The organism is Streptomyces sp. NBC_01241 (genome assembly GCF_041435435.1).
Lineage (GTDB): Bacteria > Actinomycetota > Actinomycetes > Streptomycetales > Streptomycetaceae > Streptomyces.
In genome coordinates, this window is sequence record NZ_CP108494.1 from 7,511,482 (window position 1) to 7,569,152 (window position 57,671).

The 57,671-nt window shown below is 69.9% G+C and carries 48 protein-coding genes, 1 tRNA gene and 3 pseudogenes (2 of these 52 only partly in view); 26 read left to right on the top strand and 26 right to left on the bottom strand.

What is annotated here, in order from left to right; genetic code table 11:
- The 8 genes from OG306_RS34145 to OG306_RS34180 all read left to right on the top strand — a co-directional run.
- Positions 1–283: the 3' end of an SCO3242 family prenyltransferase gene (locus tag OG306_RS34145; protein WP_266750086.1), read on the top strand. Its footprint begins 755 nt before the window's first position; 283 of the gene's 1,038 nt are visible here — the last part of the coding sequence; the start codon falls outside the window, past its left edge; it ends in the stop codon at positions 281–283.
- Positions 280–1,137, top strand: coding sequence for a sugar phosphate isomerase/epimerase family protein (locus OG306_RS34150; protein ID WP_266904822.1), 858 nt, complete (start codon positions 280–282; stop codon positions 1,135–1,137). The genes OG306_RS34145 and OG306_RS34150 overlap by 4 nt, the downstream gene beginning before the upstream one ends.
- Positions 1,138–1,161: 24 nt before the next feature.
- Positions 1,162–1,830 (top strand): EboA domain-containing protein, encoded by a 669-nt coding sequence (locus tag OG306_RS34155; protein ID WP_266750089.1) that lies wholly within the window; start codon positions 1,162–1,164, stop codon positions 1,828–1,830.
- Positions 1,830–2,678, top strand: coding sequence for a TatD family hydrolase (locus OG306_RS34160; protein WP_266904818.1), 849 nt, complete (start codon positions 1,830–1,832; stop codon positions 2,676–2,678). The genes OG306_RS34155 and OG306_RS34160 overlap by 1 nt, the downstream gene beginning before the upstream one ends.
- Before the next feature lie 4 nt (positions 2,679–2,682).
- Positions 2,683–3,858, top strand: a complete 1,176-nt coding sequence (eboE, locus tag OG306_RS34165) for a metabolite traffic protein EboE (protein ID WP_266750091.1) — start codon at positions 2,683–2,685, stop codon at positions 3,856–3,858.
- A complete protein-coding gene (locus OG306_RS34170) occupies positions 3,855–5,282 on the top strand; it encodes a nucleotide pyrophosphatase/phosphodiesterase family protein (RefSeq protein WP_266904816.1) in 1,428 nt (475 codons plus the stop codon). Before eboE ends, OG306_RS34170 begins: the two co-directional genes overlap by 4 nt.
- A 49-nt stretch (positions 5,283–5,331) precedes the next feature.
- The gene (locus OG306_RS34175; protein WP_266750094.1) at positions 5,332–6,483 is read left to right on the top strand and encodes a sugar phosphate isomerase/epimerase family protein; all 1,152 of its coding nucleotides are present in this window, start codon (positions 5,332–5,334) and stop codon (positions 6,481–6,483) included.
- Positions 6,484–6,921: 438 nt separating this feature from the next.
- Positions 6,922–7,009 (top strand) — tRNA-Leu (locus OG306_RS34180).
- Positions 7,010–7,132: 123 nt separating this feature from the next.
- On the opposite strand, the gene OG306_RS34185 is transcribed toward OG306_RS34180, so the two are convergent.
- A complete protein-coding gene (locus OG306_RS34185; RefSeq protein ID WP_266752759.1) occupies positions 7,133–8,797 on the bottom strand; it encodes a hypothetical protein in 1,665 nt (554 codons plus the stop codon).
- Between OG306_RS34185 and OG306_RS34190 the strand changes: the two are divergent.
- A pseudogene (locus OG306_RS34190) lies at positions 8,744–9,129 on the top strand (transposase); the annotation flags it as partial. The gene OG306_RS34185 and the pseudogene OG306_RS34190 overlap by 54 nt on opposite strands.
- 137 nt (positions 9,130–9,266) lie before the next feature.
- Here the strand turns inward: OG306_RS34190 and OG306_RS34195 are convergent.
- Together OG306_RS34195 and OG306_RS34200 are read right to left on the bottom strand one after the other, a co-directional pair.
- Positions 9,267–9,662 carry a hypothetical protein gene (locus tag OG306_RS34195; protein ID WP_266750095.1) on the bottom strand — a complete coding sequence of 132 codons (396 nt, stop codon included), beginning with the start codon at positions 9,660–9,662 and terminating at the stop codon, positions 9,267–9,269.
- 189 nt (positions 9,663–9,851) lie between these two features.
- The gene (locus tag OG306_RS34200; protein ID WP_266750097.1) at positions 9,852–10,331 is read right to left on the bottom strand and encodes an Hsp20/alpha crystallin family protein; all 480 of its coding nucleotides are present in this window, start codon (positions 10,329–10,331) and stop codon (positions 9,852–9,854) included.
- Between the two features lie 363 nt (positions 10,332–10,694).
- Between OG306_RS34200 and OG306_RS34205 the strand changes: the two genes are divergently transcribed.
- Positions 10,695–12,026, top strand: coding sequence for a phosphoribosyltransferase family protein (locus OG306_RS34205; protein WP_266904815.1), 1,332 nt, complete (start codon positions 10,695–10,697; stop codon positions 12,024–12,026).
- Positions 12,027–12,296: 270 nt separating this feature from the next.
- Here the strand turns inward: OG306_RS34205 and kdpA are convergent, their stop codons facing one another.
- The 7 genes from kdpA to OG306_RS34240 all read right to left on the bottom strand — a co-directional run bounded on the left by kdpA (position 12,297) and on the right by OG306_RS34240 (position 18,784).
- On the bottom strand, positions 12,297–13,949 hold the full coding sequence (gene kdpA / locus OG306_RS34210) for a potassium-transporting ATPase subunit KdpA (protein WP_266904814.1): 1,653 nt from the start codon (positions 13,947–13,949) through the stop codon (positions 12,297–12,299).
- A gap of 2 nt (positions 13,950–13,951) precedes the next feature.
- Positions 13,952–14,851 (bottom strand): potassium-transporting ATPase subunit C, encoded by a 900-nt coding sequence (locus OG306_RS34215; protein WP_371666044.1) that lies wholly within the window; start codon positions 14,849–14,851, stop codon positions 13,952–13,954.
- Positions 14,852–14,866: 15 nt separating this feature from the next.
- A complete protein-coding gene (gene kdpB, locus OG306_RS34220; protein WP_371666045.1) occupies positions 14,867–17,032 on the bottom strand; it encodes a potassium-transporting ATPase subunit KdpB in 2,166 nt (721 codons plus the stop codon).
- Entirely contained in the window at positions 17,032–17,121 is a 90-nt protein-coding gene (gene kdpF / locus OG306_RS34225; protein WP_266750103.1) for a K(+)-transporting ATPase subunit F, read from the bottom strand. The genes kdpB and kdpF overlap by 1 nt, the downstream gene beginning before the upstream one ends.
- Before the next feature lie 124 nt (positions 17,122–17,245).
- Positions 17,246–17,587 carry a transposase family protein gene (locus OG306_RS34230; protein WP_266750104.1) on the bottom strand — a complete coding sequence of 114 codons (342 nt, stop codon included), beginning with the start codon at positions 17,585–17,587 and terminating at the stop codon, positions 17,246–17,248.
- Positions 17,588–17,627: 40 nt separating this feature from the next.
- A complete protein-coding gene (locus OG306_RS34235) occupies positions 17,628–18,200 on the bottom strand; it encodes a signal peptidase I (RefSeq protein WP_266750105.1) in 573 nt (190 codons plus the stop codon).
- Positions 18,197–18,784: a hypothetical protein gene (locus OG306_RS34240; RefSeq protein ID WP_266750107.1), complete on the bottom strand. Its 588-nt coding sequence runs from the start codon at positions 18,782–18,784 to the stop codon at positions 18,197–18,199. The genes OG306_RS34235 and OG306_RS34240 overlap by 4 nt, the downstream gene beginning before the upstream one ends.
- Before the next feature lie 257 nt (positions 18,785–19,041).
- Between OG306_RS34240 and OG306_RS34245 the strand changes: the two genes are divergently transcribed.
- Together OG306_RS34245 and OG306_RS34250 are read left to right on the top strand one after the other, a co-directional pair.
- Positions 19,042–19,212: a hypothetical protein gene (locus OG306_RS34245; protein ID WP_266750108.1), complete on the top strand. Its 171-nt coding sequence runs from the start codon at positions 19,042–19,044 to the stop codon at positions 19,210–19,212.
- A 243-nt stretch (positions 19,213–19,455) separates the two neighbouring features.
- On the top strand, positions 19,456–19,875 hold the full coding sequence (locus tag OG306_RS34250; protein ID WP_266904810.1) for a CBS domain-containing protein: 420 nt from the start codon (positions 19,456–19,458) through the stop codon (positions 19,873–19,875).
- A 659-nt stretch (positions 19,876–20,534) separates the two neighbouring features.
- Here OG306_RS34250 and OG306_RS34255 read toward each other — a convergent pair.
- The 5 genes from OG306_RS34255 to OG306_RS34275 all read right to left on the bottom strand — a co-directional run bounded on the left by OG306_RS34255 (position 20,535) and on the right by OG306_RS34275 (position 29,500).
- Complete coding sequence (locus tag OG306_RS34255) at positions 20,535–21,041, bottom strand: hypothetical protein (RefSeq protein ID WP_266750112.1); 507 nt, start codon at positions 21,039–21,041, stop codon at positions 20,535–20,537.
- Positions 21,042–21,053: 12 nt separating this feature from the next.
- Entirely contained in the window at positions 21,054–21,983 is a 930-nt protein-coding gene (locus OG306_RS34260; protein WP_266904808.1) for a DUF998 domain-containing protein, read from the bottom strand.
- A 3-nt stretch (positions 21,984–21,986) separates the two neighbouring features.
- Positions 21,987–23,114, bottom strand: a complete 1,128-nt coding sequence (locus OG306_RS34265; RefSeq protein WP_266750115.1) for an alpha/beta hydrolase — start codon at positions 23,112–23,114, stop codon at positions 21,987–21,989.
- Positions 23,115–25,030: 1,916 nt separating this feature from the next.
- The gene (locus OG306_RS34270; RefSeq protein WP_266750116.1) at positions 25,031–26,854 is read right to left on the bottom strand and encodes a sensor histidine kinase; all 1,824 of its coding nucleotides are present in this window, start codon (positions 26,852–26,854) and stop codon (positions 25,031–25,033) included.
- Positions 26,855–27,025: 171 nt separating this feature from the next.
- Positions 27,026–29,500 (bottom strand): DUF4118 domain-containing protein, encoded by a 2,475-nt coding sequence (locus tag OG306_RS34275; RefSeq protein WP_266750118.1) that lies wholly within the window; start codon positions 29,498–29,500, stop codon positions 27,026–27,028.
- A gap of 273 nt (positions 29,501–29,773) precedes the next feature.
- On the opposite strand from OG306_RS34275, the gene OG306_RS34280 reads away from it, so the two are divergent.
- Together OG306_RS34280 and OG306_RS34285 are read left to right on the top strand one after the other, a co-directional pair.
- Positions 29,774–30,109, top strand: coding sequence for a DUF4118 domain-containing protein (locus tag OG306_RS34280; RefSeq protein ID WP_323183995.1), 336 nt, complete (start codon positions 29,774–29,776; stop codon positions 30,107–30,109).
- Positions 30,055–30,531: a hypothetical protein gene (locus tag OG306_RS34285; protein ID WP_323183996.1), complete on the top strand. Its 477-nt coding sequence runs from the start codon at positions 30,055–30,057 to the stop codon at positions 30,529–30,531. The genes OG306_RS34280 and OG306_RS34285 overlap by 55 nt, the downstream gene beginning before the upstream one ends.
- A gap of 673 nt (positions 30,532–31,204) precedes the next feature.
- On the opposite strand, the gene OG306_RS34290 is transcribed toward OG306_RS34285, so the two are convergent.
- The 4 genes from OG306_RS34290 to OG306_RS34305 all read right to left on the bottom strand — a co-directional run bounded on the left by OG306_RS34290 (position 31,205) and on the right by OG306_RS34305 (position 35,181).
- Complete coding sequence (locus OG306_RS34290) at positions 31,205–32,389, bottom strand: cytochrome P450 (protein ID WP_266750119.1); 1,185 nt, start codon at positions 32,387–32,389, stop codon at positions 31,205–31,207.
- A 34-nt stretch (positions 32,390–32,423) separates the two neighbouring features.
- Complete coding sequence (locus OG306_RS34295; RefSeq protein ID WP_266750121.1) at positions 32,424–33,797, bottom strand: NAD(P)/FAD-dependent oxidoreductase; 1,374 nt, start codon at positions 33,795–33,797, stop codon at positions 32,424–32,426.
- Entirely contained in the window at positions 33,787–33,996 is a 210-nt protein-coding gene (locus OG306_RS34300) for a ferredoxin (protein WP_266750122.1), read from the bottom strand. Before OG306_RS34300 ends, OG306_RS34295 begins: the two co-directional genes overlap by 11 nt.
- A gap of 249 nt (positions 33,997–34,245) precedes the next feature.
- Entirely contained in the window at positions 34,246–35,181 is a 936-nt protein-coding gene (locus OG306_RS34305) for a LysR family transcriptional regulator (protein ID WP_266750124.1), read from the bottom strand.
- A gap of 96 nt (positions 35,182–35,277) precedes the next feature.
- On the opposite strand from OG306_RS34305, the gene mdlC reads away from it, so the two are divergent.
- The 7 genes and pseudogenes from mdlC to OG306_RS34340 form a co-directional block, all read left to right on the top strand.
- Positions 35,278–36,858, top strand: coding sequence for a benzoylformate decarboxylase (gene mdlC / locus OG306_RS34310; protein WP_266750126.1), 1,581 nt, complete (start codon positions 35,278–35,280; stop codon positions 36,856–36,858).
- Positions 36,859–36,989: 131 nt separating this feature from the next.
- Complete coding sequence (locus OG306_RS34315) at positions 36,990–38,444, top strand: benzaldehyde dehydrogenase (RefSeq protein ID WP_266750127.1); 1,455 nt, start codon at positions 36,990–36,992, stop codon at positions 38,442–38,444.
- A gap of 45 nt (positions 38,445–38,489) precedes the next feature.
- Complete coding sequence (locus OG306_RS34320; protein ID WP_266750129.1) at positions 38,490–39,746, top strand: MFS transporter; 1,257 nt, start codon at positions 38,490–38,492, stop codon at positions 39,744–39,746.
- Positions 39,747–40,000: 254 nt separating this feature from the next.
- A complete protein-coding gene (locus OG306_RS34325; RefSeq protein ID WP_266750131.1) occupies positions 40,001–41,017 on the top strand; it encodes a LacI family DNA-binding transcriptional regulator in 1,017 nt (338 codons plus the stop codon).
- Positions 41,014–41,232, top strand: a complete 219-nt coding sequence (locus tag OG306_RS34330) for a hypothetical protein (RefSeq protein WP_266750132.1) — start codon at positions 41,014–41,016, stop codon at positions 41,230–41,232. Before OG306_RS34325 ends, OG306_RS34330 begins: the two co-directional genes overlap by 4 nt.
- A gap of 209 nt (positions 41,233–41,441) precedes the next feature.
- Positions 41,442–42,362, top strand: a complete 921-nt coding sequence (locus OG306_RS34335) for a ribokinase (RefSeq protein ID WP_266750134.1) — start codon at positions 41,442–41,444, stop codon at positions 42,360–42,362.
- A pseudogene (locus tag OG306_RS34340) lies at positions 42,359–42,468 on the top strand (RbsD/FucU domain-containing protein); the annotation flags it as partial. The gene OG306_RS34335 and the pseudogene OG306_RS34340, both read left to right, overlap by 4 nt.
- A gap of 234 nt (positions 42,469–42,702) precedes the next feature.
- On the opposite strand, the gene OG306_RS34345 reads toward OG306_RS34340, so the two are convergent.
- Positions 42,703–43,755: a LacI family DNA-binding transcriptional regulator gene (locus tag OG306_RS34345; RefSeq protein ID WP_371666046.1), complete on the bottom strand. Its 1,053-nt coding sequence runs from the start codon at positions 43,753–43,755 to the stop codon at positions 42,703–42,705.
- A 434-nt stretch (positions 43,756–44,189) separates the two neighbouring features.
- Between OG306_RS34345 and OG306_RS34350 the strand changes: the two genes are divergently transcribed.
- The 3 genes from OG306_RS34350 (at position 44,190) to OG306_RS34360 (ending at position 48,011) form a co-directional block, all read left to right on the top strand.
- On the top strand, positions 44,190–45,137 hold the full coding sequence (locus tag OG306_RS34350; RefSeq protein ID WP_266750137.1) for a nucleoside hydrolase: 948 nt from the start codon (positions 44,190–44,192) through the stop codon (positions 45,135–45,137).
- On the top strand, positions 45,134–46,585 hold the full coding sequence (locus tag OG306_RS34355) for an MFS transporter (RefSeq protein WP_371666047.1): 1,452 nt from the start codon (positions 45,134–45,136) through the stop codon (positions 46,583–46,585). Before OG306_RS34350 ends, OG306_RS34355 begins: the two co-directional genes overlap by 4 nt.
- Positions 46,586–46,868: 283 nt before the next feature.
- Complete coding sequence (locus OG306_RS34360) at positions 46,869–48,011, top strand: alpha/beta hydrolase (RefSeq protein ID WP_371666048.1); 1,143 nt, start codon at positions 46,869–46,871, stop codon at positions 48,009–48,011.
- A 553-nt stretch (positions 48,012–48,564) separates the two neighbouring features.
- Here the strand turns inward: OG306_RS34360 and OG306_RS34365 are convergent.
- Complete coding sequence (locus tag OG306_RS34365; RefSeq protein WP_327349211.1) at positions 48,565–49,563, bottom strand: NEW3 domain-containing protein; 999 nt, start codon at positions 49,561–49,563, stop codon at positions 48,565–48,567.
- Positions 49,564–49,640: 77 nt separating this feature from the next.
- On the bottom strand, positions 49,641–51,086 hold the full coding sequence (locus OG306_RS34370) for a Gfo/Idh/MocA family protein (RefSeq protein ID WP_266750142.1): 1,446 nt from the start codon (positions 51,084–51,086) through the stop codon (positions 49,641–49,643).
- A 701-nt stretch (positions 51,087–51,787) separates the two neighbouring features.
- Between OG306_RS34370 and OG306_RS34375 the strand changes: the two genes are divergently transcribed.
- Positions 51,788–52,735, top strand: a complete 948-nt coding sequence (locus OG306_RS34375; protein WP_266750143.1) for an ATP-grasp domain-containing protein — start codon at positions 51,788–51,790, stop codon at positions 52,733–52,735.
- Positions 52,732–53,571 (top strand): ATP-grasp domain-containing protein, encoded by an 840-nt coding sequence (locus tag OG306_RS34380; RefSeq protein WP_266750145.1) that lies wholly within the window; start codon positions 52,732–52,734, stop codon positions 53,569–53,571. Before OG306_RS34375 ends, OG306_RS34380 begins: the two co-directional genes overlap by 4 nt.
- Here OG306_RS34380 and OG306_RS34385 read toward each other — a convergent pair.
- The 4 genes and pseudogenes from OG306_RS34385 to OG306_RS34400 form a co-directional block, all read right to left on the bottom strand.
- A pseudogene (locus OG306_RS34385) lies at positions 53,559–54,389 on the bottom strand (3'-5' exonuclease); the annotation flags it as partial. The gene OG306_RS34380 and the pseudogene OG306_RS34385 sit on opposite strands and share 13 nt — an antisense overlap.
- 91 nt (positions 54,390–54,480) lie before the next feature.
- Complete coding sequence (locus OG306_RS34390) at positions 54,481–55,137, bottom strand: class F sortase (RefSeq protein WP_266750147.1); 657 nt, start codon at positions 55,135–55,137, stop codon at positions 54,481–54,483.
- 153 nt (positions 55,138–55,290) lie between these two features.
- Complete coding sequence (locus OG306_RS34395) at positions 55,291–55,719, bottom strand: hypothetical protein (RefSeq protein WP_266750149.1); 429 nt, start codon at positions 55,717–55,719, stop codon at positions 55,291–55,293.
- 124 nt (positions 55,720–55,843) lie between these two features.
- Positions 55,844–57,671, bottom strand: the 3' portion of a protein-coding gene (locus tag OG306_RS34400; protein WP_266750150.1) for a sensor histidine kinase. The gene runs 266 nt beyond the window's last position; only the last 1,828 of its 2,094 coding nucleotides appear in the window; its start codon lies off the right edge, out of view; the stop codon is at positions 55,844–55,846.

The following is a 57,671-nucleotide window of genomic DNA, read 5'->3' on the forward strand; positions in this document are numbered from 1 at the left end:
CTCGCACCGGCCCCGGGCCACCCTGGCGTCCACCACCACCCCCCGCCTCCTCCTCACCGCGCTCACCGGCAGCTACTTCCGTACCGCCGCCGGGCCCCTCCTCCACGCCGCCCTCAACCCGTCCCCGCCGCTCACCCAGCGCGCCGTCGGCGGTGGCATCCGGGCGATGATCCCGCTCCAGGCCGCCCTGGCCGCCCGCGCCGGAGCAGCCGGAACCGGGTACGCCGTCATGGGGCTCGTCCCGCTGGCCCGCGCCCTCGCCCGGAAGGTGAGCCCCACATGACGATCCGCCTCGGCTACGGCACCAACGGACTCACCGACCTCCGCCTCGACGACGCCCTCGGCCTCCTGGCCGACCTCGGGTATGACGGGGTCGGCCTGACTCTCGACCACATGCACCTCGACCCCCTCGCGCCGGACCTCCACGCCCGCACCCACCGGGTGGCGTCCAGGCTCCAGGAGCTGGGCCTCGGCGTCACCGTCGAGACCGGGGCCCGGTACATCCTCGACCCCCGCCGCAAGCACGGCCCGTCCCTCCTCGACCCGGACCCCGAGGCCCGCGCCGCCCGCACCCGGCTGCTCGTCCGGGCCGTCGGTATCGCCGCCGACCTCGGCGCCCACGCCGTGCACTGCTTCAGCGGCATCACCCCACCGGACACCACCCCCGACACCGCCTGGCAGCGGCTCGTCGACTCCCTCGACCCCGTCCTGGACGCCGCCGACCGCTCCGGCATCCCCCTGGCCATCGAACCCGAGCCCGGACACCTCCTCGCCGATCTCGCCGACTTCCACCACCTGCGCGTCCTCAGCGGCGATCCACCACCGCTCGGACTCACCCTCGACATCGGCCACTGCCAATGCCTGGAGCCCGCGCCGCCCGCCGACTGCGTCCGCGACGCCGCCCCCTGGCTGCGGCACGTCCAGATCGAGGACATGCGCAGGGGCGTCCACGAACACCTCCCGTTCGGCGACGGCGAGATCGACTTCCCGCCCGTACTCGAAGCGCTCGACGCCCTCTCGGACACCGGCTACCGCGGTCTGACCGTCGTCGAGCTGCCCCGTCACTCCCACGCCGGACCCGAACTCGCCCGCACCTCCATCGAGTTCCTCCGCAAGCACGGCCCGTCAGGACGCTGAAACCGCGAAGGGAGCGACGACGCCATGCCGATGAACCCGACGACCACCCGGCTGCTGACCCGCAAGGAACTCGAAGCCCGGCTCGGCGGAGCCGCACGCGCCTGGCTCGACGAGGCCCTCGCCGAGGCCGAACACGCCGCCTCCCGCGAAGACACCGAACAGCGGCCCGGCGGCCCGTACGCCGTACCGTCGTGGGAGCTGCGGTACGCGGCCGCCGGCCGGCACTGCGGACTCGAACACGCCGACTCCGTACGTGCCCTGCTGCTCATCGAGGCCCGCGCCGCACTGTCTGCCCTCACCAGGCTCTACGAGCAGGGCACCGCCGCCGAACGGCGCGCCGTCCTGCTCACTCTGCACCGGCTGGACCTCGGCCCCACCGCCCTTCCGCTCGTCGAGGACGCCTTGCGCACCAATGACACCCGGCTCGTCGCCGCGGCCGTCGGACCGTACGCGGCCGCCCATCTCGATGCGCACAACTGGCGCCACGCCATTCTCAAATGCCTCTTCACCGGTGTCCCCGTCGAGACCGTCGACCAACTGGCCCGGCGCTCGCGCGGCGACGCGGAACTCGCCCGCATGCTCGGTGACTTCGCGGCCGAACGTATCGCCGCGGGCCGCAGCGTTCCCGCCGGTCTCACCCGCGTCCTCGCCCTCACCACCCCTGGCCCCGCGGCCCCCACGGAGGAGTCCTGATGCGCATCTTCGACCCCCACATCCATATGACCTCCCGCACCACGGACGACTACCAGGCGATGTACGACGCGGGCGTCCGCGCCCTCGTGGAACCCTCCTTCTGGCTCGGCCAGCCCCGCACCTCGCCCGCCAGCTTCTTCGACTACTTCGACGCCCTGCTCGGCTGGGAACCCTTCCGCGCCGCCCAGTACGGCATAGCCCACCACTGCACGCTCGCCCTCAACCCCAAAGAGGCGAACGACCCCCGCTGCACCCCCGTCCTGGACGCCCTGCCCCGCTACCTCGTCAAGGACTCCGTCGTCGCCGTCGGCGAGATCGGCTACGACTCCATGACCCCGGCCGAGGACACCGCCCTGGCCGCCCAGCTCCAGCTCGCCGCCGACCACGGCCTGCCCGCTCTCGTCCACACCCCGCACCGCGACAAGCTCGCCGGTCTGCACCGCACCCTCGACGTCATCCGTGAATCGCACCTCCCCCCGGAGCTGGTCCTGCTCGATCACCTCAATGAGACGACCGTAAAGGACGCCACTGACAGCGGCTGCTGGGCCGGCTTCTCCATCTACCCCGACACCAAGATGGACGAGGACCGCATGATCGCGATCCTCAAGAGCCACGGCACCGGGAAGGTCCTGGTCAACTCGGCCGCCGACTGGGGCAGGAGCGACCCGCTCAAGACCCGCAAGGTGGGCGACGCGATGCTCGCCGCCGGATTCGGCGAGGACGACGTCGACCAGGTGCTCTGGCGCAACCCCGTCGCCTTCTACGGCCAGAGCGGCCGTCTCCAGCTCGACACCGCCGCACCGCAACCACTCCACGAGGGCAACTCCATCCTGCGCGGAGGGGAGTGAGGCGATGCGCTTCCGCCACCCCGACGGCTCCACCGTCCACCTCGCGTACTGCACCAACGTCCACCCCGCCGAGACGCTCGACGGGGTCCGGACCCAACTGCGCGACCACTGCGAACCCGTCCGCAAGCGCCTGGGCCGCGACCGGCTCGGCATCGGCCTCTGGCTCGCCAGGGACGCCGCCCGCAGCCTGATCAACGATCCCTCCCAACTGCGGTCCCTGCGCGCCGAACTGGACCGGCGCGGCCTGGAGGTCGTCACCCTCAACGGCTTCCCGTACGAGGGCTTCGGCGCCGACGAGGTCAAGTACCGGGTGTACAAACCGGACTGGACCGACCCCGAACGGCTCGCCCACACCACCGACCTCGCCCGGCTCCTCGCCGGCCTGCTCCCCGACGACGTCACCGAAGGAACCGTCTCCACCCTCCCCATAGCTTGGCGCACCCCCTTCGACACGGACGCCGAAGCCGCCGCTCTCGCACACACCGCGCTCACCACCCTCGCGGAACGCCTCGACGCGCTGGCCGAGCTCACCGGCAAGTCCATCCGTATCGGCCTCGAACCCGAGCCGGGCTGCACCGTCGAGACCACCGCCGACGCCATCGCACCCCTCACCGCCGTCGGACACCCGCGCATCGGCATCTGCATCGACACCTGCCACCTGGCAACCTCCTTCGAGGACCCCCACGCCGCCGTCGACGCGCTCCGCGCAGCGGGCATCCCGGTCGCCAAGGCCCAGCTCTCCGCCGCACTGCACGCCGAACACCCCCACCTCCCCGAGGTACGCGCCGCGCTCGCCGCCTTCGCCGAGCCCCGCTTCCTCCACCAGACCCGCACCAGCACCGCCGCCGGACTGCGCGGCACCGACGACCTCGCCGCGGCGCTCACCGGCCGGGCCCTGCCCGACGGCGCCCCGTGGCGCGCCCACTTCCACGTCCCCCTGCACGCACCCCCGGCACCACCCCTCACCTCCACCCTTCCCGTCCTGCGTGCCACGCTGACCCGGCTCGTCGGCGGCGCCCGGCCCCTCACCCGGCACCTGGAGGTCGAGACGTACACCTGGCAGGCATTACCGGCCGCGCTGCGCCCGCGCACCCGCACCCAGCTCGCCGACGGCATCGCCGCCGAACTCACCCTCGCCCGCGACCTCCTGGTCGACCTCGGCCTCAAGGAACTCCCATGACCGCAGCCGAGCACCCGACCGAGCGGACCACCACGGCCACCGCACCCACCGCACCCACCCCCCTCCTCGTTCTCGACGTCGTCGGCCTCACCCCACAACTCCTCGACCACATGCCCCACCTCAAGGCCCTGGGGCAGTCCGGCACCCATGCCCCCCTCGGCACCGTCCTCCCCGCCGTCACCTGCGCCGCCCAGTCCACGTTCCTCACCGGCACCACCCCTGCCGAGCACGGCATCGTCGCCAATGGCTGGTACTTCCGGGAACTCGGCGACATCCTGCTCTGGCGCCAGCACAACGGTCTGGTCGCCGGAGACAAACTCTGGGACGCCGCCCGCCGCGCCCACCCCGGCTACACCGTCGCCAACATCTGCTGGTGGTACGCGATGGGCGCCGACACCGACATCACCGTCACCCCGCGCCCCGTCTACTACGCGGACGGCCGCAAGGAACCCGACTGCTACACCCGCCCGCCCGCCCTGCACGACGAACTCACCGGGAAACTCGGCACGTTCCCCCTCTTCCACTTCTGGGGCCCCGGCGCCGATCTCGTCTCCTCCCAGTGGATCATCGACGCGACCCGGCACATCCTCGACACCCGACACCCCGACCTGGCCCTGTGCTACCTCCCGCATCTCGACTACGACCTCCAGCGCTACGGCCCCGACGACCCCCGCTCCCACCGCGCCGCAGCCGATCTCGACCGGGCCGTGGCACCCCTCCTGGACGACGCGCGCCGCGAGGGCCGCACCGTCGTCGCCCTCTCCGAATACGGGATCACCCGTGTCGACCGGCCCGTCGACATCAACCGGGCCCTGCGCCGGGCCGGCCTCCTCGAGGTCCACACCCAGGACGGCATGGAGTACCTCGACCCGATGGCATCGCGCGCCTTCGCCGTCGCCGACCACCAGATCGCCCACGTCTACGTACGCCGCCCCGAGGACCTCGAAGCGACCCGCGAAGCACTCCAGGACCTCCCGGGCATCGAGCGGCTCCTCGACGACGAGGGCAAGAAGGCCAACGGCCTGGACCACCCCCGCTCCGGCGAGCTCGTCGCTGTCGCGGACCCCGATGCCTGGTTCACGTACTACTACTGGCTCGACGACGCCCACGCGCCCGATTTCGCACAGCTCGTCGAGATCCACCGCAAACCCGGCTACGACCCCGTCGAACTCTTCCTGGACCCCCAGGACCCGTACGTCCGGGTCAAGGCGGCCACGGCGGTCGCCCGCAAGAAACTCGGCATGCGCTACCGCATGGCGGTCGTACCGCTGGACCCGTCACCTATTCGCGGCAGCCACGGCCGCCTCCCCATGAGCGACGAAGAAGGTCCGCTCATCCTGTGCTCCACCCCCCACGCGTTCAGCGGCCCCGTCCGGGCCACCGAGGTGAAGTCCTTGCTCCTCACGCTTGCCGGTCTCGCATGAGACCGGTCCGCACATGGCGTTTCGAGCATCTTCGAGAAGGAGAGAGACCGTGACCGTGTACAACGACGAATCCGCGACGGACGGCGCCCTGCGCCGCAGCCTCGGCGTCAACCGCCGCCGCTTTCTGAGCACCTGCACGGCCGCTGCGGCAGCGGCGATCGCCGCACCTGCCTTCGGCGCGTCGCCGGCCTTCGCCCAGACCGCCTCCAGCAACGGACGGGGCGTCGGCCAGGCTCTGGTCCCGGCGGACAAGCGAGGAATCATCCTCTACACCGTGCGCGACGCCACGGGCCGGGATCCGCTCAGCACGGACCTTCCCTCCGGCTTCCGCGAGGTCTTCAGGGAGCTGGCCCGCTACGGCTACCAGCAGGTCGAGTTCGCCGGGTACGGCCAGCACGCCAACGCACCCGGCGGAAGCAACCTCGAATCGGTGGAGGGCGCGAAGCTGCTGCGCTCGTGGCTGGACGACTACGGTCTGCGCGCCCAGGGCAACCACGGCTTCATCCCGTCGTCCTGGCCGCTGAACCAGAGCGACCTGGACCAGTTCAAGCGCCACCTGGAGATAGCGAACATCCTCGGCATGGAACACATGGGCACCGGTGGCGACCCCACCGGCAGCGCCTACCGTGCCGACTGGGACGTGGCCGCCGACAAGTGGAACACGCTGGGACGCATCGCCCGGAGTGCGGGCATCAAGCTGTACACCCACAACCACGACGCGGCCTACGACTTCCTGCTCGACGGCGGTCCGCTGGACGCCCAGGGCCGACCCACCCGCAGCTCCGGCATCCGCAAGCTGGAGTACTTCCTCCAGGTCACCGACCCGAAGTCCGTATGGCTGGAGATGGACATCTTCTGGGCGCACGTCGCCCAGTACAAGTTCCACACCTACACCGCGCACGACGGGTCGCAGCAGGAGAACATCTTCGACCCGGCGGAACTGGTCGGCTGCAACACCAAGCGCTACCCGCTGTTCCACGCCAAGGACGGCATCGTCAACACCACCAGCGGCCAGGGCTACGACATGGTCCCCTTCGGCACCGGGGTCATCGACTACCGCACGTTCTTCCGCCGCGTCGGGGCGAAGAACTACCACAACCCGATGGTCGAGCAGGACAACGCACCGAGCTCGACCGTCCCCGCGCAGTCCCTGAACCATGCGCGGATCGGTTACGACAACTTGGCGGCTCTGCGCAAGTAGGACCATCGGCGGCGCTGGAGGGGCGGTCCGCGCCTCACCCCGGACTCCTGGAGACCGGGGAGCGGCGCAAGCGCCCGCCCGGTGACGTCAGGCACCGTACGCTCCACGGCAGCCACCAGGAGCGTACGGTGCCTGTGGCGACAGGTCGGACGACTTCCCGGCTGATCGGCTGCGGATTCGGGGCGGTGTCCCGCACCCGCGGCCTCCCCGGCTGCCTCAGCGTCAGGGCGATGCAGGCTGCCACCCGGGGGTGGGTCGCGCTCGACACCCTGCGTGCGCGACCCGCGACGGACCGCACACGTGGCGGGGGGAAGTCCGCCGGATCGCGCCGAGGATGCCCAGCGCACCGCACTGACCACCGGAAACGCAGGTGAGAGCCACCCCGAACCCCTGGTATTGTTTTCCATGTCGCCGCGGGAAACCGGGGCCGACCACCTGGTCCGGGTGGCGGAATGGCAGACGCGCTAGCTTGAGGTGCTAGTGCCCTTTATCGGGCGTGGGGGTTCAAGTCCCCCCTCGGACACCAGGGTCAACCGACCAAATAGAGCCGGTCAAAGCGACACTTTGTCGCTTTGACCGGCTTTGTTGTTGTGGTGGACGTGATCTGGCCCTCTGCGGGTTCGCAGAGGGCCAGATGTGTTTGTGCTGTTCAGGTGGGGTGTGAGGGGTGGGGTGGGTCAGGTTCCCGGGGTGGTGTCGGGGAGGTAGCCGTTGAGGGTCCAGTTATGGGGGTTTTTGAGTTTGTGGCGGTTGGAGGGGCGGCGGCGGGCGGGTTGGCCGTTGGTCTGGAGGGTGTCGAGCCAGCCGGCGAGTTTGCGGTGGTTGGCGTGGGCGATCTGGAAGGCGAGGAGGAGGGACTGGGCGGCGATTCCGCGGATGCGGCGGGTGCGGGAGCGTTCGATGGCTTCGTGGTCCTTGGCGTAGCCGTTGAAGTGCTCGACGCGGTTGCGGAGGCGGAGGTAGTGGTGGACCCGGGGGGCGAGGCCGTGGTCGAGTTCCTGCCAGTGGCGGATGCCGATGTCGCGGGTGAAGGTGAGTGACTCGCGGCGGTAGATCTCTGGGTGTCCTGCCGGGGTGGGGGTGACGTCGATGAGGGGCAGGCGGGGGTTCCGGCCGAGACTGCGGCGTTTGACCGGGCAGGCGACGGTGGGGTGGGTGCCTGCCGCGGGGCAGAGCATCCTTTGGGCGCCGCGGTGGTCGGGGGCTTGGGGCGCAGGCGGTAGGAGGCGCGGGCGTCGATGCGGGCGCGCCAGGTGTTCTTGTCGATCTTTTTGTTGAGGAGGTCGGCGGTGGCGGTGGTGAGGGCTTCGGGGAGGTTGGGGCAGTACCAGGTACCGTCGATGAGGAGGGCGCCGGCGTGGGTGCCCTGGATGCCGAGCTGGTCGATGCGGTAGTCCCAGACGGGACGGTAGCCGAGGTCGCGGACGGGGATGTGGAAGTTCTCGGGCAGGGCGGCGTTGTAGGCGCGGTCGGCGGCGAGCCAGCCGGTGGGGTAGTTGCGGCGCCGCATGTCCCGCAGTGCGGTGATGGCGTTGCCGGCGGGGTCGTGTCCGGGTTTGTGGACGGTGAAGGCGAGTACGAGGGCGGGCAGGTGCCGGGTGTGATCGCGGGCGGCTGCCGGGGTGCCGCTGGGCGGGGTGCTGGATGTGTCGCCGGTGACGACGAGGGTGGCTTCGAAGCCGAAGAGGTAGCGCTTGGCCTTCTTCTTGGTTCTATTGCCGTGGTGGGAGTCGCGTCCCGCTTGCGGGGTGGTTGCGGGGTCGCGGTGGTTGCCTTCGCGGACGTACCAGGCGGCGTCGGGGTCGGTGGCGGTGTCCGGGCCGGTGGCGCTGACGCCGCGTGAGAAGGTCCGGATCGGGGTGGCGTCGACGGCGGCCGAGCCGTCCCAGAATTCCTCGATGACGGCTCTGGCCGGGGCGAGGGAGGCTTCGACGATGCGGTTGGTGACCTCGACGAGCAGCTGGCGGCGTGCGGCGAGCTGCTCCGGGTCGGCCTCCCGCTCCAGACGCAGGGCCTCCGCGCGCGGGAGGCGGCGCTTGGGCAGCGGGGAGGGGTCCATGACCGCTTCGGCGGCGTGGAAGGTGCGCCGCACGGCCAGGTAGGCGGACTCGAAGCCGTCGGCGTCGTCCGGCCAGGCGGGCAGGGCGAGTTGGGCACGTGCGGCGGCGGTGAGCTGCTGGGCGAGGATGTCGGCGACCTCGGCCAGGACGACGCGTCCCTGGTTGCGCCAGGAGTCCAGGGTCATGGCGATGAACAGGCCGGGCTCGGCATCCAGCTCGCCGCCCGGATCCTGGCTGAGATCGGGGACGACCACACCCGCTTCGCCGACGCCCGCGGTTTGAAGGCGTACACGGGTTCCTCGCCCGTTACCAGGGCCTCCGGTAAAAAAGTCGGCCATCACCAGGCGATGGGTGAAGAACGACCGGCTCAACCACGCCGGATACCTCTGGGGCTTCCCCTCACTCCGAGCGTCTGCCGGAGCCAACGCCCACTACCGCCGACGACACGAGCACGGCGACTGGCGCGCAGCCGCCCAGCGCAACCTCTTCAACCGCATGAGTCGGACAGCTCTACCACTGCCTCCAGCACCGAAGGCTGGTCGACGAACACACCGCGTTCCCCACCGAACTCGCCGCCGCCGCTTGACACGTTGGCATCGTGAGGTGTCTACCGCCTCGCCAGCACCCGGGTGCACGCGAAAGACCCCCTCAAAGCCGGATGTGACATCGGCGGCTCTCGGTGGACACCTACCGGCAAGACCATGCACAGTTGCTGCCACTCGGCTACGGGCCGTTGACGGCTCTCTTCAAGACGGCGGTGTGGACATCACCCATGAGGTCCTGCTGTGCCTCGGTGAGGGCGCAGAGAAAGTATGGTTTCCCGCTGACGGAAAAACTCTGACTGCCGCAGACGGTCAGGTTGCCGAAGATGTACTCCTGCGGGCCGCCCAGGGCGGCCACGACACCGGTGGCGATGCGGTTCGGCGGATACGTGCCGGCCAAACAGGAGACGTTGCCGATGTGGCCCTGCAGGCCGTTGCCGCCCCATGCGGCGCGCTGAATGGTGAAGGCCACGGGGGCCCCGTGCTGCGGGTCTGAGTTTCCCAGCATCCGGTCCGGGACGCCGTCGCGGAATTCCAGCCGTCCGTCGGGATCGATGAGTGCGTAGACACCCGCCATGAAACGCTCCGAGGCTCGGCGCCGGCAACGCTCCCCCGCCCCCTTCCAGGTGCCGACGGTCGGTGACACCCGGACCGCACAGGGGCCGGTCGGCCCCACCGCAGCCCGGTGCCACCGAGTTCTCCCGGAATCGGATGGTCTCTTTCCAGGCGGTGGGGGCTGGGAACTGCCCCCACCGCCGTACATGCCTCAGGCTTGAGCGATCTCGACATGGTGCGGCTTGACCGCTTGCGCCTTGGGCACGGTGACGGTCAGTACCCCGCCGGACAGCGCCGCCGTGACCTCTTCGGCTTTGAGGTCCGCCGGCAGCAGCGCCCGGTACTCGAAATGCCCGGTGCGCCGCGTACTGTGGCGCAGGGCGCCCTCGCGCTCACATTCTTTGTACTCCCCTGTGATGCGCAGTTCCCGGTCGCTGATCTCGACGTCGATGTCCTGACGCTCGATCCCGGGCAGCTCCGCCTCGACCACGTAGGCGTCGTCCGTCTCGTGCAGGTCGGCCAGGGGCGACCATGCCCCGGCGGAGGGCTCGGTGCCGACGGCTCCCAGGAAGCGGTTCATCCGCTCGAAGAGGTCATCGAACTCGGCGGCGGTCAGCTCGCCCCAGCCCAGAGAGGGGAACGGCCGTTCCATAAGACGGCCGGGCCTGCGGTGTACGACTGGAAGACCCATCGCGGTTCACCTCCGCATAACGACGATTCCGGTACCCCTCCATGCTGCGTGCCTGCCTATCGCCTCGCGAATCGGGCGAGAACCGATGTATCGCACGAAGGCCGCCGGAGCGATCCGGTCCTGAGGCCGGAACCTGGACTGCCGCACTCATTTCGAGCCGACCGCCGTGATGTCGCCGGTAGGCAGTTGCTCGGTGAGAGAGGCGCAGACCGTCACCTCGAAGCGCTCGTGGACCCCGGACAGGTCCCGTCGAGTACGGCCTCACGCGTGCCCGCCTGCGTAAGAAGCACCAGCGAAGGGGCGAGGATGGAGGTACGGGCGCACTCGTCGCCCACCGTTCCTCCGGGACGAGGAGGTCGGATCGTGTTCTTCATGGATCGTCGTGATGCCGGCCGGCAACTGGCCGCCCGGCTGGCGCACCTCAAGGGGGCTGAGGTGGTGGTCCTTGGCCTGCCCCGCAGAGGGGTTCCGGTCGCCGCAGAGGTCGCCGAGGCGCTGGGCGCGCCGCTGGATGTCTGCCTGGTGCGGAAGCTGGGCGTGCCCTTCCAGCCGGAGCTGGGAATGGGAGCGATCGGCGAGGGCGGGGTACGCGTGATCAACGATGACGTGGTACGTACGGCGCACATCACCCCGGATGAGCTGGCTGAGGTCGAGGCCCGTGAGCGGGAGGTGCTGGAGAGCCGTGCCCAGCGGTACCGGAGCGGGCGGGAACCGATCGGGCTGGAGGGCCGTACGGTGCTGGTGGTCGATGACGGGGTGGCCACGGGGTCGACGGCGCGCGCGGCCTGCCGGATCGCCCGCGCCCGCGGGGCTGCACGGATCGTGCTCGCCGTCCCCGTGGCACCTCACGACTGGACCGCACGGCTTGGCGAGGAGGCCGACGAACTGATATGCCTGCAAACCCCGCGGAACTTCTTCGCGGTCGGACAGTTCTACACAATCGACTTCTGTCAGGTCGACGACGATGAGGTTGTCGCCTGTCTGGAAGAGGCGGCCGCCCGCCCGGTGAGCACCCGCCGGACCGAGTCGCGTCACGCCGTGCTCGAGGATCGGGAGGTGGAGGTGCGGGCTGGTGCGGTGGTGCTGCGCGGGCAGTTGACGGTGCCCGAGGGCGCGAGCGGGGTCGTGGTGTTCGCGCACGGCAGTGGCAGCAGTCGGCACAGCCCGCGCAACCGGTTCGTGGCCGCCGGACTGAATCGGGCCGGGCTGGGCACCCTGCTGTTCGACCTGCTCACCGAGGAGGAAGAGATCGACCGGGCCAACGTGTTCGACACCGGACTGCTGGCCCGGCGTCTGGCGGACGCCACCGGCTGGTTGCTGGGACAGCCGGAGACCGAAGGGCTCGCTGTCGGGTACTTCGGCGCCAGCACCGGCGCGGCAGCCGCGTTGTGGGCGGCCGCCGAGCCGGGTGCGCGGATCGCCGCGGTCGTCTCGCGGGGCGGCAGGCCCGACCTGGCGGGGCCACGGCTGCCGGCGGTGACGGCGCCCACGCTGCTGATCGTCGGGGGCCACGACCAGTTGGTGCTCGACCTCAATCGCGAGGCACAGGCTCGGCTGCGCTGCGAGAACCGGCTCGCGGTCGTCCCCGGCGCCACCCACCTCTTCGAGGAACCCGGTGCTCTGGAGAAGGTCACCGATCTGGCCCGTGACTGGTTCACCGACCACATGACCCCGGTTCCCCACGCGGGGGCCTGAGGCTGAACGCGTGCTCCGGTCACAGGCGGGTGCTCAGGCGGGACGGGGGGCATGTGCGGCCCAGGTGTGGCCATCGGTGCAGCGGTGGCGCACGGGAGGCTGGAGGCCGTGCTTGGGAGCGCGGCCAGGTAGCTGTCCAGGTTTGACAGGTAGCGGTTGGCCGCAGGTGGCAGCGCCGCCGGCCTGAGTGCTGGGTGATGGTTGTGGCCGCAGGCGCGACCGTGTGGGCGACGGCCTCCGGCGAGGCCGCGTCGCGACGGGACAGCGTGCCTATGCGAGTCCCTCCGCGAGTGGTCCGAGGGCCAGTGCGGGCAGGAAGTTGAGCAGGGCCAGGATCAGCGCGACACCGGTGGCCAGGGTGATGAAGTTGATGCCGGAGGCGGCCAGGGTGCCTGTGGTGACGACACGTTGCTGTTGGACGGCCAGCTTTCCCGCGAGGGCGAGCACGAAGGCGATGGTCGCGTACCGGCCCAGCAGCATGGCGAGTGTCATCAGGCCGTTGTGGAAGGCGGTGGCGCCGTTGAAGCCGGCCATCGAGCTGCCATTGGTGTGGGTGTTGCTGGTGTAGGCGTAGATCAGCTCGGTGAGGCCGTGCGGCCCGGGGTTGCCCATGTCGGCTGCCCCGTCCTGGGGCAGTGCGATGGCGATCGCCGTGCAGGTCAGGATCACCGTGGGCGCGACCAGCGCGTAGAGGACGACGTAGCGCATCTCGGCGACGTCGAGTCGCTTGCGCAGGTACTCCGGGGTGCGGCCGACCATGAGGCCGCCGATGAAGACGGCGATCATGACGGCCATCAGCAGTCCGTACAGCCCGCTGCCGGTGCCGCCGGGAGCGATCTCGCCCAGCATCATGGCCACCAGCAGCACCCCGCCGCCCAGGCTGGAGAAGCTGTCGTAGGAGGCGCCGACCGCGCCGTCCGCCGTGGCGGCGGCGGAGACCCCGAAGAGGGTGCTGCCGGGGACGCCGAGGCGGGTCTCGGTGCCCTCGTAACTCCCGCCGACCGCCGCCGCCACGACGCTGTGCGTGGAGTGCTGGGCCAGCGACGCGCAGCCGATCAGCAGGCCGAACAGGATGCCGACCACCGCGAGCAGGGTCCAAGCCTGCTTCAGGCTGCCGATCATCCGGCCGTAGGTGCGGATGAAGGCGGTCGGGATCAGCAGCATCAGCACGATCTCGATCAGGTTGCTGACCGCGTTCGGGTTCTCGAACGGGTGGGCGCTGCTGGCGTTGAAGAAGCCGCCGCCGTCACCGGAGAAGAGTTTGACGGACTCCCATGAGCCGACCGGACCGCCGATCAGCGTCTGCCGGCCACCCGTCACGGTGGTGACGGTGTGCGCGCCCGCCAGGTTCTGTTCGACACCGAGGCCGATCAGCAGCAGGCCGGCGACCACGGCGAGCGGCACGAGCACGCGGAAGATGGTGCGGATCAGGTCGACCCAGAAGTTACCGAGCTCCTCGGTGCTGTGCCGGACCAGGCCCCGGATCAGGGCCAGCGCCGCGCAGATGCCGACCGCCGCCGAGGCGAAGGCCTGGACGCCGAGGCCGGCCATCACCACGAAGTGGCCGGTGCTGGTCTCGGGGACATAGTTCTGCCAGCTGGTGTTGGTGGTGAAGCTGACCGCCGTGTGGAGGGCGGTGCGCCACGGCATGCCGCCGTGACCGAGCGACCAGGGCAGGTCGGACTGCAGGGTGAGCAGTCCGAACAGCGCTGCGATGCTGAGCAGGGAGAAGGCCAGCAGTGCGAGCAGGTAGTGCTTCCAGGTCTGTTCCCGGTCAGGGTCGATGCCGCAGACCCGGTAGAGAACTCTTTCGAGCCGAAGGTGGAGTCCGCCGTCGAGTTGGCGGGCCATGTAGTCGCCGAGCGGGACGTGCAGCCCGACCACGAGGGCGATGACGAGAGTGGCCTGCATCCAGGCTGCCATGGTCAGGCCCCTTGCTTCGGGTAGGTGCGGTCGAGAGCGAGGTTGAGCTGAAGGACGTTGACGCCCGGCTCGCCGAGGATGCCCAGCGGCCGTCCGGTGGTGTAGTGGTCGACGAGTTGTCGGACGGCGTCCTCGCTTGTGTGCCGCTCGCGGGCGACGCGGGGGATCTGCAGCTGCGCGTAGGCCGGGCTGATCTGGGGGTCGAGGCCGCTGCCGCTGGCGGTCACCGCGTCCGCCGGTACGGCGGGGTGGGCCGGCGCGTTGCCGCGCACGGGCACGGCGACCGCGGCACTGTAGTCCTCGCCGGGGGTGGCGCAGACGACCGGCACGCCTTGATAGGACGCCAGGAACGGCTTGGCCGGGCATGCCTGGTTGAGGCTCACCACCTTGGTGACGGTGCCGCTGGGGCCGCCGTCGTAGTAGACGCCGAGCACCGCGCCGACGCCGTCGCTGGTGCAGTACGGGCGCGAGCCGTCCACGTGCTCCAGCTCGCCCGCGGCCTTGCTGCGCGCGCAGACCTGGGTGAGCAGGCTGGGTTTGAAAGACTTGGGATCGGCACCGGTAGCGAGGGTGTCGACGATGCTGCGCGCGCCGAGGTTGCTTGCGCCGGAGGCGGTCGGATCGTAGCCGTCGCCGCTGCCGGCGTGGGACGGCCGGGACTGGAAGTAGCCCGGCAGTGCGTTGCCCTGGCTGTCGGTGAAGGCCTGGCCGATCAGCGAGCTGCCGGCCTGGCGGGCGTCCGCGCCTGTGAGTGGGGAGCCCTGGGCGCTGTTTCGCAGCCCGGGGAGGTGCGCGAGTGCGGTCATGCCGAGCGGGTAGACCAGGCCGGTGAGCAGGATGAGTAGCAGAAGTACCCGGGCTGCGGTCGACAGTTGGGGCAGCCAGGCGATCAGTCGACTCATAGTCAGATCCTCTGCTCAGATCCCCGGAATGAATCGGACGAAGGCGGTGTCGATCAGTTTGATCGCGAGGAACGGCACGGTGATCCCGCCCAAGCCGTAGATCCAAAGGTGACGGGTGAGCAGAGCAGAGGCGCTGGTTCGCCGGTAGCGCACGCCGCGCAGGGCGAGCGGAATCAGGGCGACAATGATCGTCGCGTTGTAGATAACGGCGGACAGGACCGCGGACATCGGCGAGTGCAGGTGCATCACGTCGAGGGTGTGCAGGCTCGGGTAGGCCGCGATGAACATCGCGGGCAGGATCGCGAAGTACTTGGCGATGTCGTTGGCGATCGAGAAGGCGGTCAGCGCGCCCCGGGTGATCAGCAACTGTTTGCCGATCTCGACGATTTCGATGATTTTCGTCGGGTCGGAGTCCAGGTCGACCATGTTGCCGGCCTCCTTGGCGGCCGACGTGCCGGTGTTCATCGCGACTCCGACGTCCGCCTGGGCGAGCGCCGGCGCGTCGTTGGTGCCGTCGCCGGTCATCGCGATCAGATGTCCGCCGGCCTGTTCGCGCTTGATCAGGTCGAGCTTGTGCTCCGGGGTGGCCTCGGCGAGGAAGTCGTCCACGCCGGCCTCGGCGGCGATCGCCCGGGCCGTCATCGGATTGTCACCGGTGATCATCACGGTCCGGATGCCCATCCGGCGCAGATCGTCGAACCGCTCCTTCAGGCCTGGCTTGACCACGTCCTTCAGTTCGATGACGCCGAGCACCCGCGCGGTGCCGCTGTCGTCGCGCTCGGCGACGGCCAGCGGCGTTGCTCCGGCAGCTGACACCTGGTCGGTCGCCGTGTTCAGCACGAGCGGGACGCTGCCGCCGTGTTCCGCGACCCAGTCCGCGACCGCGGCGGTGGCGCCCTTGCGCAGTTGACGGCCGCCGGGCAGATCGATCCCGGACATCCGGGTGGTGGCGCTGAACGGAACCCAGACGGCTCCCGCGGTGTCCTGCTCTGTGACCTGGTAGCGCGCGCGGGCGTAGGTGACGATCGAACGCCCCTCGGGTGTCTCGTCCGCCAGGCTGGACAGCAACGCGGCGTCGGCGAGCCGCTGTGCCGGGATCTCACCGACCGGCCGGAACTCCGACGCCTCGCGGTTGCCGAAAGTGATGGTGCCCGTCTTGTCGAGCAGCAGGGTACTGACATCCCCTGCCGCCTCGACCGCGCGGCCGGACATGGCCAGGACGTTGCGCTGGACCATCCGGTCCATGCCGGCGATGCCGATCGCGGAGAGCAGCGCGCCGATGGTGGTCGGCATCAGACAGACCAGCAGTGATACCAGTACCAGGCCGGTGACACCGTCGGCGTTCAGCACGGCGGTGTCGTGAGCGGCGGCGTTGTAGTGCTTGGAGAAGATCGCCATCGGCTGGAGCGTGACGACCGCCATCAGAAAGATGAAGGTCAGCATCACCAGCAACAGGGTCAGGGCCAGTTCGCCCGGGGTTTTCTGGCGGTTCGCGCCCTCGACCAGCAGGATCATCCGGTCCAGGAAGCTCTCACCGGGCTGCTGGGTGATCCGCACGACCACCTGGTCGGAGAGCACGACGGTACCGCCGGTTACCGCGCAGCGGTCGCCGCCCGCCTCGCGGATGACGGGCGCCGACTCGCCGGTGATCGCCGACTCGTCCACGCTCGCTCCGCCCTCGACCACGTCCCCGTCGCCGGGGATCACCTGCCCGGCCGCGACGGCGACGAAATCACCACGCTGTAGTCGAGTGGCCGCCACCTCCTCTTCGCGGTATGAGGTTTCCGGCGTGCCGTGCTCCCAGCCGATCAGACGGCGTGCGGCGGTCAGCTTCCGGGCGCGGCGCAGCGTGTCGGCATGCGCCTTCCCCCGGCTCTCGGCCACCGCCTCGGCGAGGTTGGCGAAGACCACCGTCAACCAGAGCCAACCGGCGATCAGAAACCCGAACACGCTGGGGTGAGCGATGGCGATCACACTGGTGAGCGTGGCGCCGACCTCGGTGACGAACATGACCGGGTTGCGCACGAGAGTGACCGGGTTGAGCTTGCGCAGCGCCTCCGGTAGCGCGAGGAGGAGTTGCTTCGGGTCCATCACCCCGGCGCCCACCTTGCCGGGGCCGGTGGGAGCGGGCGGCCCCGGGGTCACCTCGACGGCCGGCCCGGCCGGAACAGCGGACGGCATCAGAACTTCTCCGGGAAAATCAGAGCCACAACGAGGTAGGCCACCAGGGCTGCTGCGACTGCCAAGCCGGCGGCGTTCTCGACACTCATGGTCTCCCGCTCCTTCAGTGAGCGTGTTTCATCTTGAAATTGCAGGTCCCGGGGCTGGCATGAGTCGAGATTGGGATGCTCGTGCCGGTCGTGGGTGTGGTGATCGGTAGGAGTTGATCGTCCGTCAGTGGTGGACCTCGCCGTTCGTCAGTGCGAGGAGAGCCCGCAGAAGCGTGGTCGCGTGTCGGGCGTTCATGCGGGCCTTGGTGAGGATCCGCCAGTTCTTCAGGTCGGCGACGCCGTGCTCGTTCGCCGCTCGCTCGCGGCTGACCAACCGGTTCGCTTCCTTCTGGGCGCCGGTGAGCGGATGGCCGCGGGTCGCCCGGCGGCCGGTGACGATGACCGGGTCGTCGGGGTCGTCGTCCAGGTTGCCGAAGCCGAGATCGGCGGCTCCTGTTCTCCTCTCGGATCGTTCTTCGGAGGCTGGTGCGTGCCGCGGCCAGGTCTGCCTTGAAGCTCGTCGCACGCCTCAGTGATATCGCGCGTCGTTCAGGAAGCCACCGGGGCTACTTGTGTCGGCTGCGGCTGCGGCTGTGCAGTGGCAGAGCGGCAAGCGCGAGCAGAATGGCAAGTCCGAGCAGCACGATCGCCTCGGGCACGGGTTGCTTGGCGCGCCAGAGCTGGACTGGCAACCCGATCCAGGGCACGCGCAATCGTGCTACGCCCTGGACTGCCGTGGGCCGTACCGGGGTGGAGTCCGGTGCGGAGTTGGCGTCACCTTTGGTGATCAGGTCGTTGTTGGGAAGTACCTGGTAGACCCGATGGGTGACGAGGCGGCTGGGTCGGGTCGGGTCCTGGGCCAGCACGATTTGGCCCACCGCCGGTGTGCGGTCATGCGGTGGTGGCTGGTAGAGAACGACATCGCCCGGCATAAGGGCGGGACGCATGGAGCCGGACTGCACCACGCCCGCTGTCCAGCCGAGCGCCACCACGGGCAAGTGGGCCCACACCAGCAGCCCAACCATCGAGCCGAGCACGGTACGTGAGATGACCGAGGTGACCACGCGGATCGGATGCGGGGCACCCTTGGCCGCGGGTTGGCGGAGCGCGCTGACGGCCAGGTCACTTGGGAGAGTCACTCGTGTTCCCGCGCTTCCCAGGTGAAGGACGCCTCGTTAGTGTCCACGCTTTGCGAGCTGTTGGGTGCACTCCGGCTGAACTCCCACGCGAAGCGGAAGCTCAGCGAGTTGGGTGGCTTGCCGGGCAGGGTCCAGGGACCCACGCCGGTGCGGAAGTCGGTGTACAGGGCGATGAACTCGTCCAGGGTGCCGTCGAACGCAGTCTTGTGCGGAGTGAAGCCGTTGCAGTCGCCGAAGGTGCCGCCGCTGCCCACCTCAATTTTGAGGTTGATGAAGGATTGGAAGTTGCTTGGCCAGTTCGGTGAGTTGCTGTACAGCTTGAGCGCAGTGGGGAAGCCGGCGTTCGACTTGATCCTGATGCAGTTGGAGCCTGTGTCGCCAGGCCGCATGTTGTCGATGCGGAACATGGGCACCTTGCTGTCGTTAGCCAGCCCCAGCGAGCCAGACTCCCACGTGTTGCCGCTGTTGCTGCTGGTCCCACTCCAGTCGGCGTTGGTCGCACCCCAGACCAGAGCACCGCTGAGCAATAACCCGAGCGGAACGGGCACTACCTGCGCCAGCACGCTCAGCCAGGGACGCGCCATCGCCCACTCCGTTCAATTCCGTCGCAACTGCAGCATATTGTCTCCCCCTGTCTTGCCTGCGGCGGTGCCGCTCCGTGTCGCAATCCGGATCTGATGGAGGCCCGATTCCCCGAGGAGGGTCGAAGACCGGAAACGAAGCGTCCGTCACCGCGCCAGGTCGGCGGCGATCCGTGGCGTCGGCGCTACCGGCCCGCACAGGTGGTGACTTTCGCTGGCGGCACGGACGCCAGGCCACTGATCGAGGCCAGGACTTTGCCTTGCTCATAAGCGGAACAGGGTCAGGCTGCGGATCCGCCTTCCTGGACGGCATACGCCTCAGCGAGGACGACTACGTCAGCACCGGCGTACCGGAGGCACTCGGCCGCGCCTCACGATCCTTCGAGGACTACGTACGGACGCCGGCGCCCACGGCGGTCTGGAACCCCTGACCCCTTGGGCAAGCCCCAGCGGCTTGCCCAAGGGCGACGTCGGCGCAATATGGGAGGCCCTGAGGTGCTGCCATGCGCGGTGGAGGTCGCGTTCCTGCACAGGCCGGCCTCCTTGCCCCTGAGCCGGCCATGCCTCGGCATGCGTACGGCATCCGGAGAGCCCACACTGGCAATGAGTCATGCAATGCGGGCAGGCCAGGCCTTGGGCTCTTCGCCCTGCGCCGATCACCGAAGGAGACGGCCATGACCACTGCACGGGACATCATGCATGCCGGTGCCACTTGCATCCAGGAAAGCGAGACGCTGGAGGACGCAGCGCGCAGGATGAAAGAGCTGGACATCGGAGCCCTCCCGATCTGCGGGCCGGACGATCGTCTCCACGGGATCATCACCGACCGTGACATCGTGGTGCAGTGCCTCGCCAAGGGCAAGGACCCTCGGACCAGGACCGCAGGCCAGCTCGAGCGAGGCAAGCCGATCACGATTGACGCCACCGCCGACAGCGACCGAATCCTCCGGACCATGGAAGAGCACAGGATCCGGCGGCTGCCCGTCGTCGAAAACCACCGCCTCGTAGGCATGATCAGCGAGTCGGACCTCTCACGCAGCCTGCCGGAGGAGCAGGTGGGCCACTTCGTCGAGACCGTCTGCGCGACCACCTGAATTCGCCGGGCGCAGTCGACACACCGAGGCTCCTCGTCGGAGCCACGATCAGTCTCCTTCCCAAGACCCTCGCCCGGCTCGCGGCCGACGCGCTCGCAGCCGGAACCGTGGTACGACGCCCTGCGCCGCACGCTGGTCGGCGTTGCGTTCCACCAGCAGACGAAAGCCGGATGGATTGAGCCACAGCGGGGCCGACCTCACCCGCACACCCTGGTGACGCGCCCCTCACAGGCGACCCGAGACAAAAGGGGACGCGGATGCCGGACGCATCGCAGCGACTGCACACGTTCCACGCACTGTTCGCCGACGGCAAGCACCGTTGAGATACGGGCTGCGGCCCGCTGGACCTGGGCGGGGTGCGGCAAATGCATGAGGAGATGTCGCAGGAAGACCTGCGGCTGCGGTTCTTCGCAGCGAACCCCCCCCGCTATGCGCGCGAGGTGACGGGCGCGTACCTGCACCCCGGTCCGCAGTGGATACTGCGCTCTTGTCGCCGTGGACGACGAGCAGAACGGCGCGCCGCCACTCTCGGCGACGACCACCAGATCCCCCTTGCGGAGTTGAAGACTTCTCGATTTCCGGTCCGACCCGGACATCGAGGACCTGCCAGACGCAGGCATCGGCGTGGTGAGAACTCGGGGCTGGACTTCGGCTCCCGTTCAATGCCCGTGCGTCCGTCCGGCCGAGGGCGACAGCAGCCCTGCCGACCGGTCGCGGCTTTCCTGTGAGGCCGGTTCTTCACGCAGTGACTCAGCAACTTCAACGATGAGATGTGCCGCGTCCGCAGTCAGGGCCAGGTTCCTTTCCAGCCATGCGGCGTCTACTCCACGGGTGTGGGTGGCCAGGACCCACGCGACATACAGGCGGTCGAGGGACGGCGTGTCCGGGGTCTCCAGGGCGGCGCGGACCGCCTCCTCGGGGAAGCCGTCCAGGGCGTGGGGGACAAACCATGAGGTGTCGACCAGCTCGGCGGTCCGGGCCTGTGGGTGTTTGAACGGCCGGAAACGGGCCCGTCGCACCCATGTGCCCACGACCAGGGCGGCGAAGGCAACGGCCAGAACGGCTGCGGCGACGCCCCTGTGGCCGGGGACCGGGACCTTCGTCCACACCGGCGGAAGAAAGGCCACTATGTGCTCGACGTGGTGAGGGTGAAGCAGGATCCACATCAATGCCTCCCGTCACATTTCCATCTCTTCTCTGCTGCGCCCTGATTCCGGTGATCGACGGTCTTCGGACCTGGGCAATCGACGCGGGTCGCGTGAGGCCGCCACCCTCCAGTGGTCGAAGCGGATCATCCGGAGCAGGTCCCTGACGGTCTTGCCGACTATCTGGCCGACGCCATGCCGGGGCCACATCCGACCGGGCCTGCTGCGGCGGCTGGGTGTGAGGGACGTGTGCTGAGGAACGGCCATCACGTCACGCCCAGGTGCGCACGCAGGGGTTGTGCGCACCAGAAGGCGTGCCATGGCGGCGCACCAGGCCGAGACCAGCAGGACCTGTGCGCGTTCGGGCAGGCCTACCCAGCGCACCCCTGTGAGCACCATGGTGATCTCCAGGACCCCGAGCAACGCGGTGGCGACGCCTGCGGCGAGGCTCCACCGGGCCGGGCGGCGTCGGCCGGCCCGGTGAAGGACCATGCCCAGCAGGAGCATGGCCAGGATCACGCCGGTGAACTCCGTCAGGCTCGACAGAGTGTGGACCTGCCGCAGCTGCTGGCCCAGGTCGGTACTGTCGGTTGCGCGGCAGGCAGGGGCGGCGGACGGGGCACAGGGCATGGGCCACAGACCGTCGGCGATTGAGGCTGCCGCGCCGACGGCCAGAGCCAGGCATCCCCACGTACGCGGGGGGCTGGCGGGCAACCGCCGGGCAAGGGCCATGGCCAGGACGAGGAGGCCGCAGCCTGCGATCATGTCGCCGGTGCGGAAGAGGAACGCGTACGGGCGGCCGGGGACGGAGAGTTCACTGATATAGGAGCTAAGCGGGTTGAGGCCCGTGCGGAAGAGGGCTTCCAACAGGAACGAGCTGTAGGTGATTGCGCCGATCATTCCCCCTATGGCGCCGAGCCGGAACATGTGGGGCCGGGCGTGGTGTTCTGACCGGTCTTCCATGGCTCACCTGCCCGGATGCGGGGGTGGGAGCAAGGGCGTGGCCGGCGGGAGGTGGGCGGCGAGCCACTCGAACGCGGCCGGGCATGCCTTGGACCATACGCTGAAGTTGTGTCCGCCTGCCGGGGATTCACCTGTGGTGATGGGAGGGTGGCCCCGGGCGACGGCTTTCAGGTGCTCAATGGCGCGTTGTGCTTCCGGGTCGGCTCGTCCCGCCACGACGTACAGGGGTACGTCGGCGTGGTGGCGGGCGGCCTGCCATTGCGGGTCGTTCCACTGCCGCACGCCGGGCCTGCCCCCGTACAGGTCCCCGGTGGAGGCGTCGGTGACCGGAGTGAAGTAACCGGACAGAGATGCGGCGGCGGCGTACCGTGCGGGGTGGTGGAAGGCGGTGTTGACAGCACAGAACCCGCCCGTGGAGTAACCCATTGTCGCCCAGCTCCTGGGTGCGGCCATGACCCGGTAACGGGCGGAAATCTGGGTTGGTACGTCCACTGCCAGGTAGGTCTCGTTGCGGCGGCCGCGCACGGCGTCCATACATTCCCCGTCATGCCCCGGATCGTTGTCCGTCGGGACGACGACGATGACGGGCGGCATGCAGCCCGCAGCGATCTCCTGGTCCAGCACGCCGGTCAGGCCCAGACGGCGTTGCCAGTTGCCGGGCCCGCCCGGGTAACCGTGAAACAGTTCGATCACAGGGAAGCGCCGGTGGACACCCACCGGTGACGCGTACGTGGCGGGGAGGTAGACCAGCGCTTCTCGGGAGATACCGGAGTCGGAACCGGCCAGACGGACGCGCTCGATCCGGCCCCGTACCAGTCCGGGAGTCGCACCGTCACTCCCGCCTGGGCAATGCGTCACGGCGACGGGAGGCAGCCGGTCGAGAAGGTCGTCGAAGGAGGCGTAGAAGCCGAACTCGCGATTGACGACATCCGCCGACACAGCAGCCCCGGTGATCATGAGCAGCAGCAGGCACCCCAGCCGCAGAACCAATGCCCAGCGTGCCGGCCAGCGGTTCCACAGCATCATGGTCACGGTGATCAACGCGATCGAGCATGCGCACAGGACGGCCAGGAAGGGCCAGCCCGTCAATTCCATGACCTCGGCCGCACGGACCGTGCCGGCGCCGGTCATGGGACCGTTGCGGCCGGATGCTGGGCCGCGTGCAGCCTTGGCACGACAGAAGGACTGCCGGCCGAGCGGAAGAATTGAAAAGCACCAGGGGCGCTTGCGACGTGATCAGGGGCGAGGCCATCCGAGTCCAACGTCTCACCCACCGAAGGAGCCGCGAGGTCAACGCCACCGTCCCGCCGTACCCGGATCTCGTGGTGGCGCTTGCCGCAGGCCTGTCCGCAGGCCGCGCTGGTCGGGCACGTAAGGTCAACGGCGATGAGACCGGGCAGCTCATACGCCAGGAGAAGCACGCAAAGCACCCTTGCGGCGTCCGCAGTGTTCAAGAAGAGCTGGCTCAACATGTCGCCGCCATTGGTCGACCTTCGTCCGACAACCCTCGATCCGCCGACTCCGGAGCCACCTCCGTTTCGGTCTGCTGTTCTTCTCGGCCGCCTGATCCTGTCGGCAGGGCCCACGCGTTCTTCGTGCAAGCACGATTGTCGGCAGCCGATTCATGCCGCTGCGCTGCGCCGGCGCGTCCGCGTATCCATATTGCCAGTGTCTGGCAGACAGAGGCGGAGGTCAGTAGGCCGGATGGCACTGGGCCAGGGACGAAAGGACCAGCTTTCTCGTGGCCCGGCTCAGCCGAGCTGGACCGCCTTGACCAGCAGCAACAGGACGGCGATCAACGGATGTCCGAGCAGCAGGCTCATCTCGAGCTTCAGACCGAGGGTCGGATGGTGGCACGACCCAGAGCGAGGAAGAACAGGACGCGGACCGCAACGAGGACCATGCCCATCGAACCGCCGCGCCCTCGGCTTCGTCCTTGCCCAGAATGCCACCAGCCACCGCATCCACGGCGACACCGAGCGCGAGGCCCACCTGGACCTCTTCCGCTGGCTGCACCGCTACATCACCGTCCGACGCCACTCCCGCCTCGGACATCACAGCCCCATCGCCTACGAGCGAGCACTCCGAACAACATCAACTACGCTGGCCGAAGCCGCATAACCCGTGTTCAAGATCAGGGGTCAAGGCCCCCCGGCCACGAACTTTGCGCGCTGGACAGCGCACCGCCCCCTCCCGGGGCGCAGGGCATGTGCATCGAATCTGCGGGAGAGGATCTGCGGCCTGCACTGGCAGCAAAACGCGGCAACCGTCGCTGGCTGGGACGGTCGATCGGCCGCGGGCAACAGCAACGACGCCTCGGTGCCAGAGCCACGGCAGGTCGCGGCAACCGCGATCGGAACGACTGTGGAGCAGACACCGCCGCGTCGAAGCACCGCGTCCAGCTGCAGACCTCGACCTCGATGTCGTCGGCTGATGGCTTCCCTACCCGGTACCACGAACCGGACAGGTGCCCGCTTCCACCCACCCCCAGCTGGCCGCATTCGGCCCTACTCGGAGTCCCGACAACGACATCACCGCAGCCCGCGTCCGCAGCAGCGCCGGTGATGTCGAGTCCATTGCCAGGGCGCGCGACGCATGGTTCACGTGCCACCAGGCCATGGACACGGGGTTGACGGACTGAGACCACAGGTGGGCGAAGGGGGGAGCACGGGACCGGGCCTGTGTGCGCGCGTCTCGCTGCGCCCGGCATTCGGCGTTGTATTGGTGGCAGGAGCGCTGCCGAGCGATGGGAGCAGCTATGTCGCCTTCCGATGTTTCTCGTCCCGGGAAGCCGGAGACGGATTTCGACCGCGACGCCGAGTGGGACGCGCTCGTCGCCTTCGCCTGTGACACCCGGCCCGGAGGCGCCTCGGCGCCGTGTCGGGACGGCTACGTCAGGGCAACACATACCTCCTGAAGGCACTCACCGCAGCCCTGGTCGGCTTCTATTTCGGGGCGCAACAGGCGGCTCAGGGCGAGTCCCTGCGCCGACTCGGCGACGAGCTCGCCCAGTACACTGGCACAGCGCCGCCAATGGATCGACCCGATCAGCCGCGGTGCAGCCGATCGAGTTGGATCTTCTCCTGGTTCAGGCGCAGTTGGGTGGCGAAGGCACGCAGGAGTTGCGCGTCACGGGCAGTGAGCCTGCCGCCTGCCATCACAAGGACGCGGCCGTCGGAGAGCTCGGCGCTGAACGGGGCCTCGTCGGGAGTGGCGGGGAGTGGGCCGCCCGCTGCGGCCTCTGTCTGCCAGCCCGCTTCGGTGGGGCGCAGGAGGGCGATGGCGTCCAGGTCGAAGGTGCGGCGCACGGCGTCCACCAGCTCCGCCGGGGTCCGTGGGCCGTCAGCGATGACATCGGCGACCAGGCGGGCCAGGTTCTCGGCCTCGGTCTGCGAGCGGGCGACCTGGAGCCCGTGTCTGGCCAGGATGTCGATGAGGAGCCCGACGGTGGCACCGACGACGGCGAAGGCAAGCAGTGCGACCAGGTCGATCAGGTGGCCGATGCGCAGGTTGTGGTAGGGGCGGGTGTAGAGGACGTCGGCGGCCAGGAAGCCGATCACCGTGGCCGTGACGGCGGGGCGGATGCCGCCGACGACGGCGGTGAGGACGACGGCCAGGAGCGTGCAGAACAGTGCTCCGGCCAGCCCGAGGGTGGCCCGGGCCGGGAGCAGGACCGCCGCGACCGCGAGCGGTGCCAGGACGGCGAGCAGCCAGCCGACGGCCGCACGCCGAGGAGGCAGGGGCACCCGCCGGTGGCGGCTGAGGTGCGGTAGTCGGGCGGTGAGAGGCCGCTTGGGGGGCCGGCGGAACGGGATGACGTGGAGCTCGACCGGCCCGGCCCGGTGGATGGCGCGGCTGATCACCGAGCCGTGCAGGAGTTCGTATCCGGGGGTGCGGCGGCTGGCGCCCAGGACCAGGTTGCGGGACCGCTCCGCTTCGGCGAAGTCGAGGATGGCTTGGGCCACGTCGGTTCCGGCGATCTGGGCATAGCGGCCGCCGAGTTCGGTCAGGAGGCGGCGTTGGCCCTCCAGCCAGGGCGGGTCGGGTTCGGCAAGGCCGGAGGGTTCACGGACGTGGACGCCGATGAGCTGGGCGTGGCTGTCCGCTGCGAATTGGGCGGCACGGCGGAGCACGTGTTCACCCTCGGGCTCGCCGGTGAGTGCGGCGATGATCCGCTCGCCGGGTGGAGCGGCCCCAGGACCGCCGTCGTGCGCGGGCGGGGCCGTTGCTCGGTCGCCGGAGTGGTCGTGGAGCCACTGCTGGGCCAGGGCGCGCAGGGCGGCCAGGTTCCCCGGGCGAAAGTAGCCGGCCAGTGCCCTGTCCGCGGTGCCAGGGGCGTAGATGCGGGACATCAGCTCGCGCAGGGCGTCGGAGCCGATATCGACGAGGTCCACCCGCCCGGCCGCAACGGCGACCTCGTCCGGGACCGTTTCGCGTACGGCGGTGCCGGTGATGTCTTCGACCGCGTCGTTGAGGCTCTCCAGGTGCTGGACATTGAGCGTCGACACGACATCGATGCCCGCCTCCAGCAGCTCCTCCACGTCCTGCCAGCGCCGGTCGTGCCGACTGCCCGGCACGTTGGTGTGGGCGAGTTCGTCCACGAGGACGGCCTGCGGATGCCGGGCCAGGATCGCGGGCAGATCCATCTCGTCGAACGAGGTACCGCGGTAGGGCATGCACCGGGGCGGTACGACCTCCAGGCCGTTCAGTTGTGCTGCCGTGTCCTTGCGGTCGTGCAGTTCCGCCAGCCCGACGACGACCTCAACGCCGGACTCGGCGAGCCGCCGGCCCTCGGCGAGCAGCGCGTACGTCTTCCCGACACCCGGGGCGATCCCCAGGTAAAGGTGCAGGGTGCCTCTCGCGGCGCTCATCGGTCCCAACCGTCCGTCTCTCGTGTCATGCCGGTACGGGCCACGACGCGGGTGCGGCCTCCGCGAGCGCGGCCGCCCTCGCTCGGCGCACCACGTCGTGGTCGGGCTCTCAGTTGCAGCATCGCGCGCCCCGCCACGACCCGCACCTCACCGGCCGCGAGCCCGTCGGCCTCAGGCCTCGGCTGCTGCGGGAAGGCTGAGAACCGAGGTGAGACCGCCTCCGGTGGTCTCCTCCCAGCGCAGCGTGCCACCGATCGCCTGGGCGAGATCGGAGCACAGGCGCAGCACCCCGCTTGTCGGACCGTGGCCGCCGTCCGGCTCCTGCTGTGCTGCCTCGGGCGCGGGCGGGCCGTGGTCAACCAGGCGGATGTCCACCCGCCCAGCGGCCGGCACCGCCTCGACGCGCGGGGGCGCTTCGGCGGGGCTGCGGCGCAGCGCGTGGGCCGCCAGGTTGGTGATCACGCGGGTGAGCAGGGCCGCGTCGGCGATCACGTCCGGCAGGTCGTCGGGCAGCCGCACGGTGAGGTCGTGGCCGCCGGGGCCCAGATCGTCGAGGGCGACGGTCAGGACGTCGTCGAGGTCGACCGGGCGCAGGAACACTTCGAGCGCCCCGGCATGCAGGCGGCTGAGCGCGAGCAGGTCGCGGACCTGGCCGCGGACGCGGTCGACGGCGCCCTGCCCGAGGTCGCACAGCGCCGCCCGTTCCCCCTCCGTACCGGTCGCCTCGCGGTCACGCAACTGTTCCAGCGCCCTCCGCGCGACCGCGAGTTCAGGTTCCAGCTCCTGGAGCAGATCGGCCCGGCGCCGATCGGAGGTCACGCGTTCCTCAGCTTCCGCGGCCTGCAGCCGGCGCCGGTAGTTCTCCCGGCTCGCCGCGACCTGCGCCGCGCAGGCGAGGAAGACGCGCCGGTCCCCGGCGGCGAGGGGACGGCCGTGCCCGGCCAGCACCAGGGTGTCCGTGATCGAGACGTCCGTGTCCGCCTCCTCGGGGCTCTCCGGTGACGTGTCCCCGGTGCTGGCGACGGTGAACCAGCGGCGCCCGCCCGGGCTGTCCCGCTCCAACAGACTGACCGCGGCCAGACCGAAGGTCTCGCGCACCCGCTCCAGCAGCGCGGGCAGGTCGTCCTGACCGCGCAGCGCTCCGGTCGCCAGGTCGGAGAGGGTGGCGGCCTCCACGGCCGACCGCGCGGCAGCGCGGGCCCAGCGCAGCGCCCGTTCGACCGCGCCGGCGACGACCAGCGCCACCACGACGAACACCACCAGGACGGCCGCGTCCGCGGGCCGACCGATCACCAGCGAATGAACAGGCGGCACGAAGTAGTAGTCCGCCAGCAGACCCGCGGCAACCGCGGCCCCCAACGCCGGGTACAGCCCGCCGACAAGTGCGACACCCACCACGGCCAGCAGGTACAGCAGGAGAACACCCGCCAGCCCGAAGCCGCGCACCGCGACCAGCAGCACCGTGAGGGCCGGCAGCAGCAGCGCCCCCACGGCCACTCCCCACCAGAACCGGGCTCGGCCGACTCCTCCCGCCAGGGGCGGCAGCGTCACCACCGCACGGTGCGCCATCCGCTCGTGCGTCAGGATGTGCACGTCCAGATGACCGGCCAACCGCGTCACCTTGGGCGCCACCTGGTCGCCGAGGAGGAGTCCGGACAGGCTGCCATGTCTCGTCCCGCCCAGGACGATCTGGGTAGCGTTCTCCGCCCGGGTGAACTGCAGCACCGCCGCCGCGACATCCGCACCGACCACCTGGTGGAAGCTACCACCGAGCGACTCCACCAGAGCTCGCTGACCGGCCAGCACCGCGGCATCGGCACCAGCCAGGCCGTCGCTGCGGGCCACGTGCACGGCGAGCAGCTCGCTCCCCGGGCTCCGGCTGACGATCCGCACCGCACGCCGGATCAGCGCCTCCTCGTCCCGCTCACCGGAGAGTGCGACCACGACGCGTTCCTTCGTCTCCCAGGGCGTCGCGATGCCGTGCTCGGTCCGGTAGCGCTGCAGGCCCTCCTCGACACGGTCGGCGACCCACAGCAGGGCGAGTTCGCGCAGGGCGGTGAGATTGCCGGGCCGGAAGTAGTGCGTCAGAGCCACATCGATGCGGTCGGCCGGATACACGTTGCCGTGCACCATGCGGCGACGCAGGGCCTCTGGCGTCATGTCGACCAGTTCGACCTGCTCGGCGCGGCGCACCACCTCGTCGGGAATCCTTTCGTGCTGCTTGACGCCGGTGATCTGCTCCACGACATCGTTGAGCGACTCCAGGTGCTGGATGTTCAGCGTGGTGACCACGTCGATGCCCGCGTCGAGCAGCTCCTCGATGTCCTGCCAGCGCTTGGCGTTCCTCGACCCGGGAACGTTGGTGTGCGCGAGCTCGTCGACCAGAGCGACCTGCGGCCGGCGAGCCAGCACCGCGTCGAGGTCCATCTCGGTGTACGCCCCGCCCCGGTGGACCAGGGTGTGGCGAGGGACGAGTTCCAGCCCCTCCGCCATCTGGGCCGTCAACCGACGGCCGTGCGACTCCACGAGCCCGATCACCACATCCGTCCCCCGGGACCTGCGGCGCTGCCCCTCGGCGAGCATGGCGTAACTCTTGCCCACGCCCGGCGCGGCCCCCAAGTACACCCGCAAACGCCCACGAGCCACCGCGACCGCCTCCCGCTCCGCACGATCCCACCAGCCTGAGCCCGAAGGTACTCCGGACCAGCCGCCTCCAGGCCCGTGCCACGGCGATGCGAGAGCAGCAAGGCCGATCACGAAGCGAGCGGAATGGACGGCCTGCCGGTGGCCGATGACCGATCCGAGGAAATACGACTCGGAACCGGGGTGCGGCGCCACCCGCCAGGAAAGCGCTAAATCCTGTGCCGACCATCCTCACCGTGTGTGCCCCCTGTTACACCTGAATGCAGGAGGCGCACCATGTCTCACTTCCCCACCCGAGGCCCCCTCGCGATCCTTGCAGCACTGGCGGCCCCGCTCGCCGTCTGCGCGGTCCTGCTGCCCTTCCGCAGCAACATCGCCGACACCAACGTCGCCCTGATCCTGGTCGTGGTGGTCGTCGCAGCGGCAGCCCTCGGACACCGCCTGGCCGGAGCACTGGCGGCCGTTTCCGCCGCCGTGTGGTTCGACTTCTTCTTCACCCTTACGAGCACTTCTCGATCACCAGGTCCACCGACATCACCACCGCCGTCCTGCTCCTCTTGGTCGGACTGGCGGTCTCCCAGCTGGCCGCCCGCGCCCGCCGCCTCCAGGTGATCGCCATCACCGATGCCGACTACCTCGCCCAGATCCACCACACGGCCCGGCTGGCCCAGTCGTCCACCTCCCCGACCGCCGTGATCGACCAGGTACGAGCACAACTCGTCGGCCTGCTCCACCTGCGCGGCTGCCGCTTCGAGTACGGCACGCTGCTGGGCCACCCACCACGCCTGGAACAGGACGGCTCCGTCGTCCTGGGCCGCAAGAAATGGGACGTCGACCGACTCGGCCTACCGGACGAGGAAGTCGAACTACGGGTCTTCAGCAACGGCCGCTTCTACGGCCGATTCATGCTCGAAGCGACCCCGGGTGCCGTCCCCTCCCTAGAAGCCCGCCTCGTCGCCGTGACCCTGGCAGACCAGGCCGGTAACGCGCTGGACACCAAATGCAGCGTTCCCCACACGCCGGATAGCGGCTAGAGCAACAGGAACACCGGACGGAGGTGGACAAACGCAGACACGCGTGCCGGCCCCGACACGAGGCATGAGGAAGCGTGGCGGCGAGCCGGATCGCGTCCCAGGTAGGCCAGGTGGCGAAACCAGGTGCACGCCGGCTCGGGTACTTCCTCGGGGCAGGCATCGTCTGGGCTCCTCTCGTGAAACCCATCTGACCCTCTGTCACCCACCCCCGCATCTCGGGGGAACCTCACGCAGGCTCGGAACACGGTGGCAGCGCTGTCAATGCTGGCCAAGGGATCTTCATGATCGGTCAAGCGGCCCGCCCCAGTCGCGGCAAGGCACATCAGCCACACCACCGCCGCCACCTACGGTGAGCTGGGAAACGATCTTGAAGCGCCGGGGAAGACTGCCCCAGCTAGCGGTACAAAAAACGCAGGCCGGAGCAATTATGTCGGTTGGCCACCAGTACCAGTACCAGCAGAGACCCCAGTTGATCTGGGGTTTTTCTGTTTCTCGGGCTGTGTCGTGACCAACCACGTGACCAACAGCCGAGCGAAGCCCCAGGTCAGACCAGGGATGGCAGGCCAAGTCGGCCCGCTCCGGAGGCGGCCAGTCGGCGGGCTCCGTTTGACCGGTCGCATCACGGACTACACGATCTTTCAGACATGCTCCAGCTTTCAGACATGCTCCGGCCTCATATGTGGATGGGCAAATGGCGCGGTCCGCGGAGCATGGCGTTCTGCCGGTAGGGGGGCGGGTCCTGGACCAGACGTGCCGTGCCGAGGCGGGGGATCAGCGCCCCGAGGGCGGCTTGGGCCTCGATGCGGGCGAGCGGCGCCCCGTAGCACAGGTGGATGCCGCTGCCGAAGCCGAGGTGCTGGTTGTCGGGGCGGGTGGGATCGAACCGGTCGGGGTCCTGGAACCGCTTGGGGTCGCGGTTGCCTGAGGCGAGCACGAGTACGACGGGCGTGCCTTGGGGGATGGTGGTGCCGGCGACGTCCATGTCGGCGAGGGGGATGCGTTCGCGCATGTGGACCGGGGGCTCGTAGCGCAGCAGTTCCTCCACCGCTTGCGGCAACAGGCCCGGTTTGCGACGCAACTGGTCCAGATGCCCGGGGTGGCGCAGCAGGGTGAGCACACCGTTGGTGATCAGGTTGACCGTGGTCTCGTGTCCGGCGATGAGCAGCAGCACGGCGGTCTCCGCCAGTTCCGCCCGGCTGAGCCGTAGGGCCGGATCCGGTTCGTTGACGAAGGCGGAGAGCATGTCGTCGCTCGGACGGCCACGGCGCTGCTCGGCGAGGTCTACCAGATACTGGCCCATCTCGATCCGCGCCTGTTCGCCCGTCCGGTCCCGCTCGGTGGAGTCGTCTTCGGGCGTGACATCAGCGGATGCGACCACAGCGTCGGACCATGCCCGGAACAGCGGCTCGTCCTCGCGCGGCACACCGAGCAGCCGGCAGATCACCGTGACGGGCAGCGGGTAGGCGAAATCGTCGACGATATCCACCTGCCGGCCCGCCTCGAATGCCGTGAGCAGTTCCTCGGTGATCCGGGCGATCTCGCCGCGCATGGCATCGATCCGGCCCGGGCTGTGCGGCGGGCCGAACGGTCGCATGGCCAGGGTGCGCAGCCTGTGGTGCTCGGGGTCGTCGAGCCGCAGGAACGGCGGCTCGTGCATCGTTTCGCCACGGCTGCGGGGATCGGCACTGATTCGCGGATCGTGCAGCAGAGCGGTGATCTCGTGGTAGGTGCCGATCAGGTAGCTGCCGTCCGCCTGCGGAACCACGGGACCGGCCTCGCGGAGTTCCGCGTACAGCGGGTAGGGGTTGGGGCGGTTGGCGTAGTCGGTGATCCGTTCCAGCAGGGTGTCGGCGGCCATGCGTACGGCTCCTCGTGGTGGGGCGGGATGTTGGTCAGCCGGCGGGCTGCACCATGGTCAGCCGTCGGTCCGGCAGGTAACCGGTGAGTGCCACGGTGGGGCCGTGGGACAGCCCCTTCGGGTCCGGCACATCGGAGGGGACCGGGATCTCGGCCGCCAGCGGACGGTCTGCCGCGCCGGACGCGGGCGGGAACGGGGCGGCGGTCTCGATCAGGTGCTGGTAGTACTCGAGCGACTTGGCCATGTCGACGGTGACCGCGGCGGTGACCCGCCCCTGGTAGCCGTAGACCATCGCCAGACGGCGCGTCTCCAGCGAACCCTGCGCGATGACGACATGGTCGGAGAAGGTGGGCACGCCCACCGACTTGATGTTGAGCCCGAACTGGCTCGACCAGAACGTCGGGAGGGCAAGATGCGGGCGCCGCAGCGGTCCCGGACTGACCATGTTGTGCGCGGCCACCTCGGCCTGCGCGACCGCGTTGCCCCAGTGCTCCAGGGAGAGCATCTGGTACCCGAACAGCGGGTGCGGGAAGCGGGAGACGTCACCGGCCACGAAGACGTCGTCGGTGACGATTCCGTACATGGTGAAGGCCCGGCATCCGGCGTCGCAGGCGATCCCGCGCGGGCCCGCTGCGAGCCCGGAGTCCGCCAGCCACTCGACGTTGCGGACCGCCCCCAATGCCACGACGCACACGTCCGCCTCGACGCGGCTGCCGTCGGACAGGTCCGCACCGGTGAACCGGCCGCTGCTGTCACCGCGCAGGGCGGTGACCGTCACTCCGCAGCGCAGGTCCACCCCGTGGTTGCGTTGCATGGCGGCCGCGAGCTTCGCCAGGGTGCCGCCGAGTGCGCCCACCAGGGGTGCGGGGCCGCGTTCGGTGACCGTGACGTCCAGTCCCCGTTCCCGGCATGCGGAGGCGATCTCCGAGCCGGTGAAGCCGGCGCCGATCACCAGCACCCGGCGGGGCCCGGCGGCCAGCCGCTCGGCCAGCCCCGCGGCGTCGTCGCGGGTGCGCAGGGTGAACACCCCGTCCAGGGCGGCCTCCTCCGGATGGGGCCAGGGCCGCGCCCGGGTTCCGGTGGCGATCAGCAGCCGGTCGTACGGGAGCGCGTCCCCATCGGCCAGCAGCACTCGCTTCCCCATCGGGTCCAGACCGGTGGCGCGTACCCCCAGCCGCCACTCGGCCTCCGGGTTCCGGCGCATCGGCAGCCCGGTCGTGTCCGCCGCCACCTGGCCGAGCAGCACCTGCTTGGACAACGGCGGCCGGTCGTAGGGCGGACAGGGCTCATCCCCCACCACGGTCAGTGAGCCGGTGAAACCCTCTTCGCGCAGTGTCTCGGCGGCCCGCAACCCGGCCAGCGATGCGCCCACGACGACGATCCGACCCTCGCGCAGATCACCGGCCACCGGCCTTCACCTCCTCGCCCACGAGGACAGCCTGGACGGGACACGCCGCCGCAGCCTGGCGTACGCGCTCGGCCTGGTCGTCGGGGACGGCAGGGTGGTACAGCAGTCCCTCCTCCCCGTGCAGTTCGAACACCTGCGGAGCGAGGAACACACACTGCGCATAGCCCTGGCATCGCGTGAGGTCCACAACGGTCTGCATGGCGAGTCACTCCCTTGGTCGTCGCGGCGTTCCCTCTCCTGTCTACGTCTGTGCCGCATCGGGCGCTTGTCCAGCTACGCCTTTCGGGATCCCGTCAGGAGCGGCAGCTGCAACTCCCGGGGGGCATGCCACCGAGGCCTTGGCCGGGAACCATCCCGACCGGGGCTTTGTGCTGTGCGGGACGGTGCTCGACGGTCACGCCGGAGCTTTGACGGGCCGCTCCGCGGCAGGCCGGCGCCGGACGGATGGCTACCGGTCGGCGGAAGGGGGCAGTTGCGCGGGGCTCACCCGCTCGCCCAGCACCTCGGTCATGAACTGGACGAGCCACCGCTGAGAGGGGCTGCGCGAGGCCTCGTGGCGCGCGTAGAGAGCCACTTCCATCGGCTCCGCCTCGAACGGGAGGCGTACCAGGCGCAGGCGGTGCGAGGCTGTGAAGACCTCCCCGACGTACTCGGGGATGACGGCGATCAGATCGGTCTGCTCCAGCAGGTACGGCAGCATCGAGAAGCGCGTGGCTTCCACGGCGACCCGGTCCAGGAGGCCGTTCGCGGCCAGCGCGGTGCGCGGCGCGGCGTGACCGCTGGGGCCGTGCACGGTCGCGTGCTGCTCCGCCGCGAGCGCCGTCAGGCTGATCGAGTCGCCCGTCACCCGGGGGTGGTCGGCCGAGACCATCCCGACGTAGCGCTCCCGGAAGAGGGGAATCCGCACCGTCCGGTGTGAGCTGAGCACCGGGGTGGCCACGAACGCGTCCAGTTCGCCCCGGCGCAGCCGGCCCTCCGCGTCGGCCACGTCGAGCGGCTGGATGGTGAACGAGACGCGGGGTGCCCGTTCGCGCGCCTTCGCCAGGAGCCGGGGCAGCAACGACGTCTCGCCCAGGTCCGAGAGGGCGATGGTGAAGCGGCCCGACATCGTCTCGGGATCGAAGTCGTCGGCCTGGCGCACGGTTCCGTCGATCTCCGCGAGGGCATGCTGCAACGGTTCGTACAGCCGGCGTGCGCCTGCGGTCGGAGTCAGCCCGCGCCCGGTGCGCCGGAACAGCTCGTCACCGAAATGCCGCCGCAACTTCCCCAGGCTGTAGCTGACGGTCGGCTGTGTCACGTGCAGGGTCTCGGCGGTGGCCGTGACGCTGCCGGTCTCGTACAGCAGCACGAAGACCCGAGCGAGGTTGAGATCGAAGCTCCTCATATCGATCGACTCTATATCGCAGATCCGCAACATCTATTGGTGCCTTGGTCGAAGCGTTGCCTAGCGTGTCCGCCACCAACAACGTAAGGAACGTCCGTGCCGTCCGTACGCCGTGTCTCCCATGAGTTCCTGGAGCGCCGAGGACTCACCACCATCTTCGGCAACCCCGGCTCCAACGAGCTGCCCTTCCTGGCCGAGTTGCCCGACAGCTTCCGCTACGTCCTCGGTCTTCACGAGGGCGCGGTGGTCGGTATGGCCGACGGCTACGCTCAGGCGACCGGGCGCCCCGTCCTGGTCAACCTGCACGCCGCCTCCGGTTCCGGCAACGCCATGGGCGCGCTGACCAACGCCGTAGCCTCCCGCACGCCCATGGTGGTCGTCGCCGGCCAGCAGGTACGGCCCGCCATCGGCCCCGAGGCCAACCTGGCGAGCGTCGACGCACCCGCGCTCATGAAGCCCCTCGTGGGCTGGGCCGCGGAGCCCGCGTGCGCCGAGGACGTACCGCGTGCGCTCGCGCAGGCCCTGTTCGAGGCGGAGTTGCAGCGGCGGCCGACGTATCTCTCCGTTCCCTATGACGACTGGGCCGCCGAGGCCGGTGACAACTGCCTGCCCATCCTCGACCGGCGGGTCGAGCGGGGCTCCGCGCCCAGCGGTGAGCAGGCTCGTCGGCTCGTCGAGCAAGTGACCGCGGCACGGCGGCCGTTGCTCGTGCTCGGCGGCGACATCGACTCGGCCGGTCTCTTCGACGACGCCGTCCGGCTCGCCGAGCGGCTGGGCAGCCCGGTGTGGGCCGCGCCGTCGCTGTTCCGGCTGCCCTTCCCCAACCGGCACCCACTGTTCCGGGGTGTGCTGCCCGCGGGCATCGCGCCCGTCTCGGCAGCGTTCGAGGGCCATGACCTCGTACTCGTGCTCGGAGCACCGGTGTTCCGCTACCACGAGTACCTGCCCGGCCGTTACCTGCCGGAGGGCACCCACCTGATCCAGGTGACCGACGACGCCTCCGCCGCCGCGCGGGCGCCGATGGGCGAGGCGTTGGTCGCCGCACCCGGCGCCGTCATCGACCTGCTGGTGAACGCGCTGGACGCACCCGGCGAGTCCGCGGGCGAGTACCGGCCCGACCCTGAGCCACCGACGGCCGAGGGCAATCGGCTGCACCCGGAGGAGGTGTTCGCGGCGCTGCGCGACCGGATGCCCCACGACACCGCGTACGTGGTCGAGTCCACGTCCACGAACTCCGCGTGGTGGCGGCAGATGGACCTGCGCAGGTCCGGCTCCTACTACTTCCCGGCCGCCGGCGGGCTCGGCTTCGGACTGCCCGGCGCGGTCGGCGTCGCGATGGGCAGTCCGGACCGGCCCGTCGTCGGGGTCATCGGCGACGGCTCCGCCAACTACGGCATCACCGCCCTGTGGACCGCGGCCCAGCACCGCGTGCCGCTGACCGTGGTGCTGCTGCGCAACGGCACGTACGGCGCCCTGCGTTGGTTCGGTGGGCTCCTGGGCGTCCCGGACGCGCCCGGCCTGGACATTCCCGGTCTGGACTTCACCCGCATCGCGGAGGGCTACGGCGTCGCGTCGCAGCACGTCCACAGTGCGGAGGAACTGCGGGCCGTGCTCGCCGAGCACCCCGAACATCCGCGCCTCGTGCAGGTGGACACGGCGCTCACCACGCCGTCGTAGCCAATTCGACGCACGGCAAGTACCCCAAGCACCCCAAGCACCCCAAGTTCCCGAAGAGTTCGAAGTACCCGAAAAGTTCGAAGAGCACGAAGAGTTCGAAAAGTTCGTAGAGTTCGAGGAAAGGCAGATCGATGACACTCCTGGACAGCGTCGTCTGGGGCGGGAAGCTCTACAGCGACGGTTGGCAGGACTCCGCCTCCGCGCACCCGGTGGTCGAACCGGCGACCGGTGCCCAGCTCGGCACCGTGGGCCTGGCCACGGAGAAGGACGCGCACCGCGCCGCCGCCCGTGCCGCCGAGGCGCAGCGGGCGTGGGCCGCGACCTCGCCGCAGGCACGGGCCGCCGTGCTGCGCCGGGCGGGCGAACTGTTCACCGAGCATGCGGCGGAGATCGAGGACTGGCTCGTGCGCGAGGCCGGTTCGGTGCGTGCCAAGGCGGGTTTCGAGGTCCAGCTCGCCGTGGGGGAGTGCTTCGAGTGCGCGTCACTGCCCACGCACCCGCAGGGCGAGGTGCTCACCACCGAGGAGGCGCGCTGGTCGCTCACCCGCCGCCGCCCCGCCGGTGTCGTGAGCGTCATCGCTCCCTTCAACTTCCCCCTCATCCTCGGCCTGCGTTCGGTGGCGCCCGCGCTCGCCCTGGGCAACGCGGTGCTGCTCAAGCCGGATCCGCGCACCGCGGTGACCGGCGGCGTCGTCATCGCGCGCATCTTCGAGGAGGCCGGACTGCCGGCCGGTGTGCTGCACCTGCTGCCGGGCGACGGCGCGGTCGGACAGGCGGTCGTCGAGGCCCCGGAGGTCCGGGTGATCTCCTTCACCGGTTCGACACCGGTCGGGCGGGCCATCGGTGAGCGGGCCGGCCGCCTCCTGAAGCGGGCCCACCTGGAGCTCGGCGGAAACAACGCTCTGGTCGTGCTGCCCGGTGCCGATGTGCAGAAGGCGGCATCGGCCGGCGCGTTCGGTTCGTATCTGCACCAGGGCCAGATCTGCATGACGACCGGCCGCCACATCGTCCACGAGTCACTGGTGGAGGAGTACACGGCCGTGCTCGCGGCGAAGGCCCGTGCGCTGCCGGTCGGCGACCCCGCCCGCGAGGACGTGGCCCTCGGCCCGATCATCGACCGCCGGCAGCTGGAGCGCGTGCACGGCATCGTCACCGAGAGCGTCGCGGCGGGCGCCACGCTCGCCGCGGGCGGCGAGATCTCCGGCGCCTGCTACCGGGCCACCGTGCTGAGCGACGTGACCACCGACATGCCCGCCTGGCGCGAGGAGGTCTTCGGCCCCGTCGCACCGGTCATCGGCTTCTCGACGCTGGAGGAGGCCGCGCGCATCGTCGACGACTGCGAGTTCGGCCTGTCCGTCGGCATCCTCGGCGACGTCGGCACCGCGATGAAGCTCGCCGACCGGATCGAGTCCGGCAAGGTCCACATCAACGAGCAGACCGTGGCCGACGAGCCCAACGCGCCCTTCGGCGGCGTGAAGGCGTCTGGCACCGGCTCCCGCTTCGGCGGCGCCGCGGCCAACGTCGAGGCCTTCACCGAGACCCAGTGGGTCACCGTCCGCCCCGACATCGCCGACTACCCGTTCTGACCCGCTTCGCACTCCGACTCCCGCAGCCGCCCCAGGGGGCCCACCGTGGCAAACAACATATCGACGCAGTCTCCGGCCAGATCCGGCACCGCCTCTCGCAGCTCCTGGACGGTGATCCTGTGCTGGATCACCGTCCTGCTGGAGGGCTACGACCTCGTAGTCCTCGGCGCCATCATCCCCACGCTCCTCAAGACCCACCATCTCGGCATGACGGCGGGCGACGCGACCACCATCGCGACGCTCTCGCTCGTCGGCGTGGCCATCGGCGCGGTCTGCGTCGGGCCGCTGGCCGACCGTCTTGGCCGGCGCCTCCTGCTGATCGGTTCGGTGGTGCTGTTCTCCGTCTTCACCATCCTCGTCCCGCTGGCCGACTCCGTCGCCATGTTCGCCGCGCTGCGGCTCATCGCCGGCCTCGGCCTCGGCGCCTGCATGCCGGTCTCGCTCACGATGATGTCCGAGCACATGCCCGCGCACCGGCGGGCGCGGGCCTCCACCCTGACGATGACCGGCTACCACACCGGTGCCGTGATCACTTCACTGCTGGCCCTGCAGGTCACCGACAACTGGCAGGTCCTCTTCTACGCCCTGGGCGTCGCCGGCCTCGGCATCGCCGCGATCCAGTGGTTCCGCCTGCCGGAGTCGGATGCCTTCGTGCAGGCGAAGGAGGCGCCCAAGGCTCAGCGCGTGGCGTTCACCGAACTGCTCAAGCCCAACTTCCTGCGCGCGAGCATCGGGATCTGGGTCGCCTCGTTCATGGGGCTGCTTCTGGTCTACGGCCTCAACACGTGGCTGCCCAAGCTCATGAACGACGCCGGCTACCCGGTGCCCACGGCCGTCACCCAGCTCCTCGTGCTCAACGTCGGCGGAGTCGTCGGCCTGGTCCTCGGCGGATACGTCGCCGACCGGCGCGGTATCAAGGGCACCACGCTCGGCTGGTTCGCAGTCTCCGTGCTCATGCTGGCCTGCCTGAGCATCAAGATCAGCAGCGATCTCCTGCTCAACACCATCATCTTCTTCACCGGTGTGTTCGTCTTCTCGGCGCAGGTGCTCGTCTACGCCTACGTGACGAACTACTACCCGGCGTCCGTCCGCGGCACTGCACTCGGTTCGGCTTCCGGCATCGGCCGCATCGGCTCGATCGTCGGCCCGTCGATCACCGGCGCCCTGGTCACTGCCGGCATCGGCCACCCGTGGGGCTTCTACTTCTTCGCCGCCGTCGCGGTGTTCGGCTTCCTGGCCGTGCTGACGCTGCCGCGCGGGACCGCCGACGCGCAGCCGAAGACCACCGTTTCCACAGCCTGAGCACACCAGGCGATACGCATTACTGCCGCACCGTGCCAAGGGCATGGGTCCGTCTCCCCGGGCCCATGCCCTTGCTTTGTCCCGCGCGTGGCCGCGCGGCGCGGGCTCCCCCCTTTGTCACGATCCGATCTCAGACATCCGGCGAGGTCTTGTTTTCGGCCATGTAATCGATTCCAATCGTTCGTGTAATCGATTACATGGTTCTGGATCACTGATTTCGAGGCTCACGGAAACCACAAGGAGGTGGTCAGGAAATGGCGAGCATCAAGGATGTCGCGGCCCACGCGGGAGTGTCCGTCGCCACGGTCTCCCGCGTACTCAACAGCCATCCCTCCGTCAGCCCCGACGCGCGCGCTCGCGTCCTCGCCGCCGTCGACGTTCTCGGCTACCGGCCCAACGCCGTCGCCCGTTCGCTGCGCACCGATCGGACACGCACCCTCGGCCTGGTCATCAGCGACGTACTCAACCCGTACTTCACCGAACTGGCCCGCTTCGTCGAGGAAGAGGCTCGCGCCCTCGGGTACAGCGTCATCATCGGAAACGCCGACGAGCGGCCGGACCTGCAGGAACACCACGTACGTACGCTCCTCGACCGCCGGATCGACGGACTGCTTGTCTCCCCGGCCGAGGGAAGCTCCCCGCTCATGCCGGGTTCCGCGGGCAGCGGCACACCGATGGTCTTCGTGGACCGCTGGATCCAGGGTGTGGACGTCCCCGTGGTGCGTGCCGACGGCCGTGACGCCATCCGGGACCTGGTCGCCCACCTGCACCGCCTCGGTCACCGCAGGCTCGCGATCATCGCGGGGCCGGCGGCCACCACCACGGGCAACGAGCGCGTCGAAGCCTTCCGCGAGGCGCTGCGCGCGTACGGACTCGCCCTGCCCGACGCCTACATCGGCCGGGGCGACTTCCAGGCGGACAGCGGGCGCCGCGTCACCGAGCGCTTCCTGGCCCTTCCCGAACCGCCCGAGATCGTATTCGCCGCCGACAATCTGATGGCGCTCGGCGCGTTGGACGCGATCCGCGCACGCGGGCTTCGCGTGCCGCGGGACATCGGGCTCGCGGCCTTCGACGACATCCCGTGGTTCCTGCACACCGATCCGCCGATCACAGCGATCGCCCAGCCGACGGGAGAACTCGGCCGCGCCGCCGTACGCGCGCTGGTCGACATCGTCGAGGGGCGGTCCCCGCAGTCCGTGACCCTTCCCGCCCGCCTTGTCGCACGCAGTTCCTGCGGCGAGCACGATCCGAACCGGAGGAGCGAACTGTGAGTACCCAGGGCGAGTTGCTGCGCATTGAAGGCGTACGCAAGGCCAAGGCGCGCGAACTGGGCATCGCCCGGCCGCAGATGGCGGAGATTCACCAGGGCGCTCGGCCTCGACGGGCGCGTTCTGATGGTGCCTCCTGCAACTTCGGTTCGCCCGGCGGCACCACGAAGGAGGACATGTCGCTGTCCGTGCTCAAGACCCCTTCTTCGTACAGCTGAAGGCGGGCGCCCAGGTGGAGGCGAAGGCGTCCGGAGTCGCAGCCGAAGGAAATGTGCAAGATCACCGTGCAGAAAGCGGTGCGGACAGCAGAGGACAAGAAGGTCGATAGCATGGTGAAGGTGCTGGTTCAAGGTAGTTACCGAGAAGAATGTCGCCCACTTCTCCCGAACAGCGCCTGAGCAGCGTCCGACCTCGGAAAGCAGGAACAATGCACGTCAACAACCACCACCAGTACGACCTGCTGGTTGTGGGCTCGGCCAACGCCGACCTGGTCATCGGTGTGGAACGCCGGCCAGCGCCCGGTGAGACCGTGCTCGGTTCCGACCTTGCCGTTCACCCGGGCGGCAAGGGAGGGAACCAGGCGGTGGCCGCCGCCCGCCTAGGGGCCGTCACTGCGCTGCTGGCACGGGTCGGCGACGACGCCCACGGCCGGCTGCTGCTCGAATCGCAGCGGGCGGCCGGGGTGGACACCGAGGGCGTGCTCGTGGGCGGGGCACCGACCGGAGTCGCGCTGATCACCGTGGACCCCTCCGGCGACAACAGCATCGTGGTGTCGCCGGGGGCCAATGGTCGGCTGACCCCGGAGGACATCCGGGCGGCCGGACCCCTCTTCGAGGCGGCGCGGGTCGTGTCCGTACAGCTGGAGATTCCGCTGGAGACGGTTGCCGAGGTGGCCGGTGCCTTGTCACCCGGCACCCGGCTGGTGCTGAACCCGTCCCCGCCCGCACCCCTGCCCGATCACGTGCTGGCCGCCTGCGACCCCTTGGTCGTCAACGAGCACGAGGCGCGCTACATGCTGGGGGAAGCCGCCGGCGCCACGCCCCAGGAGTGGGCGCGAGCACTGCTGAAGCTCGGCCCGCAGTCGGTCGTGGTCACGCTGGGTGCGGCGGGCGCGCTCGTCGCCGACGGTCGTACGGGTGACGTCGTATCCGTACCGAGCCCCAAGGTCGAGGCTGTGGACACGACGGGGGCGGGCGACGCGTTCACCGCCGCCCTGGCCTGGCGGCTCGGCCTGGGAGAGCAACTCGCCGAGGCCGCCGCGTTCGCCGTCAGGGTCGGTGCGGTGGCCGTCACCCGGCAGGGCGCGCAGGAGTCCTACCCGAGCGCAGAGGAAATCTCCGCATTGTGAAGAAGGCAGGAATCCTCAACCGTCATTTCGTGGGGCGCCGGCCGAGTCGGGCCATGGTGACGGGGTACTGATCTGCGACGTGGGCATGCCCATCGCAACCTGGCCCCTGTGCATGTCCGGGGTGGCAACCGGTCACTCCGGACGGCTGCCACCTCGGAGCTCATCCGGAGACCGCCGCAGCGGTGCCAGGAACCGGGACAGCGTCTCCGGAGCCGGCCGCGGATTCTCCCGGGCCGTACGCGCGTCCGCGCAGACCCCAAGCGGGCCGGTCGGTCGCGCGTCAGGGCGACGCAGAGTCTCTTCCCGTTCCGCTTCGGTCAGCCCCGGCCTCCGGCCGCGGTCATGACGCCGGGTTTCCGGCAGGCTCCATGGCCCACGCCGGGTCGGCGCCGGATGCGGCGTCGGCCGGTCCGGTGCAGTCCGTCGTGCTGGAGCCGCGGACGATGAGTTCCGGACCGAGTCGTACCGTGCGGCTCGGGCCTGCCTTCTCTCCGGCCAGTCGCCGGTCCAGCAACCGGGCGGCCTCCGCGGCCAGTTCGGCGACGGGTTGGCGCACGGTGGTCACGCCCGGGTCGGTGAGGCTCGCCATGGGGATGTCGTCGAAGCCGGTGACGGCGATCTCGCCCGGGACGTCCACTCCCAGCTGTCGCAGTCGTTGCAGCACACCGATGGCGATGAGGTCGTTGGCGCAGACGATGGCGTCCGGACGGTGCGCGCGGACCCGGTCCACCGCGGCCCGCCCCCACTCGACGGAGAATTCACCGAGTTCGACACGTCCGGGCGCCTGCGGATCCAGTGCGCCGGCGCCGGACTCGTACGCGGCGCGGCGTTCGACCGCCGCCGAGGCGGTGCCCGCAGCCCCGACGAAGCACGGACGGCGACGCCCCGTGGCCGCGAGATGGTCCAGCACGAGCTGTATGCCGGCGGCGTTGTCGACGACCACGGAGTCGGCGACGCCGGGGCCGCAGCCTCGGTCCAGCAGTACCAGCGGCACCCGGGCCGCCGCGTCGGTCACCGCGGCCACGCTGCGTTTCTCGTCGACCGGGACGACCAGCAGGGCATCGACCTGCCGGGCCAGCAGGGCGTCGATCCGGGCCGCTTCGGTCATCGGGTCGTCGTCGCAGTCGGCGAGGATCACGGCACGGTCGTGGACGTGCAGCGCGCGCGTCAACTCCCGCACGAGAGTGGGGTAGAACGGGTTGGTGATCTGCGGCAGGACGAGGCCGATGGTGCCTGTCGAGCGGCTGCGCAGGGCACGGGCCACATGGTTGGGCCGGTAGCCGAGACTGTCGGCAGCCGCGCGTACGCGCCGGGCGGTTTCCGCGCCGACCGGGCGGTTGCCGACGAGCACCCGGGACACCGTCGCGATGGAACAGCCCGCCAGGTGGGCCACGTCTCGCAGTGTTACTTCCGCCACTTCGGATCGCCCGCCCTGTTCGTCTGGTCCAGTCGCGAAGCGGGCGGATGCCCGCGGGGAGTTGGCAAACGTTATCACCGGCCCTTACCCGTGCCCAGACCCCGATCCCCTGTCCCAAACAGGTCACAACGTGAGATATGACTTCACCCATTGACATCATGGGCGACGGTGCGCAAAGTTCTCGGAGAACGATTTCCCGAAACGTTTTCTCAACGTTTCCCCACCGCGTGATCAAGGAAGAGTGCGCGGTACCCGTCTGTCTCGCTGCCCGCTCGCGGGTCGGCGCCGCATGCCGGCGCGGACCGTAACGGCGGTCGGGGACGGTACCGGTGCACTCTGTGCAGTAGCCCTGTTGCGGCGCTGGCCGAGATCCATCTCAAACTGTTCAGCTGAGCGAAGGGGCTCTTCCGATGGCCAGAAAGATCATCCTCGACTGCGACCCCGGGCATGACGACGCCATCGCCATGCTCCTGGCGTACGGGAACCCGGACGTGGATCTGGTCGCCGTGACCACCGTGGTCGGCAATCAGACGCTGGAGAAGGTGACGCGCAACGCGTTGTCCGTGGCGCGTATCGCCGGCATCACCGGGATCCCCTTCGCCGCGGGTTGTCCGCGGCCGCTGGTGCGGACCATCGAGACGGCGCCGGAGATCCACGGCGAGTCGGGACTCGACGGCCCGGTGCTGCCCGAGCCGACCCTGGAGCTGGACCGCCGCCACGCCGTGGACCTCATCATCGACACGGTGATGTCCCATGAGCCGGGCGAGATCACCATCGTCCCCACGGCCGGCCTGACCAACATCGCGCTCGCCGTACGCAAGGAGCCGCGCATCGCCTCCCGCGTCCGCGAGGTCGTGCTGATGGGCGGCGGATACCACGAGGGCAACTGGAGCGCGGTCGCCGAGTTCAACATCATCATCGACCCGGAGGCCGCGCACATCGTCTTCAACGAGAGCTGGCCGGTCACCATGGTGGGTCTCGACCTGACCCACCAGGCGCTCGCGACCCCGGAGGTGCGGGAGAAGATCGCCGCGGTCGGCACGAAGCCGGCCGCGTTCGTGGGCGAGCTGCTCGACTTCTTCGGTGCCACCTACCTGGAGTCGCAGGGCTTCGAGCACCCTCCGGTGCATGACCCGTGCGCGGTCGCCTACGTCATCGATCCGACCGTCATGACGGTGCGCAAGGCCCCGGTGGACATCGAGCTCACCGGCGGGTTGACCCTCGGCATGACCGTGACCGACTTCCGGGCCCCCGCCCCGCCCGACTGCCACACCCAGGTCGCCGTCAAGCTCGACCACGAGCGCTTCTGGGACCTCGTCGTGGACGCCCTGACGCGGATCGGTGACGTCGCGGAATGAACGTCTCCACCGATACCCGAGCCCTCCCGGACGGGCCGCCGCCGGTCACCGACCGGCGTCCGGTCCGGGTGGGCGTGCTGGTCGCCGCGCTCCTCATGGCGTGCTTCGCCTTCCAGCTGAACGCCAGCATGCTCAGCCCGGCCCTGAAGAGCATCGAGGACAGCCTGGGCGCTACTTCGGCCGAGATCGGGCTCACCCAGACCGCGTTCTTCACCTCGGCGGCCCTGTTCTCGCTGTTCCTGCCGAGGCTGGGCGACATCATCGGGCGCCGTCGGGTGCTGGCCGCGATGATGGCGCTCATGGTCGTCGGCTGCGTGGTCGCCGCGCTGGCACAGAACGTGCCGATGCTGTTCGTCGGCCGCATCATCCAGGGCGTGTCCGGTCCCACGGTGCCGCTGTGCCTGATCATGCTGCGGGTCGAGGTCCCCGAGCCGAAGAAGTACGGCACCCTGCTGGGCGTGATCACCGCCGTCAACGGTGGCATCGCCGGGGTCGACTCCCTCGCCGGCGGGTTCCTCGCCGACAAGCACGGCTTCGCCTCGGTGTTCTGGGTGATGGCTGTGGTGGCGGCGATCGCCACGGTTCTGGTCGCCACCATGACGCCGGAGTCCAAGGCGGCCGTCGCGTCCCGGATGGACTGGCCCGGCGTCGCACTCCTGGTCGTCTCGGTCGGAGCACTGCTGATCGCGCTGAACGAGGCCGGAAAGCTCGCCGCGGCCAACTGGCCACTCGTCGCCGTCCTTGTCGTCGTCGCCGCTGCCGCCTTCGCCCTGTTCTGGCGGACCGAGGGCAGGAGCGGGCACCCGCTGGTCGCGACCCGGCACCTGCGGCAGCGCTCGACCTGGTCGCTCCTGCTGACCACGGTGCTCACCATGACCGGCGTGTTCGCCGTCATGAACGGGCTGATCCCGGCATTCGCCCAGGACGCGCACGCCGGGCTCGGCATGTCCGCCGAACAGTCCGCGTGGTGGACGCTCACGCCGTACGCGCTGGCCGGGTTGGCCATGGGGCCCATCGCCGGCCGGCTTGCCGCAGGTTTCGGCTACCGCCGCATCCTGCGTCTGGGCCTGATCGGCGCGGCCGCATCCATCGTCCTGATGATCTTCACCCTGGACGGCCAGTCGCGTGCCATGTTGCTCGTGGCCTCGCTGCTGGTCGGCATCACCTACGCGGGTGTGGGCAACATCGTGCTCAACGGCCTCGGCATCGTGCTGTCCCCGCGCGAGAACCCCGGATTCCTGCCCGGGTTGAACGCCGGCGCGTTCAACCTCGGTGCCGGGCTCAGTTTCGCGGCGCTCTACGCGGTCCAGACGGCCGTCCAGCCCGCCGACCCGGCATCAACCGACGGCTACGTCGCCAGCATGATCGCGGGCGTGGTCCTGCTGGGCCTCGCCACCGCGACGTCCTTCCTGATTCCCAAGCCGGTGGCGGCGGAAGACGGAGCCTGACGGCTGCGGCTGCCCCGGCGCGACACTGTCGACGCCGGGGCAGCGGGATCAGCTGGGAACACGTGGGCGACGAACGGCTGGACGTGTTCACGGCAGCACACCGGCGCGTCGGGGTACCCCGACGCGCCGTCTTCTTCGCGTCGCGCGCCCGGCTGATCGGACCGGGAGGACACGGGGCGACGGTTCCCGGCGTCAACAGGCGTACCTCGATTTCTCGCATCCGGCGTAAAAAGGTGGAAAAGAGGGTAACCGCGGCGGCGCGTACGGCATCCTCCCAGGCGTGATGAGCCTGACGGGGACGCCTTTCTTCCTGGCCACGATCGCGCTGGTCGTGGTTACCGTGCTGCTTCCTCTGGTGCTGTGGGGCCGGGTACGGGGCCCTGCCGTGATGCGCGGCGCGGCGCGCCTGGTGATGGTCGTCCTCGCACAGGCGGCGGCCGTGCTGAGCGTCTTCGTCGTGGTCAACAACACCAACGGCCTGTACGACAACTGGGCCGACCTGCTCGGCACCGGACACCACATCGTTGCCGCACCAGACCTCGGTCGTGACGGACTCGGGGGCCACAACTACCGGGCGAACGAGCCGAAGGCCGTCCAGAAATTCAGCCCGGCGCGCGACGCCCGGATGGGCCGGGGCGTCCGCGTCACTCAGCTGAGCGGTCGGGTGTCGGGTGTCCGCGGCGAGGTGTACGTATGGCTGCCGCCCCAGTACAGCCAACCGGCCTTCCGCCACCGGAAGTTCCCCGTGGTCGAGCTCCTCGGCGGCTTCCCCGGGTCGGCGAAGGCGTGGTTCGGCAGCCTGCGGGTGCAGTCGCAGCTGGAGGCCGGGATGCGGAGGGGGAAGATCGCCCCGTTCATCCTCGTGGAGCCGCGGACCAATCTGCTGGCGGCCCAGGACACCGGGTGCGCCAACGTGCCGGGTGTTGTGGACGCCGAGTCCTGGCTGAGTGTGGACGTTCGGCAGATGGTGACCGATACCTTCCGCGCGCAGAGCCGAGCCAGGGGCTGGGCGGTTGCCGGGTACTCCGCCGGGGCACACTGCGCCGTGAAGATGGCACTCGCCCACCCCGACCGGTACCGGGCCGCCGTGGGCCTCTCCGGCTACAACGACCCGGCAGCCGAGCGGCTCTCTCTCACGGGTGTTGACCCGCAGCTACGGCGGGCCAACAACCCGCTGTGGATCCTGCGCCACGCCACTGTCCCGCCGCCGGTCGCGCTCTACCTCTCGGGCGGGCGCAACGACGGCTACCGCGACGGCCTCGCGCTGCGGCGGGCGGCAGCGCCTCCGACGCGTGTGGTGGTGACCGAGGTGAACGGGCCGCACACCATCGGGCTGTGGAAGTACCAGGTGCCGCAGGTCTTCCGCTGGCTCACGATCCAACTGTCGCCCTACATGGGCTGGGTCGCTCACGCGAAGGGCATCTGATCGATCGCCCTGATCGATCGCCCGGACCCCACCCACGACATCACCGGCGCCCACGACGGGTCGGGAACCGTCGACGTCCGCCGTCGGCCGCCGGTCGCCGGACACCACGCCGATTCCAGAGGGTTCTACACAGGCACAAGGACAGCGACGAGACGCTCATGGCGCGGGTCACCCGCAAACGATGGCATATGTCCATCGTCGTCAACGCTCTCGGGCCGGGAGGTCAGCGCCTGGATCGACGGCGCCCGGCGGGCCCACGCCCGGGAGAACAAGGCGAAGTCGGCCTGCACCTACAACTTCGGCTTCCCGCAATACCTGACGCTGGAGTCGGGCGACGTCGAGAACACGCTGGCGCACGCCGGACCCGTGCCGGCCGCGGGCGCGGTGGTCGTTGGCGTCATGACGATGGGTGCCCTGGCGCCGCTTGCGGCGTTTGCCGCCGTCGGGCCGGACACCGCGGTGCCCCTGATCGGCACGGGGATGTTTCATCAACCGCGCCGGCCGGCGGAGGATGTGCCCTCCGCCGGCCGGCGCACGTGGTGTCCGAGGGGTGTTACGGAGCCAACGCGATGTCGAAGAGGTGGATGCCGGCATTGGCCGGAAGCACCACGAGTTCGACCTGCTTGGCCGGGTCCAGTGCGATGGAGTGGGCGAAGACCCGGTAGGCGATGCCCGCGTTGCCGTACCCATCCGGACGGTTGCGGCCGTCCGTCGACTTCACGAGCGTCGCGCCGTGTGCTGTGGCGTCCTGGAACGACCAGTTGGGGAAGCCGATCGACGCGGTGGTGCTCGACCCGTCGGCGTAGATCACCGTCGCCGTGCCGGTGGCCCCGTTGCCGACGCCGGAGCCGAGGAAGACCAGCTTGCTGCCCTTGCCGGCGACCTTCACGCCCTGTCCGGTGCTCGACACGTTGTTCTTCGTACCGGGGGCCGCGGCAGGCCAAGTCAGCTGGGCGCCGAGGGCAGTGATGGACGCTCCGGGCGTCAGCCCGACCGCGGCGAGCTTCTGTGCGGAGAAACTGTTGCCCTCGCCGTCGTAGGCACCGGCCTTGGTGTCGTTCTCATCGGTGATGGCCACGTTGTTGTACGCGTCGGAGAGGCGGTCCAGCACGGGGCCGGAGCGCTCGACCCGCGTGCCCGTGGCGGTGCCCTGGCCGTCGCCTCCCTCGTAGGTGGCGCTGGCCGTGAACGTGCGCATGGTGAAGCCCGCGCGCTGTTCGGGTACCTGGATCCGGAACTCCGCCGTGGCCGCGGAACCCGGCTGGTACGAACCGTCGACGCTGCGCACCGCGGGCTGCACGGCCCAGCCGACGGGGCCGTTGAAGGCGACCTTGAGCCGGCGCAGGCGCTCGGGTCCCGCGTTGGTGACGGTGACCTTCACCTCCGAGATGGCAGGGCCGTTCAGGTCGATGGGGGCGATCGTCACCTGGGTGCGCGCCTCGGACGCGGCCGCGTCCTGCGACGCGGCGCTCGCGGGGGCGGAGGTGAACGCCACCGCCGCCACCGCCAGGGCCGCCGCAGCTCTTCGGGCTGCGGTCACATGTATGGACATGAATGCTCGCTCCTTCTCTTACGGTTCGGGCAGTGCTCGGCCAGGGTTCAGCGGACAGGGCTGGACGTGGGCCGGAGTCACGCGGGCGGCATCTCGATCACGCGCGAGTCGAGGCCGAGACGGAGGTTCACCCATGCGCCCCGGGTGAAGTCCGGGATCGGTACCGGCTTGCCGTCCTTCTCCAGGGACATGACGCTCAGTGGCACCGGCGAGCACCAGGCCGCCGAGTCGTACACGTCGATGTCGGGCACGAGGCCGGCGCGCATCAGCTGCACGGTGCGCCACTGCAGGACGTAGTCCATGCCACCGTGGCCGCCGTTGTTCGCGGCGTCGTCGCCGATCTTCTTCCAGAGCCAGTGGTCGAACTCCTTGCGGTACGACTCGAAGTCCCGCCAGGAGTCATCGCTGTGGTCGGGTTCGAAGTAGACCCGGGCGCCCGTGGAGGAGGCTCCGACGTAGTCCTCGAAGAGGCCGCGGCTGCCGGCGAGGCTGTTGATGCGGCTGTACGGGCGGGGCTCGCTCACATTGTGCTCGGCGCGGATCGTCCGGCCGTTGGCGGTCTCGATCATGCAGGTGACGAGGTCGCCGTTGATGTAGGTCTCCTTCCACGAGGGGTGGCCCTTGGGGACGAAGCGCTCGCGGTAGTCGGCCAGGCCCTTCGGGGCGGTCGCGGTGGCGCGCAGCGTGGTCATCCGGTCGCCGCGGTTGATGTCCATCGCCGCGGCGATCGGGGCGAGACCGTGCATCGGGTAGAAGGACGCCACGCTGCGGGTGTGCCACAGGCGGCGCCAGGAATCCGTGTAGTACGTGTCGGAGAACAGCAGGGCGCGCAGGTCGTGCAGGTAGCCGCCGTGACCGTTCGTGACGTCACCGAACACGCCTTCGTGTGCCATCTTGAGCATGGCCAGCTCGTTGCGGCCGTACGAGCAGTTCTCGGCGAGCATCAGGTGCCGTCGGGTCCGCTCGCAGGTGTCGACCAGGTCCCACAGCTCGTCGAGCTGGGTGGCGATGGGAACTTCGACGATGACGTGCTTGCCGGCCAGCAGCGCGGCCTTGCCCTGCTGGTAGTGGAATTCCCAGGGCGTGGCGATGTAGACGAGGTCGATGTCGTCCCGCTTGAGCATCTCGGCGTACGAGTCGGCGGAGCCGCCGAACTCGGCGGGGCGCGGCTTGCCTGCCTTGACCAGGTCGTCCGCGACGCGCTTGGCGCGGTCCGCGCGGATGTCGCAGATGGCGGTCACCTGACAGCCGGGAACGGCGGACCAGCCCTGGGTCATGCCGTTGCCACGGTTGCCGAGGCCGATGACGGCGACCCGGACGGTCCGGTGCACCTCGTACGGCACGTTAATCATGGATGTCTGGCCGGCGATGCGGCGCGGCTCGGAGGCCGTGACCGCTCCAGAAGCGCCCGGCGCGGCGAGCGCGGGGGCGGACCCGGCGGCTCCCAAGCCGATGGCGATCGCGCCCGTGGCCACCGCCCCTCCGAGAACCGATCGCCGCGAGACTGCGGGGACTTCAGACATGAAGGACTCCAGATTCGACGTGGTCGGGATCACTGGCGGGATGACTGTGACGGGCGTGACATCTGCATGTCAATAGATGTTTGCAAAATGCTTCTTGCGCTCATAAATGAACATCGCGGCGCCCCGCGTTCCGCTGCATCTGTGTGCACGGCACGGCAGGGCGGGCCGCGGCTCGGGTCCGGCCGCCTCCCAGGCGAGAATGCCCGCACCGAGGCAGCCCGCCCGGCCGCCGGACAGCTCAGCGGCTCCCACGCTCACCGCCGACGCCCCGGTCATGGGGTGTCGCCGCACCAGTTCCAGCGGCGGCAGTCGCCGATGCACACGTCGCACATCGCCCGCCTCCCCTGCGCCGAACTGCCCGAGCTCCGTGGGCAGGGCGACGCAGGTGTCGATCGCGGCATTCCTCTTCGGGGGCGGCCCATTACGTGTATGCGCTGACGCAGCCGGTGAGGATCCCGGTAAACCGTCGACAGTACTGACGGGCCCCCTTGCCCAACCCATGCCTCTCGTGAATGTCATCTACTCCGTGGCCGCGCTCGACGGAGATCTGTTTGGATGAGGCAACGCACCATCAGTAACACCCAGTGGCGGTTGCTTTGGGATGAGCGTGACGTAGCGTTGCCCCTTTGGTGGTGTTCGGAAGAGCACTGCAAGGCACCGTTGTGCTCTCATCAGTCGTGAGGGCATCGAGGGGTATTGGGATGAAGCTCTGCTTCCTCGTCGAAGAGCTCTATCGGCATGACGGCATGCCGCTTGACGTGGTCCGACGACTGTCGTCGTGGGGACACCAGGTGGACGTGGTGCGCCCCGGCGGCTCACTGCTGCGGATCTCCGAAGAGGTGCGGGCGGGGACCCATGACGCGTGGGTCCTCAAGACCGTGTCCGGCGGCCCCGGGCTCACCCTGCTGGAGGCCGCGGCGGCTGTGGGCCTGACCACGGTGAACGATGCGCGGTCGATCCGCGCGGTGCGCGACAAGGTCCTCACATCGGTCATCGCGCGACAGCACGGGCTACCGGTTCCGGTGACCTATTCGGCACCGAGGGCCACGCTGTTCGCGGATGTTCCCGAGGAGCTCTTCCCCCTGGTGGTCAAGCCCGCCGACGGCAGCTCGGGGCGCGGGGTGCGGCTCGTGCCGGACCCCGGGCGGCTGGCGGAGGCGGAGCAGGCGGGGGAGGGCCAACTCATCGCACAGCCCTACGTGTCCAACTCGGGCTCCGATGTGAAGGTCTACTGTCTCGCGGGCGAGTTCCACGCGACCTTGCGCCGCTCCCCGCTCCACCCGGACGGGCCGGTCGACGAGGGAGCCGTCCCCCTGCCCGCCGAGGTGGCCGCAGTGGCGGCGAAGGTGGGAGCGGTCTTCGGCCTCGATCTGTACGGCATCGACGTGGTGCTCGGCCCCGACGGCCCGGTGATCGTCGACATCAATGACTTCCCGAGTTTCCGTCAGGTCCCCGACGCCGTATCCCGGTTGGCCGGAGCCGTCCTCGACCTGGCGAGGACGGGCGGCGCTGCCAGGACGGGCGTGCTCGCCCCTGCTCCGCGCATTCCCGCGCAGCCGCAAATCCCCCAGGGACGGCCTCATCCGCACCCCGTCCCTGGCCTCGAAGCGGACATGCTGGCAGCCGTGCCGGGAGCCGCGCAGATATGAGGGTGTGTCTGCTGACCGACAAGCCGGATCATCCGCTGCTCTCCGCAGCCTCTTCCGCGCTGATCGAGGCGCAGCACCGGGTGACGTTCCTGAACCCGGACACCGGAAACGGATCCCCGTCGGAACTGGTGACCCCGGACGATCTCGCCGACGTCTACCTCCTCAAGGCTCATACCCCCCGGGCACTGGTGCTGGCCCGTTTCCTCGAAGCACACGGCGCCCGGGTGGTGAACTCCGCTGCCGCGACTGAGCTGTGCCAGGACAGGAGCCGGATCGCCGCCGTGGCGGAAGGCGCAGGCCTGCCGATGCCCCGGACAAGGACCCTGGACGCGCTGTCCGAAGCCCTCCACGGAGCGGAGCGGCCGGAGAGCGGCTATCCGCTCATGGTCAAGAGCCGCCACAGCCGGCGCGCGGACCTGGTCGCCCGCGTGGACGGTCCGGCCGAGCTCCGGGACCTTGCCGCCAAGTGGTCCGACGAGCCCGTCGTCCTGCAGGAGTTCGTCGCGAACAGCGGTTGGGACCACAAGCTGTGGGTGATCGCGGGGGAGGTGTTCGCGGGGGTGCGCCCCGCACCGGTGGGCGCCCCGCCGGACGGTGCGCAGTCCGCGCCACTGGTCCGTGACCTGCCGCAGGCCTGGACCGGGCTCGCCCTCCACACGGGAGAGGTCTTCGGCCTGGATGTCTACGGTGTCGACCTGCTGGACCGCGAGGGCGCGCCCGTCGTCGTCGACATCAACGCCTTCCCCGGCATCCGCGGGCCGAAGGGCGCACCTGCCGCGCTGGCGGCCCTGGCACTGCGACGCCCCCGGCCCGGCCCTCCCGCCTACGAGGCCTGACACACCCCGGCCTCCACCAGGAACTCGCTGGGGGCGCCCGACCACGACACATGCAGCCCGTCCCGGGCGCGCGTGCACGCGACGAACAGCAGGCAGCGTTCCGCCAGCAGGTCCGACTCGTGCTGGAGCCGGTCGATGTCGGCCGGGGTCACCGCACGCGGGTACGGCAGCGCACCGTCGCTCACGCCGATGACCGCGACGCACCGGAACTCCAGCCCTTTGAAGGAGTGCATGGTGCCGACCTGTACGGCGTCCGCGTCGGAAGGCGCGTCGCCCCGCAGGCGTGCGACAGGGACGCCCGCGGCCTTGAGCCGCTGCACCGCCTTGTCGCAGTTCTTGTTGAACCGGGCGCTGACCCCGATCTCACCCGGCTCGATCCCGCTGTCGAGCCAACCACGGACGCGTGCGACGAGCGCGTCCATCTCGGTTTCCTCGGAGTCCGCCCCGTGCGCCTCGGGCCCGTTGCCGTGCAGGGCCGAGCGGTAGCCCAGCAGGGTCTCGTTCGCCGCATCGTCCGCCAGCTGCTCGAAGGGCCGGCCGACGAGCAGTGCGGTGGACCAGGAGAGGACCTCGTGCGTGGAACGGTAGTTCTTGCGCATCTTCGCCGACCGGCCGGCCACCTTGATCCCGACGGCCTTCAGCGACACCTTCGAGTCGTAAATGCGCTGATGGGGGTCGCCCGCGATGAACAGGTCGTCGGGACGGGCCGGAGCCGCCGCACGCAACAGTCGCCACTGCGCGGGGTGCAGGTCCTGTGCCTCGTCGACGACCACATGCCGGTATCGCGGGCCATCGGCCTCCAGCAGATCCGCGGCCTGTTCCCCAACCCGCCGGCACCGGACCCGACCGCCAACCCGGCTTCAGAAACAAGCGCCGGACACCCCGCTACGACGTCGGCAAAACCAGCCGTCAGCTCCGGTCGGCGTACACGATGAGGTTGTCCACCGGGTGGCCCTGGGCGTCGAAGGCGCCGTCGCAGGTGATGAGACGCAGGGTGCGTGCGTTGGTGGCACCGTAGACCTTCTCGGTCGGGAAGGCCTTCTTGCTGACGGTCTCGGTGCCGGTGACCCTGAAGTGGATCTCGGCTCCCTGGTCGTTGCGGATTGCGATGTCCGCCCCCTTGCCGATCTTCCTGAGATCGTGGAAGACGGCCTTGCCGAGGCGGGTGTCGTTGTGCCCGATGAGGACCGCGGCGCCACGTTCGCCGGGGATCGCGCCCCCGGTGTACCAGCCGACCGTCATGCCCTTCTCGGCGGGCGGGACCTCGACCGTGCCGTCCTCGTTCAGACCGAGCCGCATCAGCGAGCTGTTCACCCCGATCGACGGGATGCTGACATGGGTGGGACTCGCGGCGGACTTCGGCTTCCCGGACTTCTCGGGCTTCTGCGTCCCCTCGGGCCCCGTGTCCTTCGGAGAGTTGAGAGATCCCGGGGCGCTGGATGAACCGCCGTCGGCGCGTGATGCGGCGGACGAGGCATCCACGGCGCCGGAGGAGCAGCCGGTGAGAGCGAGACAGGCGAGCACCGGAAGTGCGGCATGCCAAAGCGACATGCGTGTACGGGACATGGGGGCTCCAGAACGGGACGGAGATGGGCAGTGGCGCCGCCCGGGACGGGGCGGCGCCACGAGGGGAGGTCAACTGCTGTGCGCGGTCGGTATTCGAGCGCGGTCAGTTGCCTTGCATGTCAGTGGCCGTGAAGGGACTGACGTGCCGGCAGTTCAGCGACCCTGCTGGGCGGCGGAGCGGCGACGCAGCACGATCGTTCCCGCTCCCGCGACCAGAAGGGCGGCTGCGGCCGACCCGGCAAGGGCGGTGGTGCTGTCACCCGAGGTCCCGGCCGGTCGCTCGCCCGCGGCGACGCCACCGCGCGGAGCGGCGGCAGCGGGACGCTTGCCCGCGGCCGAAGGCTCGACCACGGCCGGGGCGGGACTGTCGCCCGCGGCAACACCGCCACGGGGCGCAACCGACGGCTCCGAGCCCCGCGCGGGCGCGCCGGTGACACCGGCCGGGGCGGCTGCGGCGGACCGCTCGACGGACGGCTTCGGTGCGGGCGTGCTGTCGGCGAAGGCCGCGGTGGACGGGACGAGTACCGCGCCGGCCGCGACAGCGGCAAGGACGGCGGTACGCAGGGACAGACGGTGGGGCATGGGCATGGCTCCATTCCAGGTCGGCCTCGGTGGTGCCCGGAAGCCGGTTCGCACCGGGCGCAAGGCATGCCGACAGGCTGGCGTGAAGTTATGAAGAAACTGTCAGATCGCTGTGGTCATCGCATCAGGCCTGGCCCGCACCGCTTCCACGGCCGCCCACGGCACGTTCGGGTCCACCCGCGCCGCTCCCGCGCTCGCAGCCGCCTGTCGCGCTCGCCGACATGCCCGTCGAGGGTCCTTGGGACTCGCCCGGCCCACCAGCCTCCCCCCACTCACCCGACCCCGTCCGCGCAGGATCCGTCGGCAGCCGGAGCGTGAACACCGAACCCTGCCCGTCGACGCTCACCGCACTCACCGAGCCGCCGTGGGCCTCGACGAGTTTCCGCACGATCGCCAGGCCCAGCCCGCTGCCGCCGGTGCGGCGGCTACGGGACTTCTCCGCGCGCCAGAAGCGGTCGAAGACATGGGGCAGATCCACGGCCGAGATGCCGCTGCCCGTATCCGTGACGTCCACCACGACCAGGTCCGCGCACTCGGAGCCATACGCATGCAAGGTGACATTCCCACCCGCCGGGGTGTGACGCACCGCGTTGGAGACCAGGTTGCCGATGGCCTGACGCAGCCGGACCGGATCGGCCGTCAGCTCGGGACCGGGAGTGCCGGCCGTCGCCGTGAGGACGGTCAACGTGACTCCAGCCGTCTCCGCCCGCCCCTGGTGGGCCGCGGCGACCTGGCCCAGAACGTCCTCGATGCGTACCGGCTCGGGGTGCAACCGCAGCGCACCCGCGTCGGCCGCGGCCAGATCCTGGAGATCGTCGATGATGTGCTGCAGCTGAACGGCCTCCGTGTGGAGCGAGGAGATGAACGCCGGGTCGGGCTCCGCCAGACCGTCCTGCGCTGCCTCCAGCCAGCCGCGGATGTTGCTCAGCGGGGTGCGCAGTTCGTGGGCGACGTCGCTGACCATGTCCTTGCGCTGTCCTTCGAGGCGGGCACGGTGGGCGGCCATGTCGTTGAAGGCCACGGCGAGCCGCCCGATCTCGTTGTCGTCGGTGACCAGCACCGGCGCGGAGTCCTCACCGTCCCGCATCCGTTGTGCCGCACCGGTGAGGGCGTGCAGCGGCCGTACGAGCCGGGCCCCGGCCAGCATGGTGGCTCCGACGGTGAGCGCCAGGACGAGCGCCGCGGCACCCGCGATCTTCGCGGTGTTCGCCGGGGAGAGGTCGAAGCCGGGCACGGTCGTGCCGCCCTCGTCGCCGATGAACAGCAGTGCGGGCGAGGCGACATAGGAACTGAGCTGCTCACGGCGGGCCGTGCCCACGCAGGATGCGGTGGCCCGGTCGTCGTCGCCGGTGCGGACGCTCGGCGCGGGAGCGGGCGACGGGGTGGAGACACCGGCGCTGGGCATCGGCTCGGGACCGCCGCCCCAGGACAGGTCCAGATTGAGCTGTACGCCCGTGCGGCCCTGACGTTTCAGGCAGGCATCGGCGAGCCGATTGAGCGCGCCCAGCGCCTTTCGCTCGGTCGCTGTCGGTTCGTCCAATGTGTCGGATGCGCACCTGGTGCCCTGCATCCGGTCGGGATCGTTGCCCACGACCTCGATGCGCGGGCGCCCACTCGGGCCCCGCACCACATCCGCCGCAACCCCGGACCGATTCAGGCACGCCACACTCCGGTCGGCGGCACGCTGCAACGCCGTACGCTCGACCGCGGGCAGCCGGAACGGACCGACTGCGCGCGGGTCGACACGGTCGGCCGTGACGCCGGCCCGGCCCACCGTCTGGGACAGCGCCGTGTCCACGGACAGCGGATCCACGATCGCCGATGCCTCGGGCGGCAGCGCGGGCGGGGACGGCCGGGTGGCGGAATCGGCGAGTGGCCGGCGCTGCTCGGTGGTGAGGGCGATCCGCCGGCCGGACTGCCGCGCCAGGTCGTGCACGGTGCTGTCGATGCCG

What these genes read in the sequence shown, in the direction of transcription:
- OG306_RS34365 (WP_327349211.1), bottom strand. Translation starts at nt 49,563, where the DNA reads ATGTCCATACATGTGACCGCAGCCCGAAGAGCTGCGGCGGCCCTGGCG.
- OG306_RS34355 (WP_371666047.1), top strand. Translation starts at nt 45,134, where the DNA reads ATGAACGTCTCCACCGATACCCGAGCCCTCCCGGACGGGCCGCCGCCG.
- OG306_RS34375 (WP_266750143.1), top strand. Translation starts at nt 51,788, where the DNA reads ATGAAGCTCTGCTTCCTCGTCGAAGAGCTCTATCGGCATGACGGCATG.
- OG306_RS34250 (WP_266904810.1), top strand. Translation starts at nt 19,456, where the DNA reads ATGACCACTGCACGGGACATCATGCATGCCGGTGCCACTTGCATCCAG.
- OG306_RS34195 (WP_266750095.1), bottom strand. Translation starts at nt 9,662, where the DNA reads ATGGCGGGTGTCTACGCACTCATCGATCCCGACGGACGGCTGGAATTC.
- kdpA (WP_266904814.1), bottom strand. Translation starts at nt 13,949, where the DNA reads ATGGCAGCCTGGATGCAGGCCACTCTCGTCATCGCCCTCGTGGTCGGG.
- OG306_RS34260 (WP_266904808.1), bottom strand. Translation starts at nt 21,983, where the DNA reads ATGGAAGACCGGTCAGAACACCACGCCCGGCCCCACATGTTCCGGCTC.
- OG306_RS34240 (WP_266750107.1), bottom strand. Translation starts at nt 18,784, where the DNA reads ATGGCGCGTCCCTGGCTGAGCGTGCTGGCGCAGGTAGTGCCCGTTCCG.
- OG306_RS34200 (WP_266750097.1), bottom strand. Translation starts at nt 10,331, where the DNA reads ATGGGTCTTCCAGTCGTACACCGCAGGCCCGGCCGTCTTATGGAACGG.
- OG306_RS34370 (WP_266750142.1), bottom strand. Translation starts at nt 51,086, where the DNA reads ATGTCTGAAGTCCCCGCAGTCTCGCGGCGATCGGTTCTCGGAGGGGCG.
- eboE (WP_266750091.1), top strand. Translation starts at nt 2,683, where the DNA reads ATGCGCTTCCGCCACCCCGACGGCTCCACCGTCCACCTCGCGTACTGC.
- OG306_RS34305 (WP_266750124.1), bottom strand. Translation starts at nt 35,181, where the DNA reads ATGAGGAGCTTCGATCTCAACCTCGCTCGGGTCTTCGTGCTGCTGTAC.
- OG306_RS34395 (WP_266750149.1), bottom strand. Translation starts at nt 55,719, where the DNA reads ATGCCCCACCGTCTGTCCCTGCGTACCGCCGTCCTTGCCGCTGTCGCG.
- OG306_RS34265 (WP_266750115.1), bottom strand. Translation starts at nt 23,114, where the DNA reads ATGACCGGCGCCGGCACGGTCCGTGCGGCCGAGGTCATGGAATTGACG.
- OG306_RS34270 (WP_266750116.1), bottom strand. Translation starts at nt 26,854, where the DNA reads ATGAGCGCCGCGAGAGGCACCCTGCACCTTTACCTGGGGATCGCCCCG.
- OG306_RS34300 (WP_266750122.1), bottom strand. Translation starts at nt 33,996, where the DNA reads ATGCAGACCGTTGTGGACCTCACGCGATGCCAGGGCTATGCGCAGTGT.
- OG306_RS34280 (WP_323183995.1), top strand. Translation starts at nt 29,774, where the DNA reads ATGTCTCACTTCCCCACCCGAGGCCCCCTCGCGATCCTTGCAGCACTG.
- OG306_RS34155 (WP_266750089.1), top strand. Translation starts at nt 1,162, where the DNA reads ATGCCGATGAACCCGACGACCACCCGGCTGCTGACCCGCAAGGAACTC.
- OG306_RS34170 (WP_266904816.1), top strand. Translation starts at nt 3,855, where the DNA reads ATGACCGCAGCCGAGCACCCGACCGAGCGGACCACCACGGCCACCGCA.
- OG306_RS34150 (WP_266904822.1), top strand. Translation starts at nt 280, where the DNA reads ATGACGATCCGCCTCGGCTACGGCACCAACGGACTCACCGACCTCCGC.
- OG306_RS34290 (WP_266750119.1), bottom strand. Translation starts at nt 32,389, where the DNA reads ATGGCCGCCGACACCCTGCTGGAACGGATCACCGACTACGCCAACCGC.
- OG306_RS34315 (WP_266750127.1), top strand. Translation starts at nt 36,990, where the DNA reads ATGACACTCCTGGACAGCGTCGTCTGGGGCGGGAAGCTCTACAGCGAC.
- kdpF (WP_266750103.1), bottom strand. Translation starts at nt 17,121, where the DNA reads ATGAGTGTCGAGAACGCCGCCGGCTTGGCAGTCGCAGCAGCCCTGGTG.
- OG306_RS34380 (WP_266750145.1), top strand. Translation starts at nt 52,732, where the DNA reads ATGAGGGTGTGTCTGCTGACCGACAAGCCGGATCATCCGCTGCTCTCC.
- OG306_RS34350 (WP_266750137.1), top strand. Translation starts at nt 44,190, where the DNA reads ATGGCCAGAAAGATCATCCTCGACTGCGACCCCGGGCATGACGACGCC.
- OG306_RS34255 (WP_266750112.1), bottom strand. Translation starts at nt 21,041, where the DNA reads ATGTGGATCCTGCTTCACCCTCACCACGTCGAGCACATAGTGGCCTTT.
- kdpB (WP_371666045.1), bottom strand. Translation starts at nt 17,032, where the DNA reads ATGCCGTCCGCTGTTCCGGCCGGGCCGGCCGTCGAGGTGACCCCGGGG.
- OG306_RS34160 (WP_266904818.1), top strand. Translation starts at nt 1,830, where the DNA reads ATGCGCATCTTCGACCCCCACATCCATATGACCTCCCGCACCACGGAC.
- OG306_RS34390 (WP_266750147.1), bottom strand. Translation starts at nt 55,137, where the DNA reads ATGTCCCGTACACGCATGTCGCTTTGGCATGCCGCACTTCCGGTGCTC.
- OG306_RS34360 (WP_371666048.1), top strand. Translation starts at nt 46,869, where the DNA reads ATGAGCCTGACGGGGACGCCTTTCTTCCTGGCCACGATCGCGCTGGTC.
- OG306_RS34215 (WP_371666044.1), bottom strand. Translation starts at nt 14,851, where the DNA reads ATGAGTCGACTGATCGCCTGGCTGCCCCAACTGTCGACCGCAGCCCGG.
- OG306_RS34325 (WP_266750131.1), top strand. Translation starts at nt 40,001, where the DNA reads ATGGCGAGCATCAAGGATGTCGCGGCCCACGCGGGAGTGTCCGTCGCC.
- OG306_RS34335 (WP_266750134.1), top strand. Translation starts at nt 41,442, where the DNA reads ATGCACGTCAACAACCACCACCAGTACGACCTGCTGGTTGTGGGCTCG.